The organism is Kitasatospora sp. NPDC048722 (assembly GCF_040650235.1).
GTDB lineage: Bacteria > Actinomycetota > Actinomycetes > Streptomycetales > Streptomycetaceae > Kitasatospora.
Genome location: NZ_JBEZGX010000059.1, coordinates 1 through 56,275, shown reverse-complemented (window position 1 = coordinate 56,275; position 56,275 = coordinate 1). Strand labels below are relative to the sequence as shown.

Sequence of the window (56,275 nt, the reverse complement as noted above, 5' to 3'; positions counted from 1 at the left end):
GCCCGCACCGGTCTCCCGGTGCGGGCGCGCCGCTTTCGTGCGCCGGCTCCGACTACTGGACCCCGGCCGAGGCGCAGGCCGCCGCGAACTGCTGGGTGCAGATGTCGGCCGCCTTGTAGAGGCCGCCGCCGACCACCGTGGCCTCGACCTTCGCCTTGGTCACCACGATCGGGGTGAGCAGCAGCGAGGGGATCTGCAGCCCGTTGCTGGAGGTGAGCGAGGTCGCGGTCGTGCTGATGTCCATGCCCTCGGCGAGCTGGACGGCGATGCTGCCGGCCGCGTCCGTCTCCGGCTTGTACGGCTTGTAGATGGTGTACGCCTGCTCGCCGGTGAGCACCCGGCGCACCGCGTCGATGGACGCGTCCTGGCCGCCCACGGGGACGTTCTTGATGCCCGCGGCCTTCAGGGCGTCGATCACGGCGCCGGCCATGCCGTCGTTCCCGGCGTAGACGGCCTGGATGCCGTCCTTCCCGAGGCTCTGGATGGCCTCGTTCATCTTCGCCGCGGCGACGTCGGTCTTCCACTCGCCGGACTGCTCGTAGGCGATCTTCTTGACCTTGCCGTCCATCGCCCGGTGCGCGCCCTCCTTGAACTGCGCGGCGTTGGGGTCGGACTCGGCGCCGTCGATCATCACGACGTTGGCCGAGGAGGCCTTCGGGCCGAGCGCGTCGAGCAGCGACTGGCCCTGGAGCTCGCCGGTCCGCTCGTTGTCGAAGGACACGTACGCGGCGACCTTGCCCTGGGCCAGCCGGTCGTAGGAGACGACCTTGATGCCCTTGGCGTTGGCGGCGTCGACCCACGGCGCGGTGACCTTGGCGTCGACCGGGTCGAGCAGGATGACCTTCACGCCCTTGGCGACCAGGTCGTCGAACTGCTTCTTCTGGGTGATCGCCTCGCCGCCCGCGTTGGCGTAGTCCAGGGTGCACTGGCCGCAGAGGCCGGTCACCGTCTGCTGGATCAGCGGCTTGTCGAACGCGTCGTAGCGCGTGGAGGAGGTGTTGTCCGGCAGGAGGAGACCGATGGCCTCGCCGCTTCCGCCGGAGGCCGGCTTCTGCGCCGCGCCGGTCTGCCCGCAGGCCGCGAGGGTGAGTGCGAGCGACACGGCGGCCGTGCCCGTGGCCGCGAGACGCATGGCTCTGTTCATGTTCGGTGGTGCCTCCTGTACTGCGCCGCGGACGGTGCGGCAGGGGAGGGAGTCAAGCCCCACCGGGCGAATGCGTCAATAAGGGAAGGAGACTTCGTTATCCCACATGCTCGATTCGTTACGGGATGAACAGGACTTTCACACTTTCGAAGATCGAATTCGGGGGCCGGTATTGATAATTCAGGGGACTTATTAATTAGGAACGAGCGCGCGGCGGACCGGGGGCATCCACCCCCGGCCCACCAGGGGCTCAGCTCGCGATCGAGTAGCTGTCGCCGTAGACCTTCCAGCGCAGCGGCGGGTTGAGGTCGAAGTTCCCCGCATTGAGGAAGACCGTCTGCTCGGTGTCGACCCTGCTGGTGTCGGAGTGGGCCTCCTCCTTCTTCATGACCACCTTGCGGGCCTCCAGGAACGCCTTGATGTAGGTGGCCTCGTCGCCCCCCTGGGCGGGGGTCCTGGCCTTCTTCATGGCCGCGGCGCGAATGCCGCCGAAGCTGTCGGACCCGTTTCCGGGGCCGTGCATGACGATGGCGTCGTAGTAGGCGAACTGGCCGAGCGCGCGCAGCCCGTCCGCCTTGGCCTGGCCGACGGCGGGGTTGAAGTAGACCCGGTCGCGCTCGTCGTTCTGGGCCTGCTGGAAGACCGGGTCCTTGGCGGCGGCGGCCCAGTCCTTGACGAACGGGGTGCCGAGACCGGCGTGCGAGGCACTGCCGTTGACCTTCTTCAGCGCGGGGAGGTACTTGGCGAGGACGTTGCCGGGCTTGAGCGCGGTGTAGTGCTGGACGAGGTCGAGCATGTCGCCCGTGCCGGAGCAGAACCCGATGATGCCGGCGGTGTAGCCGCGTCCGTCACCGATGTCCTCGATGTACTTGTATTGGGCCTTCCAGTCCAGCGAGGAGTTCTCCGCACTCGACACCAGCTGCATCGCGATGTCCTTCTTGTGCGGGTCGTCGAGTCCGACTCCCTTGAGCTGGACGGCCGCCGCCGGCGCGGCGCCGGCGGCACCGGCTGCGACGACTGTGGCGGGTGCGGCCACCAGGGCGGCGGCGAGGGCTATGCCGAGGGCACGGCGGGACTGAGGACGCATGTGCACGCTCCGTTTCCCGTGAGGGTTAGGAAACTTTCCTAACGAGAAATTAGCGCCCAACAGCCCCGCTGCCGCAAGGGTTTTGACACATCCTCCTCAACTTCTCCGTCAGACGGCCCGGCGGCGCACCCACCACACCGCCGCCGCGCAGGCCGCGATCCCCAGGGCCAGCATCCAGCCGGCCTCGATGAACTGGAACGGCCAGAAGCGGTCCGCCGGCTGGTACACCTGGTGCGCGGTGTAGCCGCCGTCGTGCACCAGCTTCTGGAGCTGGGCGAAGTCCCCGTGGCTGTAGAACTCGTCGTTGGAGATCCGGTTCCCGGCCGGGTCCGAGAACCAGACCTCGCCCAGCCAGCGCCCGTCCAGCGCCATCGCCCGCATCGTGTGCACCGGCTCCTCCAGCGGCTGCTGGTAGTGGAAGCGGAACGCCCCGGCGACGAAGGGGAGCGCGACCGAGGCGGCCAGACCGACGCCCACCGCGACCACCGTGCGCCGCAGGACCGCGCCGGCCAGCACGGCCACTCCGAACGACACGACCACGCGGCCGACCATCACCGGCCACGTCTGGATGAAGATGTCCGGGCTGAAGCCCCCGTCCCCGAGGGTCAGCGGTGCGCTCCACCACCGCAGCAGCACCCCGAACAGCGCCGCCACCAGCACCAGCACGCCGCCCACCAGGGTGACCGTGCCCGCCGTCCACCGGGAGCGTCCCGCGCCCTGGGTCCACGCGAAGCGGACCGTGCCGTGCTCGAACTCCCTGGCCAGCAGGGGCCCGCCGACGAAGGCGCCGAACGCGCCGCCGAGCACGTAGACCACCGGCTCGATGGCCAGCAGCGAGGCGCCGTACTCGTGCAGGAAGGTCTTGTACCGGGCCACGCAGGCGTCGGTGGCCGGATCGCACGAGGTGGCGCCGCTGCGCTCCAGGCCGGCGTGGACGTACCAGCCGTGCAGCAGCAGTGCGAGGGCGAGCGCCGCCATCACCGTGAGCAGGGTCAGTACGGTCGTCCGGTGGCGCAGCCCGGCCGCCCGCAGGACGGCGGACCGGGGCGGAGCGAGGGTGGTGGCACTCACGGCAGCAGCGCTTTCTCGTTCGGGCGGACGGCCCCGAGCGGGCCGGGGAGGGCGGAGGCGGTCGGCTCGCGCAGGTAGGCGATCACCAACTCCTCCAGGCCGACGCGCTGTTGGCGCCAGCCGTCGGAGACCGGGGCGTCCAGTCCGCCGGTGCGGACCAGCAGGTGGGACTGGACGCCGGCCCGGCGGTCACGGACCACCGGCAGCCGCTCGGCGACGGCGTCCGCCTCGGCGGTCGGGCCGGTGAGCATCCGGTGGCCGGCCAGCAGGTCGTCCACCTCCCCCGCCACCTGGACCTGGCCGCCGCCGAGCACCACCAGGTAGTCGCAGCTCTGCTCCAGCTCGTTGACGGCGTGCGAGGAGAAGACCACCGAGAGGCCGTCCTCGGCCACCGCGGTCAGCAGCACGGCCATGAAGTCGTGCCGGGCGAGCGGGTCGAGCGCGGCCAACGGCTCGTCCAGGAGCAGGAGTTCGGGCCGCTTGGCGAGCGCCAGGGCGAGCGAGACCTGGGCCTGCTGGCCGCCGGAGAGGCGCCCGTACCTGCGGTCCAGGGGGATGCCGAGGCCTTCCAGGTGGGTGCGCGCCCGGTCGGCGTCCCAGCGGCGGTTGAGGTGGCGGCCCATCGCAAGCAGGTCACGCACCCGCAGGCCCGGGTAGAGCGCGGCGTTCTGGGCCACGAAGCCGATCCGGTCCAATGCCCTTGGGGAGCCGGGGAGTTGACCGCCGAGGACGGTCATCGCGCCCGCGCTGGGCAGGGTCAGGCCGGCCGCCAGGCTGAGCAGCGTGGTCTTGCCGGCGCCGTTCGGGCCGACCAGGGCCACGACGTGCCCGGCCGGGACGGCGAGGTTGCAGTCCCGCAGCGCCCAGGAGCGGCGGTAGCGCTTGCCCAGTCCGCCGCAGTCGATCACCGTGTCGACGGCCGTCACGCCACCACCCCGTCCCGGCCTTCACGCAGGTCGCGCAGCGCGTCCTCGAACACCGCGGCCATCCCCCCCTCGTCCAGCCCGGCGGCCTGTGCCGAGCGCATCCAGTCCAGCAATCCCCGCCGAAGCGCCGCCCGTTCGCGCAGCGGCACCACCCCGGCGGGCAGCCCGCGCACGAACGTGCCCTGTCCGCGGCGGCCCGCGGCGAGTCCCCGGTGCTCCAGCTCCCGGTACGCCTTGAGCACGGTGTTGGGGTTGATCGCCAGCCCCGCCACCACCTCCCGCACCCGCGGCAGCCGGTCCCCCTCCGTCAACCAGCCCATGCGCAGAGCCTGTTCGACCTGCTGCACGAGCTGGAGGTAGGTCGGGACGCCGGAGGCCGGATCGAGGCGGAACTCGATCGGCGAGGGCCGTTCATCGCCTTTATCTACTTCCATAGGTAAAGAGATAAGCGACGAGGTGATCGATCGTCAAGTCAGGAAGGTCGGAAGAGCCGGAAGAGCCCGGAGAGCCGGCAGGCACGCCGGGCGAACGCGAGAGGGCCCCGCCCCGGACCTCGCGGTCCAGGACGGGGCCCTCTCGGGCGCTACGGGATCAGGCCCCGCGCAGCACCGCTCCCGTACGGGTGACGGCCTCGGCGACGGCGGCCTCGCGGGCGGCCGTGGCCTCGTCGGCGGTCAGGGTGCGGTCGGCGGCGCGGAAGCGCAGCGCGTAGGCCAGCGACTTCTTGCCCTCGCCGACCTGTTCGCCGGTGAAGACGTCGAACAGCCGGATGGCCTCCAGCAGTTCGCCCGCACCGGTGCGCAGCGCGGCCTCCACGTCGGCGGCCGGGACGGCCGTGTCGACGATCAGCGCGACGTCCTGGGTCGCCACCGGGAAGCCGGAGACGGCCGGGCCGCTGACCTTCTCGGCACCGTCGGCGGTGAGCAGGTCGACGTCGATCTCCATCGCGGCCGTGCGGGCCGGCAGTCCGAGCGCCTTGACGACGCGCGGGTGCAGCTCGCCGGCGTGGCCGACGACCCGGTCGGTGCCCGCGACGACGAGCTCGGCGCAACGGCCCGGGTGCCAGGGCGCCAGCTGGCCCTGGCGCACGGTCAGCTCGACGCCGGCCGCGCGGGCCACCGTGCGGGCCGCCTCGACGGCGTCCGCCCAGGAGGCCTGGGCGCCGGCGCCCCACCAGCCGGAGGGCATCCGCTCACCCGCGAGGGCGACCGCGACCCGGCGCGGCTGGTCCGGCAGCGCGGCGTCCAGCGCGGCCAGCTCCTCGTCGCTCGGGCGCCGGTCGACGGCCGGGCGCGGGGCCACGGTCAGCTCGTCCTTGGGCAGGAAGACCGTGCCGGTCTCGTAGATCGCCAGGTCGGTGTTGCCGCGGCCGACGTTGCGGCGCAGCGCCCCGAGCAGGCCCGGCAGCAGCGTGGTGCGCAGCGCCGGCTCCTCGTCGTTGAGCGGGTTGACCAGCTTGACGGTCCGGCGGCGGCGGTCGTCCGTCTCCAGGCCGAGCGCCTCGAAGGCGGGCTCGCCGAGGAACGGGTAGTTGTTGACCTCGACGTAGCCGGCCCCGGCCAGCGCGACGCCGATCCGGCGGTGGACGCGCTGGGCCTCGGTCAGGCCCTTGCCCGGCGGCACGTTGGGCATCCGGGCGGGGACGTTGTCGTAGCCCTCCAGCCGGATGACCTCCTCAGCGAGGTCGTACGGGTCGGTGAGGTCGGGTCGCCAGGTCGGCGGGGTGACCTCCAGGACGTCGGCGCCCGCGACCGAGCAGCCGATCTCCTGCAGGCGCCGGGTGACGGTCTCGCGGCCGTACGCGGTGCCGGCGACCCGGTCGGGCAGGTCCGCGGCGATGGAGATGGTGCGCACCGGGTGCGGCGCGGCGATGTCGGTGACCCCGGCCTCGGCGGTGCCGCCGGCGATCAGGACCAGCAGGTCGACGGCGCGCTGCGCGGCGGCACGGGCGGCCTCCGGGTCGACGCCGCGCTCGAAGCGCTTGGACGCCTCGGAGGGCAGCTTGTGCCGCTTGGCGGAGCGGGCGATGGAGACCGGGTCGAAGTGCGCCGCCTCGATGATCACCTCGGTGGTGCCCGGACCGGCGGCCGGGTCGAGGATCTCGGTGGAGGCGCCGCCCATGACGCCGGCCAGGCCGATCGGACCGCTGTTGTCGCAGATCAGCAGGTCCTCGGCGGCGAGCTTGCGCTTGACGCCGTCCAGGGTGGTGAGGGTCTCGCCCTCGGCCGCCCGGCGGACGGTGATCGGGCCGTCCACGCGCTGCTTGTCGTAGGCGTGCAGCGGCTGGCCGACCTCCAGCATCACGTAGTTGGTGATGTCGACGGTCAGCGAGATCGGGCGGATGCCGGCCTTCTGGAGGCGGCGCTGCAGCCAGATCGGGGACTTGGCGTTCGGGTCCACGCCGACGACCGTGCGGGCCACGAAGCGGTCGCAGCCGGCCGGGTCGTTGACCTTGACCAGGTAGCCGAAGGAGTTCGCCGGCGGCACGTCGAGCAGCGCCGGGTCGGCCAGCGGCAGCCCGTAGGCGGCGGCGGCCTCGCGGGCCACGCCGCGCATGGACAGGCAGTAGCCGCGGTCCGGGGTGACGGCGATGTCGAGCACCTCGTCGACGAGCTGGAGCAGCTCGATCGCGTCGGTGCCGGGCTCGAACTCCGGCGGGAGCACGAGGATGCCGCCGTGGTCGTCGCCCATGCCGAGCTCGCGGGTGGAGCAGATCATGCCGGCCGAGGTGTGGCCGTAGGTCTGGCGGGCCGCGATCGGGAACGGGCCGGGCAGCACGGCGCCCGGGAGCACGACCACGACCTTGTCGCCGACCGCGAAGTTGGTCGCGCCGCAGACGATCTCCTGCGGCTCGCCGGTGCCGTTGGCGTCGCCGACGTTGACGAAGCAGTGCCGGATCGGCTTCTTGAAGCCGGACAGCTCCTCGATGGAGAGCACCTCGCCGACCACCAGCGGGCCCTTGAGGTCGCCGCCGAGCTGCTCGACGGTCTCGACCTCCAGGCCGGCCCGGACCAGGCGCTCGGCGACGTCGCGACCGGTCTCGCCGGCCGGCAGGTCGACGTACTCGCGCAGCCAGGAAAGCGGGACGCGCATCAGATCTCCATCCCGAACGGGAGGGTGAAGCGCACGTCACCCTCGACCATGTCGCGCATGTCGGCGACGTTGTGACGATTCATCAGGATCCGCTCCAGGCCCAGGCCGAAGGCGAACCCGCTGTAGCGGTTCGGGTCGACGCCGCAGGCCACCAGCACGCGCGGGTTGACCACGCCGCAGCCGCCCAGCTCGATCCAGCCCTCGGAGGAGCAGGTGCGGCACGGGCGGTCCGGGTTGCCGACGCTCTCGCCGCGGCACACGAAGCACTGCAGGTCGATCTCGGCGCTCGGCTCGGTGAACGGGAAGTACGAGGGGCGCCAGCGCAGTTCGAGGCCGGTGCCGATCAACTTCTCGACCAGCACCTCGATGGTGCCCTTGAGGTCGGCGAAGGTGATGCCCTCGTCCACCGCGAGGCCCTCGACCTGCCGGAAGACCGGGGTGTGGGTCGCGTCCAGCTCGTCCGTGCGGTAGACCCGGCCCGGGCACACCACGTAGACGGGGGGCTCGCGGTCGAGCATGGTGCGGGCCTGGACCGGGGAGGTCTGGGTGCGCAGCACCACGCCGGAGTCGGCGGAGCCGTCCGGAGCCTGGACGAAGAAGGTGTCCTGCATCGAGCGGGCCGGGTGGTCCGGGCCCAGGTTGAGGGCGTCGAAGTTGAGCCACTCGGCCTCGACCTCGGGGCCCTCGGCGACCTGGTAGCCCATCGCGACGAAGGTGTCCTCGATGCGCTCGGCCAGCGTGGTCAGCGGGTGGCGCGCGCCGCGCGGGGTGCGGTCGTAGGGCAGCGTGACGTCCACCGCCTCCTCGACCAGCACACGGGCGTCGCGCTCCGCCTCCAGCTCGGCCTGCCGCTTGGCGAGGGCCTGGTTGACGGCGCCGCGGGCCTGGCCGATCAGCTTGCCTGCGGCGGCCTTGGCGTGCGGGGGCAGGGCGCCGATCTCGCGGTTGGCGAGGGAGAGCGCGGAGCGGTCGCCGGTGTGGGCGACCTTGGCCTGCTTCAGCTCGTCGAGCGTGCTGGCGGCGGCGAAGGCGGCGACGGCCTCGTCCCGCGCCTGCTCCACCACCTCGGGCTTGAGGGCCTCGACCTCGACCGGGTCGTACGACTTGTTGGGTGCCGACATCTCTATCTTTCCCGTGCTCCTGCTCGTCCGTGCTCAGGTGATTGGGCTCGCCTTTGCGATACGCCCGGCATGGCCGGGGCACGGGCAGCCGTTTCTCCGTACGACGGGGAAGAGGGGTGTCCGCGGCACGACCGCGCAGGGCGTCCCACAACGCCAAAGGTCGAGTGTAGTCGCAGCGCGTTGCGCGGCTGCCGTCAAGCCCGTCCGGCGGGACTCCGGCGCCCTGTCAGAGGATGCTGTGCTTGTCGTTCGTTCTCTTTCAGAGCATGAAGTCCGGAACGCCGGCGGGCAGGATAAATCGGAACCGGGCGCCGCCGCCGGGCGCGCGGTCGACGCGGATCGAGCCGCCGTGGGCCTCCACGATGCCCTTGACGATGTAGAGGCCGAGGCCGGTGCCGCCGCGCTTGGAGCCGCGCCAGAAGCGGGTGAAGACGCGCGGCATCGACTCCTCGGGGATACCGCTGCCTTCGTCGCTCACGGTGACCGCTGTGCCTTCCACGATGCGGGGCGGGGTGCCGGAGCGCTCCCAGACGGGTGCCTCGACGACCTCCTTGGCCGGTGCCACCTCGATCGTGACAGTTCCCTCGCCGTGCCGCACGGCATTTTCCAGCAGGTTGGCGAGCACCTGGTCCACCTTGTCCGGGTCCGCCCACAGCACGGTCAGCGGCTCGGTGATCCGGACGTCGAAGCGCTCCTCGGGGATGCCGGTGGCCACCTTGCGCTCGACGTGCCGGCGCACCGCCGCGGCCACGTCGACGACCTGCTTGCGCAGCTCCAGCCGGCCCGCGTCGATCCGCGAGATGTCCAGCAGCTCGGCGATCAGCCGGGTGACCCGGTCCGCGTCGGCGTCGACGGTCTCCAGCATGAGCCGCTTCTGCCCGTCGGTGAACCGCTCCCACTTGGCCAGCAGCGTCGCGGTGAAGCCCTTGACGCTGGTCAGCGGCGAGCGCAGCTCGTGCGCGACGGTGGCGATCAGCTCGGCGTGGCTGCGCTCGGTGCGCCGCCGGTCCTCGGTGCCGCGCAGGGCGATCACCAGGCGCTCCAGGGGCCCCAGCGGCACGGCCCGCACGTAGCGGGCGGAGACGAGCACCTCCCGGCCGCCGGGCAGCAGCAGGTTGCGCTCGGGTTGGCCGGTGCGGATCGCGAGGCCGCCGTACGGGTCGGTCAGCTGCCACCAGCGGCGCCCGTCGAGGTCCTCCAGCGGGAGGACGTCGTCCAGGACGCTGCCGACCGCGGCCTCCGGGGGCACGCCGGTGATCCGGGCCGCGGCCCGGTTGAAGCGGACCACCCGGCCGAGCGCGTCGGCGACCACCAGGCCGTCCGGCAGGTCGTCCGGGTCGAGCTCGGGCCCGTTGCCGACCATGGGTGTCCTCCCCGATTACCCACCGTGCCGTTCCCCCCACCGAGGCAGACCCTAGCGCCTCCATGCCCCCGGTAGTAGGGCCTGGCGGGTGGATCGTGCGGGGTGCCGTCAGCCGTTCGAGCGACAGCCGCCGGGCCCGCGCTGCGCCCGGGCCGAGGCGTAGAGGCAGACCGCCGCCGCGGTGGCCAGGTTGAGGCTCTCGGCGTGTCCGTGGATCGGGACGCGCACGACCTCGTCGGTGAGCGCGCGGGTCTCTTCCGGGAGCCCCCACGCCTCGTTGCCGAACACCCATGCGCCGGGCGCGCCCAGGGTGCCCTCGTCGAGCTCCTGGTCGAGGTCCCGCTCCCCCGCGCCGTCGGCGGCGAGCACCCGGATCCCGGCCGCGCGCAGCCGCCCGACCGCCTCCTCGACCGGCACGCCGACGGCGACCGGCAGGTGGAACAGGCTGCCGACGGAGGCCCGGACGGCCTTCGGGTTGTACAGGTCCACGGAGGCGTCGGTGAGCACCACGGCGTCCGCGCCGGCCGCGTCCGCGGTGCGCAGCACGGTGCCGGCGTTCCCGGGGTCGCGCACGTGGGCGAGGATCGCGACGAGCTTCGGGCGGGCTGCCAGGACGTCGGCGAACGGGGTGTCGATGAAGCGGCAGAGCGCGACGATGCCCTGCGGGGTCACCGTGTCGCAGATCTCGGCGATCACCTCGTCGGTCGCGGTCAGCACCGCCAGCCCCTCGTCCAGCGCGGACTCCACGATCCCGGCGTGCCGCTCGGCGGCCTCCGGGGTCACGTAGACCTCGACCACCGCGTGCTCGCCCGAGCCAGGCAGCCGGCCGTACGCGACGGCCTCCCGGACGGCCTGCGGGCCCTCGGCCAGGAAGCGGCGCTCCTTGGTGCGCTGGTTCCGCTTGGCGAGCCGGCGGGCGGCGACGACGCGCGGCGAGCGCAGGGAGGTCAGCAGGGGGGTGTCGGTGCTCGGCATGGTCTCGTTCTCTGGGGCTCTGTGAAGGGGGCGCTGAGGGACGGGGGCGCTGAGGACGTGGAAAACGCAGAACCGGACCCGCAGGAGAGCCTGCGGGTCCGGTCGGAGCTCAACCGATCCTGGAGGATCAGGCGGCGTCGGCGGCGGCCTTCGGGGCGTTCACGTCGGCCGGCAGCGCCTTCTGGGCGACCTCGACCAGGGAGGCGAACGCACCCGGGTCGTTGACGGCCAGGTCGGCCAGCATCTTGCGGTCGATCTCGACGCTGGCGGCCTTCAGGCCCTGCACGAAGCGGTTGTAGGTGATGCCGTTGGCACGGGCCGCAGCGTTGATGCGCTGGATCCACAGCTGACGGAAGTCGCCCTTGCGCTTCTTGCGGTCGTTGAAGTTGTAGACCAGCGAGTGGGTGACCTGCTCCTTGGCCTTGCGGTACAGGCGCGAACGCTGGCCACGGTAGCCGCTGGCGCGCTCCAGGATGACCCGGCGCTTCTTGTGGGCGTTGACTGCCCGCTTGACGCGTGCCACTTGATTACTCCTTGGGTTGGACCACGGACTACTTCACGCGGTCCGTCATTCGAATGGGTCGGGAAGGATCAGCTGCCCCGCACACGGCTCGCGCCGGGCGGGAGGGCGATCACTTGCCGAGAAGCTTCTTGATCTTCTTGGCGTCAGCGGGGGCCATCTCGACGGTCCCGGCCAGCTTGCGGGTCAGCGTCGAGGGCTTGTGCTCCAGGAGGTGGCGGCGGCCGGCGCGCTCGCGCAGCACCTTGCCAGAGCCACTGATCTTGAAGCGCTTGCTGGCGCCACTGTGCGTCTTCTGCTTCGGCATTTCGCCGTATCTCCTCGTCGGTCCCGTCCACGCCCGCGTGGTGTGCGCCACGCGGGCGTGAACTGGATGGATCTGCGGTGACCGGGCGGGGCGCCCCGTCACCGTGGGGGGCCGGTCTCCCGGGCGCCCTGGCCGTGAAGGCTCAGGCGTCCTGGGAGGCCTCGGCCGGCTGCTCGACCTCGGCAGCGGCCTCGACGTCGGCCTCGACGGCCTCCGCCTCGACGGCCTCCGCCTCGGCAGCGGCGTTCTCGGCCTCAAGCGCTGCGTCCTCGTCCGCGGCGGCGGCGTCGGAGCCGGTGGTCCGGCCCAGCCGCTCGGCCTTGCGGGCGTCCGCGAGGGCGCGGGCCTCGGCCATCGCCTCGGTCTTCTTCTTGTGCGGACCAAGAACCATGATCATGTTCCGGCCGTCCTGCTTCGGCGAGGACTCGACGAAGCCCAGGTCCTGGACGTCGTCGGCGAGCCGCTGCAGCAGACGGAAGCCCAGCTCGGGGCGGGACTGCTCACGACCGCGGAACATGATCGTGATCTTGACCTTGTCGCCCTGCTTGAGGAACCGGACGACGTGACCCTTCTTGGTGTCATAGTCGTGCGGGTCGATCTTCGGCCGGAGCTTCATCTCCTTGATGACCGTGTGCGCCTGGTTCTTGCGCGCCTCACGGGCCTTCATGGCCGACTCGTACTTGAACTTGCCGTAGTCCATGAGCTTGCACACCGGCGGCCGGGCGGTCGCCGCGACCTCGACCAGGTCGAGGTCGTACTCCTGCGCAAGCTCCAGCGCCTTGGCAAGCGGCACGATGCCGACCTGCTCGCCGCTGGGACCGACGAGTCGCACCTCCGGAACGCGAATCCGGTCGTTGATGCGGGGCTCGGTGCTGATGGGGCCTCCTCGGTTGCACCTTCTGCGATGCGGCCGTCGGACGGCGGTCGCACGTAGTGGACTCGACCACTGGGCGGGGCTTCATTCGTGCTGCGCTGCCGGGCACCTGCTCGGCACCGTCTGCACCCGCGACACGAAAAAAGCCCCGCTCGGTACAAGCGGGGCTCCACACAATCCGGGGGCGGCGCCCGGTGAGGGGCACTGCGGCGACTCGGCGCCGTGGCGCCCGTCGCGGACCGGGACCCGTCGACCGTGAGGCCGATCAGGTGGGAGACTTTCGCGGTTGCCCTCTCGGGCCTCCTGGGTGGAGCCTCCACTTGCTGGCCAGGCGCCCATGCGGGATCCCGGCCGGTCAGTCTCGAAGCATACAGCGCCGGGGGGTCGAACGCCATTCCGCCCCGGTGCACCCCGCGTTTCCGTGCCTTCCACGCGCGCGCACCGCACTTCTCGGCGCGTTCCGGGGCCCTTGTACGCTCCAGGTGTACACGGACACCGGCACGACGGAACGAGCCCCCCTTGAGCAGCGAGCCCACCCAGAACCCCGGCGCGGACGACGCGATCGGCTTCGACGACCTGACCCGGGACATCGCCGAGGTCCCCGCCGTCGAGGTGATCACCACGGTCGCCGTGCACCTGATGAGCGCCGCGGCCGTCAAGTGCGGCCTCGCCGAGGGCGGCGACAAGGACAAGGACCTCGACGAGGCCCGCAAGCTGATCACCGCGCTCGCCGGGCTGGTCACCGCCGGCGCCCCGGAGATCAGCAACTTCCACGCCGCCCCGCTGCGCGACGGCCTGCGCTCGCTGCAGCTGGCCTTCCGCGAGGCCTCCATCGTGCCGGACGCGCCGGGCACCGGGCCGGGCGAGAAGTTCACGGGGCCGGTCTACTCCTGAGCGCGGTTTCCCCGAGGAGCACCCACCGACGTCGGTAGGTGCTCCTCGGTCTTTCTACCGCCGGTACAGCGGCTCCCCCGGCAGCTGCGCGCTCGCCGGCAGCACCGCCAGGTCCAGGCCCCGGTCCAGCCGGACCCGGAGCACCGGGTCCGCCGCCACCGCGCGGCCGACCCGCTGGGCCGCCGCCTGGACGCCCGCCTGGTCCAGCTCCGGGTCGAACACCACCGCGAGCACCCCGTCCGAGCCCTCCCCGGGCCCCAGCAGGCCGGACACCACCTGCGGCTGGTCCGCCAGCAGCGCCCGCACCGCCTCGCGCACCTCGGGGTCGCGCAGCGGCGGCAGGTACGGCCGGTTCTCGGCGAGCGCCCGCAGACGGGCGCCGGTCAGCTGGTACGGCACCGGGCCGGCCGGGTCGATCAGCAGGGTGTCGGCCTTCTCGGAGTAGGCGACCATCGCCGCCTGGGGGGCCGCGACCGGCGCCGGGCGGGCGTCGGCACGCCAGCGGGCCAGCGTCTCGAGTGACGTGAACGCCGGCAGCGCGCGGCGCCCGTCCGGGGCCTCCAGCACCGGCACCGCCATGTCGCTGCTCTTGTCGTGCTTGTGCCCGTGCTCGTCCACCTCGACCTCGCCGAGCAGGGCGACGATCGGGACCATCAGCCGGGTCGGGGTGAGTGCCGTCAGCACCTCGGGGTCGGCCGAGCGGTCCTGCGACCAGCGGGCGAGCGCCGCGGTGAGCGCCGCGTCCGCCGTGCCGTCGTCGTCGCCGAAGCCGGGGTTCGGAATGCTCTTGCCGACGAACGCCGGGTTGGAGAAGTCTTTGCGGTCCACCCGACCGACCCTATGCCACCCCGTCCCGGGAGCCGCACAAATCCGCACGCGCCCCCTACCCACGGGTAGCCGGGTGTGGCAGCCTGCGCGCATGGTGATGCTCGAACCCGCTCCCAGCGCCACCCCGGTCTCCGACCGCGCCCGGTACGACCGGGCCACCGCACACCTGGACGGGCCGGTCGCCGTCGTCGACCTCGCCGCCTTCGACGCCAACGCCGCCGATCTCGTGCGCCGCGCGGGCGGCAAGCCGATCCGGGTCGCCAGCAAGTCGCTGCGCTGCCGCGCCCTGCTGGAACGCGCGCTCGCCACCGACGGCTTCGCCGGGGTGATGAGCTTCACCCTCGACGAGTCGCTCTGGCTCGCCCGCACCGGCCTGCGCGACATCCTGCTCGCCTACCCCTCGGCCGACCGCGACGGCTTCGCCGCGCTGACCGCCGACCCGGAGCTCGCCCGCGAGATCACCGTCGTCCTCGACGACCCCGCCCAGCTCGACCTGATCGACAAGGCCCGCGCCGGCGACGCCGAGGTCCGGGTCTGCCTGGAGCTCGACACCGCGCTGCACCTGCTCGGCGGACGCGTCCGGATCGGCGCCCGCCGCTCGCCGCTGCGCACCCCCGAGGACCTCGGCACCTTCGCCGAGGCCGTCCAGCGCCGCCGGGGCTTCCGGGTCGTCGGCCTGATGGCGTACGAGGGGCACGTCGCCGGGGTCGGCGACCGGGTGCCCGGACGGCCGGTGCGCTCGCGGGTGATCCGGCTCATGCAGACCAGGGCCCGCACCGAACTCGCCGAACGGCGCGCGGCCGTGGTCCGGCGACTGCGTCAGGTCACCGAGCTGGAGTTCGTCAACGGCGGTGGCACCGGCAGCGTGGAGAGCACGGTGGCCGAGCGCGCCGTCACCGAGGTGGCCGCCGGCTCCGGGCTGTACGTGCCCCGGCTGTTCGACAACTACCGGTCGTTCCACGGCCGTCCGGCCGCACTGTTCGGCCAGCCGGTCGTCCGGCGGCCCGGCGTCGGCGTGGTGACCGTCCTCGGCGGCGGTTACGCCGCCTCCGGCCCGGCGGGCCCCGACCGCTCCCCGACCCCGTACCTGCCCGAGGGTCTGCACTACGACCCGACGGAGGGCGCGGGCGAGGTCCAGACCCCGCTGCTCGGCGCCGCCGCGGACGACCTGCTGATCGGCGACCGGGTCTGGTTCCGGCACGCCAAGGCGGGCGAACTGTGCGAACGCTTCGCCGAGCTGCACCTGATCGAGGGCGACCGGGTCGTCCGGACGGTCCCGACGTACCGGGGCGAGGGGAGGACGTTCCTCTGACGCCTCGTCCGGTTCTGCCCTACCGTGGTGCCGACACGACGAACCACGAGGGGACGCCATGGAAGCCGAGATCGTACAGCAGATGGTGACGTCGGGTGCCTCGTCGCTCGCCGGGCTGATGGCCACCGCGGCCTGGCAGCAGGTCAGTTCGCGGGTCTCCCGGATGTTCGGGCGCGGCGAGGAGGACGAGGCGACGACCGCCGAGCTGGAGGTGATCCGGGCCGAGGTGGTGGAGGCCGGCGACGACGAGGACGCACTGGCGGACCAGACCGCCGCACTGCGGGTCCGGCTGCGTCGGCTGTTCCGCGACCACCCGGAGGCCGCCGACGAACTCCGCGCGATCATCGAAGAGTTCACGCAGGACTCCCACGCACCGGCGTCCACGGTGTACCACAACAAACTCAAGGACATGACGGTCCACGGCAACGTCATCCAGGCCGGCAAGATGGTCCAGTCCGAGACGATCAACGGCAACCTGAACTTCTGAGTCCGACCTTTCCGGAGCCTTAAGCAGGCCCGATGGAACACCTAACCCCGGTGTCCCGTCGGGCCTTTGCGCTGCTCGTGGACATACAGTCCGTCAATAACCGTATGAAGCAGCGCTATTGCCATATGGTCCAGACCAATCCTACGCTCTGCCCGGGGGTCCGCGATCCGGGCCGCGGCTCCCGAACGGGCAGGCGTGTCCGCTCCCCCCACACCCGCCCGGAACGACGGTCGAGGAGTTCCCACCCCATGTCCATCAAGCGAAGTGCCCTGTCCGTCGGCGCCGTCGGCGCCGCGGTCCTCGCGATGGCGGCGGCCACCGCCGGCACCGCCAGTGCCCACGGCACGATGACCGGGCCCGTCAGCCGGGTCGCGGCCTGCTACGCCGAGGGTCCCGAGCACCCCGTCTCCCAGGTCTGCAAGGACCTCGTCGCGGCGAGCGGGACCCAGCCGCTCTACGACTGGAACGAGGTCAACATCGCCAACGCCAACGGCAACCACCAGGCGCTGATCCCGGACGGCAAGCTCTGCTCGGCCAACCGCGACAAGTACCAGGCCCTGGACTGGCCGCGCACCGACTGGCCGGCCACCGCCGTCAGCGCGGGCGCCTTCACCTTCCAGTTCCGCACCACCGCGCCGCACGTCGGCACCCAGACCGTCTACATCACCAAGCAGGGCTACGACCCCACGAAGCCCCTCAAGTGGTCCGACCTCGACCCGACGCCGGTGGCCCAGGTGCAGGTGGACCGCACCGCCACCAACGGGTACTACACCTACCCGGGGACGCTGCCGCAGCGCACCGGCCGCCAGCTGCTGTACATGATCTGGCAGCGCAGCGACAGCCCGGAGGCGTTCTACAGCTGCTCGGACGTCGACTTCGGCAAGCCCGCCGCGGCCGGCGGCGCGCCGGTGTCCGCGCTCGCCGCGCAGGCCCCGGCCGCGCCGAGCGACGCGCAGATCGCCGCGGACGCCCCGAAGTCCACGGTCGCCCACCACGGCCACGGCGGCGACCCCAACTCCCCGGCCGGGATCGTGGTGCCGACCGCCTCCGCGGCCGTCGGCACGTCGGCCACCGGTCCGCTGCTGCTCGCCGGCGCGGCGGCGATCGGCGTCGGCTGGGCCGGCATGGTGCTCCGGCGCCGTCGTGTCGAGGCTGTTCGACGCGACTCCTGAGGGCCGGATGCGGGGCCGGACCGGCCCACCCCCGTCCGGTCCGGCTCCCCGCGTGCGAAGTGAGCGAACGGCGGCGGCCCACCCGGGAGGTTCCGGGTGGGCCGCCGCCGGTGCGTGAGGAGTCGCCGCCGCTCAGGTGGCGGTGGTGGTGGTGCCCGTGCCCGGGTCGCCGGAGCCACCGGTGCCGCCGGAGCCACCGGTGCCGCCGCCGGGCAGCGGGATCGAGGGCAGCTTGCCCTTGTAGTCGCCGATGCCCTTGACGATGGTGTCCATCACGGCGGGGTCGGGCGCCTTGTCGGCGATGTCGAAGCCGAAGTGCACCGAGACCAGGCCGGTGCCGTCGGCGGACGGGAAGACCACGGTCTGCACGTAGCCGTTGTTGCCGGTGGGCGCGTCGACCTTCCAGCGGACGAGGTAGCCGCTCTTGCCGTTCACCGTGACGGCCTCGGACTTGAGCTCCTGGTGGCCGGTGATGTCGCCGTAGGCGTCCTTGGCGGCCTGGGTGATGTCGCTCTTGGCCGCCGCCTGGACGTCCGTGGCGCCGTCGATGTGGCCGGTGTTCACGCCGCCGAGGGTGCAGGTGCCGGTGCCGCCGCCCGCGCACGTGTAGCTGCCGACGCTCATCGACGCGAAGCCGTCGCGGGTGCTGCCGGCGTCCCAGCCGGACGGGACGGGCAGGGTGATCCGGTTGACCAGGTCGATCGCGCCGCCGGAGCCGGGGCGGGTCTTGCCGTTGCCGCCGGAACCACCGGAACCGTTGCCGCCGCTGCCGCCCTTGCCGCCGCCGCCCTTGCCGTTGCCGCCGCCGGGGCCCCCGCCCCCGGGGCCGCCGTCGCCGCCGAGGCCGGGGAAGTCGTTCCACGGGCCGTTCTCCCAGGGCGCGGCCTGCGGCTTCGCCGCGCGCTGCGTGCGGTCGCCGTGGCCGTCCATCGCGAGGTACGTCACCCCCGAGCCGACGCCCAGGCCGACCAGCGCCGCCACGACGGTCGCCACGACCAGCTTGGAGGGCTTGCGCCGGGCCTTGGCCGGCGGCGGCACCGCGGCGCCGTACGCGGCACCGAAGGGCGGCGGCTCCGGGTAGCGGACCGTCCCGCTCTCCAGCACCTCGCCCTCCAGCACCGCCGGCCCGCCGTCCGCCGCCGCGGGCTCCTCGGCCGTCCCCGGCCCCGGAGCGTCGGCGGCCGGGGGCTCCGGCGGCGGCGCGTCCGAGGGTGCGGGCCGGGTGCTGGCCGTCCAGCCCTTGCCGTCCCACCAGCGCTGCGGCCTCGGGTCGCTGCTGGTGTCCTTGGGGTCCGGGTACCACCCGGCAGGAATCTGCTCACTCACACCAGAGAATGTAAAGGCAGCCGGATAAACGCGAAATCAGCACAAGCGCGAATTCCCGGGCTTCCGGATGAAATTACGGTGAGAAGCGCCCCGGGCGGCCCGGCGGAGCGGTCTACAGCGGTGTGACGTACGCCCCGGAGATGCCGCCGTCGACCAGGAACTCGCTCGCGGTGATGAACGACGAGTCGTCACTGGCCAGGAACGCCACCGCGGCCGCGATCTCCTCCGGGCGGGCGAACCGGCCCAGCGGGACGTGCACCAGGCGGCGCGCGGCCCGCTCCGGGTCCTTCGCGAACAGCTCCCGCAGCAGCGGGGTGTCCACCGGTCCCGGCGACAGCGCATTCACCCGGATCCCCTCCCGCGCGAACTGCACGCCCAGCTCGCGGGACATCGCGAGCACCCCGCCCTTCGAGGCGGTGTAGGAGATCTGCGAGGTCGCCGCGCCCATCCGGGCCACGAAGCTCGCGGTGTTGATGATCGAGCCCCGCCCGTGCCGGCGCATGTAGGGCAGCGCCGCCTTGCAGCACAGGTAGACGGAGGTCAGGTTGACCTCCTGGACCCTGCGCCACGCCTCCAGGCCGGTGGTCAGGATCGAGTCGTCCTCCGGGGGCGAGATGCCCGCGTTGTTGAAGGCCACGTCGACGCTGCCGCACGTCTCGTAGGCCTCGTCGAACAGTGCCTCGACCATGTACGGGTCGGTGACGTCGGTGTGCACGAACAGGCCGCCGACCTCCTTCGCCGCCGCCCTGCCGCTCGCCTCGTCGAGGTCCGCGCACACCACCTTCGCGCCCTCGGCGGCCAGCCGGCGCGCCGCGGCCAGGCCGATGCCGCTGCCCGCTCCGGTGATCACGGCGGTGCGGCCGACCAGGCGTCGGCAGACCACGTCCTCCTGCACGGAACCCTTCCCGGTCATCGGCCTCACATCCGTTCGAAGGAGCGGTAGCGCTCCCAGTCGGTCACGGCGCCGTCGTACGCGGACTGCTCTACCCGGGCCATGTTCAGGTAGTGCTCCACCACGTCGTCGCCGAAGGCCGTCCGGGCGAGCTCGCTGCCGGCCCACAGGCCGGCGGCCTCGCGCAGCGAGCCCGGCACCCGGGCGTACTCCTCGACGGCGTACGCGTTGCCCAGGCACGGCGCGGGCAGCTCCAGCTTCCGCTGGAGGCCGTGCAGGCCGGCCGCGATCATCCCGGCCACCGCGAGGTACGGGTTGACGTCCCCGCCGGGCACCCGGTTCTCCATCCGCAGGCCGGGGCCGTGACCGACCACCCGGTAGGCGCAGGTCCGGTTGTCCCGGCCCCAGGCCACCGCCGTCGGCGCGAACGAGCCGGGGCGGTACCGCTTGTACGAGTTGATGTTCGGCGCGTACAGCAGGCTGAACTCGCGCAGCGCGACGAGCTGTCCGGCCAGGAAGTGCCGCATCGTGTCGGTCATCCGACCGTCCCGGTCCGCGAACGCGGGCGCGCCGACGGCGTCCCGCAGCGACAGGTGGATGTGACAGCTGTTGCCCTCGCGCTCGTCGTACTTGGCCATGAAGGTGAGCGCGCATCCCAGCTGGGCGGCGATCTCCTTCGCACCGGTCTTGTAGACGCTGTGCTGGTCACAGGTGGTGAGGGCGTCGGCGTAGCGGAAGGCGATCTCGTGCTGACCGAGGTTGCACTCGCCCTTCGCCGACTCGACGGTCAGGCCGGCGCCCGCCATCTCGTTGCGGATGCGCGACAGCAGCGGCTCCACCCGGGCCGTGCCGAGCATCGAGTAGTCGACGTTGTACAGGTTCGCCGGGGTCAGGCCGCGGTAACCGCCCAGCCAGGCCTGCTCGTAGGTGTCCCGGAAGACCAGGAACTCCAGTTCCGTGCCGATGTCGGCGGCCAGCCCGTACTCGGCCAGGCGCGCGATCTGGCGGCGCAACAGCCGGCGCGGCGCCGCGTCCACCGGGTGGCCGCCGTGCCGGGCCAGGTCGGCGGTGACCTGGGCGGTGCCGGGCTGCCACGGGGTCAGGCGCAGCGTGGCGAGGTCGGGGCGCATCGCGAAGTCGCCGTAGCCCGTGGCCCAGGAGGAGAACGCGTAGCCGTCGACGGTGTTGAGGTCGACGTCGACGGCCAGCAGGTAGTCGCAGGCCTCGGCGCCGTTCTCGACGACCTCGTCGAGGAAGAACCGGGCGGCGAACCGCTTGCCCTGCAGGCGGCCCTGCATGTCGGTGAAGGCGAGGGCGACGGTGTGCACCTCGCCGGCGTCCACCAGGGTGCGCAGTTCGTCCAGCGCGAGCGGAGCCCGCGGCGGCCCGCCGGCGGCGGCGTTCTCGGACATGGCGACGGAACCCTTCTCCTCGATCACTCTTCGAGATCAGGCGGTCACAGCGAACCGTACGGCCTGCGGCTCGCGGGGCGGAAGAGGGCGGGCGGGTGTGGCGCGCCGGGATCCGTGGTTGACGTGGGAAGGGACGTGACGGGTGCAGAATGCGCGCCATGGATCGCAGGCCTTTCATCGGCGTCAGCACCTACGTGGTGGACGCGAGCTGGAGCGACTGGCGGGGCCGCCGGGTGGCACTCGTGCCCGAGCGGTACACCGCCTACGTCCAGGACTCCGGTGGCATCGCCGTCCTCCTCCCGCCGGACGCCCCGGAACGCGCGCCCGACGTCCTCGCGCGGCTCGACGCCCTCGTCATCGCCGGCGGGCCGGACCTGGACCCGGCGTACTACGGCGCGGCGGCGCACCCGCGCACCGAAGTCGACTCGCCGGAGCGGGACGTGTGGGAGGTCGCGCTGCTGCGCGGCGCGCTCGCGGCGGGCATGCCGCTGCTGGGGATCTGCCGGGGGATGCAGGTGCTCAACGTCGTGTGCGGGGGGACGCTCGTCCAGCACCTGCCGGACGTCGTCGACGTGGACGTGCACAACGGCTCGCCGGGCACGTACGGGACGCACCTGGTGCGGCCGGTGCCCGGAACGCTGCTGGGCGGGCTGCTGCCGGAGAGCGAACTGGAGGTGCCGACCTTCCACCACCAGGCGGTGGACCGGGTCGGGGCCGGCCTGCGGGTCTCGGCGCACGCGCCGGACGGCACGGTGGAGGCGGTGGAGGGGCCGGGGTTCACGCTGGGGGTGCAGTGGCACCCGGAGCAGGGCGACGACCTGCGGGTGATGCAGGCGCTCGTGCGGGCGGCGACGGCGGCGCAGTTGGACGCCGTCGTGTTGGCGTAGCGGCAACTCACCTGCTGCGGCGGCGCTTTGGCGCCCTCCCCGCGCCCCGGACGCGAGGCGCGGGGATCCGCCGGTCAGCTGGGCGCGGGGACGGGGGTCCGGATCTGCGCCGCCGCCTCCAGGAGGGTGGGGAGCATCCGGGTGGCGTGGGCGGCGTAGCCCGCCGGGGACGGGTGGACGCCGTCGGGGCTCAGGAGGGTGTCGGCCCGGTCCCGGAACTCGGGGCCCGACGTGGGGGCCAGGTGGGCACCGGTACGGGCCGCGGTGCGGGTGTGGATACGGGCGAGGCGGCCGGAGCGGACGTGGCCGATCCAGCGGGCCGGGCGGCGGAAACCGGGAGCGTGACCGGGGTCGGGGCACGGCACGACGACCAGTTCCCAGCCGGCCTCCCGCAGCGCCTGCGCCAGGTGGGCGAAGCGGCGGGCGGCCCGGCCCAGCGGCGCGGGCAGCAGGACGTCGTTCCCGCCGACGATCAGCACCGCGATCCCCGGCCGCAGCCGCGCCGCCCGCAGCACCTGCCGGCCGACCGCGGCCGTGGTGGCACCGGCCCGGGCGTGGACGCGCAGGAGGACCGGGCGGCCGGTGCCCTCGGCGAGGCCCCGGGCGAGCCGGGCGCCGAGGGTCTGGCCCGGATGGCGGGCGCCGACGCTCTGGGCGAGCGAGTCGCCGAGCACGAGCAGCGTCAGCGGCCGGTCGTCGCCGGGGGCGGCGGGCTCGGTGGGCTCTGCGGATTCGTACCGCCCGTCCGGCGCGGGGACCGACCAGTCGGCGGGCGGGCGGCGGAACACCAGGCGGGCGTAGAGCCGGGCGAGGGGGAGGGACATCGGGGCTCCGGGTTCAGGCGGCGGTGAGCACGACAGCGGCGTTCTGGCCGCCGAAGCCGCTGGAGACGGACAGGGCGGTGGGCACGGCGAGGGCCTGGGCACGGCGCTCGACGAAGCGGGCGGCCCGGGCGTCGAGGCCTTCGAGGTGCTCGGCGATGCGCTCGCGGGCCTGCTCGCCGGCGGGGCCGAGCCCGCCCCGGTCGAGGACCTTGAGCGCGCGCAGCAGTCTCCAGTGGTAGCCGGGCAGGTTGTCCTCGGTGAGGAGGTTGACGACGAGGGCGGATCGCACGGCGGGGCCGATCGCGGACTGCTCGGGGCGCCAGGGCTCCCCGCCGAGCGGACCCTCGAAGTCCCGGCCGAGGCTCCAGGGGACGTACTGGTGTGGGAACCACTCGCGCGCCGAAGAGAGGTGACGGTTCATCAATTCTTCTGCGGTTGATTCGAGTTCGACGAGCCAGCGGACGGGTCCCGCGGTAGCGATCTTCACGGGGCATGATCGTCGCGGACCCGCACGGCGGGGTGCAAGCCGCGTTCACTCGGCTGGGTGGCACGCCCACTCGGATTGACCAAGGTCCGCGCCGAGGGCATTGCGAAGGTCGTCTGTGGGGCGCTCCGGCGGGAACGACAACGGTCACCAGTACAGCCTTTGGATCTTTGTCGATTCTGCGGTTCACTTCCGGTGCGGGGCGATCGCGCCGCGCCCCTCCCCACCCGTGCGCCCAGAGAGGACTTCGATGGCCGGGCACGAGCACTCCCACGATGATCATGCGCATGACCATGAACACGGCGGCCAGGGACACGGCCACGGCGGACACGCGCACGGCCACGGGCACGGCGGCCACTCGCACGGCGTCGCCGCCGACGCCGACCGCCGCTGGCTGGTCAGCGCCCTCGCCCTGATCGTCGTCTTCATGGCCGGCGAGGTCGTGGCCGGCTTCGCCGCGCAGTCGCTGGCCCTGATCTCCGACGCCGCGCACATGCTCACCGACGCCGCCTCGATCGTCCTCGCGCTGGTCGCGATGCGGCTCGCCGCCCGCCCGGCCCGCGGCGGCTACACCTACGGGCTCAAGCGGGCCGAGATCCTCTCCGCGCAGGCCAACGGCGTCACCCTCCTGGTCCTGTCCGCGTGGCTGGGCTACGAGGCGGTCACCCGGCTGATCGAACCCCCGGCCGTCACCGGCTCCCTGGTGCTGGTCACCGCGCTGATCGGCATCGTCGTCAACCTCGCGGCCACCTGGTGCATGTCGAAGGCCAACCGCAGCTCGCTCAACGTCGAGGGCGCCTTCCAGCACGTCCTGACCGACCTGTACGCGTTCATCGCCACCGCCGTCGCCGGCCTCGTCGTCATGACCACCGGCTTCGTCCGGGCCGACGCGATCGCGTCGCTGATCGTCGTCGCTCTTATGCTCAAGGCGGGCGTCGGCCTGGTCCGGGACTCCGGACGGATCTTCCTGGAGGCCGCCCCGGCCGGCATCGACCCGGACGCCGTCGCCGACCGACTGGTCACCGAACCGCTGGTCGAGGAGATCCACGACCTGCACATCTGGGAGATCACCTCCGGTCAGCCCGCCCTGTCCGCGCACATCCTGGTCACCCCCGGCGGGGACTGCCACGCCGTGCGGCGCGAGCTCCAGCGCCGGCTCGCCGGCGAGTACGGGATCACCCACAGCACGCTCCAGGTCGACCACGTCGGCGAGGACGAGGCGGGCGCGCTGCTGCAGATCGCCGCCCCGGGCGACCGGTCCGCCGAGCACTGCGCCGACGCGCACGGCCCGGTGCACCGCGCCGGACCGCACGAGCACTGACAACCGGCGCTCCACCGACACCAGCGGTCCGTCGGCCCCGTACGGCATGATCTGAGGCGTGACCGCACCGCGACTGATGCTGCTCGACTCCGCCAGCCTGTACTTCCGGGCCTACTTCGGCGTACCGGACACCCTGCGCTCGCCGCAGGGTGAGCCGGTCAACGCCGTCCGCGGCCTGCTGGACTTCATCGCCCGGCTGGTCCACGACCACCGCCCCGACCAGCTGGTCGCCTGCATGGACGCCGACTGGCGCCCGCAGTGGCGGGTGGACCTCGTGCCCTCGTACAAGACCCACCGCGTCGCCGAGGCCGCCGAGGACGGCGAGGAGGAGGTGCCCGACACCCTCGCCCCGCAGGTCCCGGTGATCGAGCAGGTGCTGGACGCGCTCGGCATCGCCCGCGTCGGCTCCCCCGGCTACGAGGCGGACGACGTCATCGGCACCCTCACCGCCCGGGCCACCGGGCCGGTGCAGATCGTCACCGGCGACCGGGACCTGTTCCAACTCGTGGACGACGCCCGCGCGATCACCGTGCTCTACCCCGTCAAGGGCATGGGCAACCTGCAGGTGACGGACGACGCGCTGCTCCTGGAGAAGTACGGCGTGCGCGGCGCCCAGTACGCCGACATGGCCGCCCTGCGCGGCGACCCGTCCGACGGCCTGCCGGGCGTCAAGGGCATCGGCGAGAAGACCGCCGCCCAGCTCATCAACGAGTACGGCGACCTCCCCGCCATCCGCGCCGCCGCCCTCGACGTCGCCTCCAGGCTCACCCCCGCCCGCCGCCGCAACATCGTCGAGGGCGCCGCCTACCTCGACGTCGCCCCGAAGGTCGTCCGCGTGGCCGACGACGCCCCCCTCCCCCTCTTCGACCCGGCCCTCCCCCATGAGCCCCTCGACCCCATGACCCTCGAAGAACTCTCCACCCGCTGGGGCCTCGGCACCTCCCTGGAACGCCTCCTGGAAGCCCTCGCCACCACCCGCTGAGCCGCCGGGTCCCGGACACGGGAAAGCCGCACGGGCCGGAGCCCGTGCGGCTTTCCCATGGACACCCCGCGGGACCTCAGCCCACCGAGGAGTAGGCGATGATGCCGCGGCGGAGGCCGTCGACGGCCTTGCGGGCGGTCCTGCGCAGGTCGGCGTCCTCGCCGGCGGCGTCCTGGATCTGGCCGAGGACGTCGATCAGCTGCTTGGTCCAGCGGACGAAGTCGCCGGCCGGCATCTCGGCGTCGCGCAGGACCTGGTCGAGGTTGTGGCCCAGCGCCCAGCGGTAGGCGACCCAGGCGAAGCCCAGGTCGGGTTCGCGCTGGCCGACGCCCTCGGCGGTGTTGATCCGGTGCTGCTCCTCCAGGGCGTCGAGGTGGCCCCAGATGCGGACCATCTTGCCGAGCGCCTCCTTGGCCGCGCCCTCCGGCACCCGGGGGGCGCCGGCGTCGTCGGCCTGGCGCGACTCGTACACCAGCGCCGAGGCGCAGGCGGCGAGTTCGGCCGCGGCCAGGCCGCTCCACACGCCCTCGCGGATGCACTCGGAGGCGAGCAGGTCGAGCTCGCCGTAGAGCCGGCCGAGCCGCTTGCCGTCGTCGGTGACGGTGTCGCCGCTCAGGTAGCCGAGGTCGGTGAGCAGCGCGCAGACGCGGTCGAAGGTGCGGGCGATGGTGTGCGTGCGGGAGCGCATCTTGCGCTCCAGCAGCTCGGTGTCGCGGTGCAGCCGGTGGTAGCGCTCGGCCCAGCGGGCGTGGTCCTCGCGCTCGTCGCAGCCGTGGCAGGGGTGCTGGCGCAGGGCGGTGCGCAGCCGGGTGATCTCGGGGTCGTCCGCCGCGGCGGCGCGCCCGCGCCGGAAGCGCTCGGGCTCCAGGTGGCCGGCCTTGGTGCGCAGCGCGGAGGCGAGGTCGCGGCGGGACTGCGGGCTGCGCGGGTTGAAGGACTTGGGGATGCGCACCCGCTCGATCGCGACGACCGGGTGCGGGAAGTCGATCATGGCGAGCCGCTTGACCTGCCGCTCGGCGGTGAGCACGACCGGGCGCGGCCCGTCCTGGAAGTCCGGGTGGCGCGACCCGCCGCGGCCGGAGCGGTCGACCGGCGGCAGGCCCGGGTCGAGGACCAGGGCGAGGCCGGCGAACTTGCCGGTGGGCACGTGGATGACGTCGCCCGGCCTGAGCTGCTCGATGGACTCGGCAGCGGCGGCGCGGCGCTGGCTGGTGCCCTCGCGGGCGAGCTCGTTCTCGCGGTCCTTGAGCGTCCGGCGCAGCTCCATGTACTCGTCGAAGTCGCCGAGGTGGCAGGTCATCGACGCGCGGTAGCCGTCCAGGCCCTCCTCGTTGCGCTGCACCTGGCGGGCGATGCCGACGACCGATCGGTCCGCCTGGAACTGCGCGAAGGACGTCTCCAGCAGCTCGCGCGAGCGGTGCCGGCCGAACTGGGAGACCAGGTTGACGGCCATGTTGTAGGACGGCCGGAACGAGGACTTGAGCGGGTAGGTGCGGGTGCCGGCCAGGCCGGCGAGCGCCTCCGGGTCGAGGCCGCGCTGCCAGAGCACGACGGCGTGGCCCTCGATGTCGATGCCGCGGCGCCCGGCGCGGCCGGTGAGCTGGGTGTACTCGCCGGGGGTGATGTCGGCGTGGGTCTCGCCGTTCCACTTGACGAGCTTCTCCATGACCACCGAGCGGGCGGGCATGTTGATGCCGAGCGCGAGGGTCTCGGTCGCGAAGACGGCCTTGACCAGGCCCTTCACGAACAGCTCCTCGACGACCTCCTTGAACCGGGGCAGCATCCCGGCGTGGTGGGCGGCGATGCCGCGCTCCAGCCCGTCCAGCCACTCGAAGTAGCCGAGGACGTGCAGGTCCTCGTCGGGGATGTCCGCGCAGCGCTCCTCGACGAGGGCGCGGACCAGGGCGCGGTCGGAGTCCTTGTTGAGCCGCAGCCCGGAACTGAGGCACTGCTGGACGGCGGCCTCGCAGCCGGCCCGGCTGAAGATGAAGGTGATCGCGGGCAGCAGGCCCTCGGCGTCGAGCCGGTCGATGACGTCGACGCGGCCCGGCGTCCAGACCCGGCCGGGGCGGCCGTTGGGCATCGAGCGGCCCCGGCCGCGGCCGAAGCGGTCGCGCGGGTTGCGGTCGAGCTCGGCGCGGGCGAGCCGGACGAGCTCGGGGTTGACCGCCTTGCCGGGGTTCTTGAGGCTGTGCTTGGGGCGGCCGTCGCGGTCGGGGCTGGCGAACAGGTCGTACATCCGGTTGCCGGCCATCACGTGCTGCCACAGCGGGACGGGCCGGTGCTCGGAGACGATCACCCGGGTGCCGCCGCGGACGGTGTCCAGCCAGTCGCCGAACTCCTCGGCGTTGGAGACGGTCGCGGAGAGCGAGACGAGGGTGACCGACTCGGGGAGGTGGATGATGACCTCCTCCCAGACGGCGCCGCGGAAGCGGTCGGCGAGGTAGTGGACCTCGTCCATGACGACGTAGCCGAGGCCGTCGAGGGTGCTGGAACCCGCGTAGAGCATGTTGCGCAGCACCTCGGTGGTCATGACCACCACGGGGGCGTCGCCGTTGACGGTGTTGTCGCCGGTGAGCAGGCCGACCTTGGCGGCGCCGTAGCGCTTGACCAGGTCGCCGTACTTCTGGTTGGAGAGCGCCTTGATCGGCGTCGTGTAGAAGCACTTGCGGCCGCCGGCCAGGGCCAGGTGCACGGCGAACTCGCCGACGATCGTCTTCCCGGAGCCCGTGGGGGCGGCGACGAGGACGCCCTCGCCCGCCTCCAGGGCCCGGCAGGCCTCGACCTGGAAGTCGTCCAGCGGGAAGTCGTACAGCTGCTGGAAGCCGTGGAGGGCCGTCGCCTGCTCCACGGCCCGGCGACGGCTGGCCGCGTACGCCTCGGCGGGGCTGGGCTCCCGGTCGTCGTGGGGCTCGGGCTCGGGGGTGTTCATCGCCGTCCGGGTGGGGTTGGTGTGATCTCGCATCTCAGCGAGAGGTTACCCGGGTGGACTGACATCGATAGCACCGTTTTTTCCCGGGACCAGATCAGTTCTCTCTCAGATCCATAGTTGCAAATGTCTTCAAGCGATCGGATCCTGGCCAGCTTCGGACGACTCCGGTCAATCCCGGTGGAGAGCGGCCCGTCCTCCCTACCTTCGACCGCACCGAACACACGCACCGGACGCACGGCCGGATCCGCGGCCGGGTACACGACCGGACACACGGGAGGACACCGAGATGGCGAACCTGGAGACGTCCCTCAAGGACGCGATGTCGATCGACGGGGCGATCGGCGTGGCCCTCGTCGACTACGGCAGCGGCATGGCGCTCGGCAGCCTCGGCGACGGCGGCGAACTGGACCTCAACGTCGCCGCCGCCGGGAACACCGACGTCGTCCGCGCCAAGATGCGGGCGATGGAGATGCTCAACCTGCACGACAACGACATCGAGGACATCCTGATCAGCCTCACGAACCAGTACCACATGGTCCGGCCGATCACGACGCCCTCAGGCCGCGGGCTGTTCCTCTTCCTCGCGCTCAACCGCAACCGCTCCAACCTCGCGATGGCCCGCCACCAACTCAAGCGGATCGAACTCGCCCTGGAGATCTGAGCGCACCGACACCAGGGAAGGGGGGATCTCGTGCCGGTAGCCCTCTACCAGGCCAAGGCCGAGTTCTTCCGGATGCTCGGCCACCCCGTGCGGATCCGGGTCCTCGAACTCCTCCAGGCCGGACCGACGCCCGTGCGCGACCTGCTCGCGGCACTGGAGGTCGAACCCTCCAGCCTGTCGCAGCAGCTCGCCGTGCTGCGCCGGTCCGGCATCGTCACCGCGACCCGGGAGGGCAGCACGGTGGTGTACGCGCTCGCCGGGGGCGACGTCGCCGACCTGCTCCGCTCGGCCCGGCGGATCCTCACCGGACTGCTCGCCGACCAGAACCAGCTCCTCGCCGAGCTGCGCGCGACCGCCGAATGACGGAGCGCGCGGCCCACGAGACGGCACGGCCCCTGAACAGCACGGCCCTTGAACAGATCCACCCTTGAACACTCAGCCCTTGAACAGATCCGCCCTTGAACGGCTCAGCCCTTGAACAGATCCGCCCTTGAACGGCTCAGCCCTTGAACAGCTCGGCCAGCCCGTCCGCCAGCCGCTCGTACTCGTGCGGCCGGTTGTACACCTGCGCGCACACCCGCAGCACCCCGCCGCCGGCCCACGGGCGGACGGCGACCCGGGTCGCGAGGCGCTCCCGCACCGCCGCCATCACCGCCCGCGCGTCGGGCTCGGTCTCGGCCCACCCGGCAGGCAGCCGGACGGTGCGCATCCACGCCCAGGGCGGCGCGGGCAGCGGCACCAGCCCGGCCCGCTCGACGAGCGCCCGCTGGCCGTACGCGGCGAGCCCGGCGTTGTGCGCGGCGACGCGCCCGGTGCCGAGTTCCCGCAGCAGGTCGAACCCGGCCGGGGCGGCCAGCCAGGGCGTGTAGTCGCAGGTGCCGCGCCACTCGACGTTGGCCGGGAAGCCCCGGTCGTGCTCCCAGGAGAGGGCGAGCGGCCGCACCCGGTCCGTCCACTCCGGGCGGACGGACAGGACGGCGGTGGCGCGCGGGGCGAAGGCCCACTTGTGCAGGTTTCCGCACCAGAAGTCGGCCGCTCCGTCGACCGGCGCGGGCAGCATGCCGGGCGCGTGGGCGCCGTCCACGACGGTGGTCACGCCGCGCCGGCGCAGCTCGGCGAGCAGCTCGGGGCCGGCGACGACGCGGGCGGTGGGCGAGGTGACCCGGTCGAGGACGGCGAGGCGGGTGCGCCCGTCGACGGCCGCCAGCACCGCCTCCCGGACGGCGTGCTCGTCCGGGGCGTCGAGGGGCAGCACGGCGGTGACGAGCTCGGCGCCGGCCTCGGCGGCCCGTCGGGCGGCCGCCCGGGTGACGGCGCCGTAGCCGTGGTCGGTCACCAGGACGCGGTCGCCGGGCGCGAGCGGGACGGTGTCCAGCGCGATGGCGACCGCTTCGGTGACGTTGGTGACCAGCGCGAGGCGGTCGGGGTCGGTGTCCAGCTCGGCGGCGATCCGGCGGCGGGCGGCGCCGATCCGGCCGGGCAGGTCGGCGAAGAAGTCGTCCGGGTCGAGCTCGTGCTCGGTGCGCAGCCGTTCCTGCACCTGCTGGACGGGCAGGGGCACCGCGCCGTACGAGCCGTGGTTCAGGTGCGCGGCGTCCGTCGAGAGGCCGAACAGCCCGTCGGTCCCGTCCAGGGGCTCGGGGGGCTCGACGGTCGGCAGGTCCTCGGTCACGGCACTCTCCTCCTGCTGGTGTTGTGTGACATTTCACATGACGTACCCCTGGTCCGGCAAGGCGCCGTCCGGCCACCATCGGGCGATGACCATCACGGACCCCCTCCTCACCCTCAGCGCCCGAACCGGCCGGTTCACCTTCGGTGCCCCGCGTGCGACCACGCTCAGCGAGGACGGTACCCGGCTGCTGCTGCTCCGTTCGACCGGTCCGCAGGACCCGGTCGAACGCCTCCACCTGCTCGACACCTCGACCGGCGCCGGGGCCGCCACCGAGCGCCTCGTCGCCGATCCCGCCGTGCTCGCCCCCGGCCGCGCCGGCCACCGCGACGACCTGCCCGCCGTCGAGCGCCGGCTGCGCGAACGGACCAGGCTGGCCGCCCCCGGCATCGGCACGTTCGCGGCCACCGCCGACCTCGCCGTCGCCGTGTTCACCCTCGACGGCCGGCTCTTCCGGGTCGACACCGCCACCGGCTCGGGCACCGAACTCCCCACCGCAGGGCCAGCCTTCGACCCCCGTCCGGACGCCACCGGCGAGCGCGTCGCATACGTCGCCGACGACGCGCTGTACGTCCACCCGGACCTCACGCCCGTCTCCCCCGACGACGGCGCCCGCTGGGGCGTCGCCGAGTTCGCCGCCGCCGAGGAGCTCGGCCGCCACCGCGGCCACTGGTGGCGCCCGGACGGCGGCGCGCTGCTCGCCGCCCGGGTGGACGAATCCGCCCTGCCCCGGCGGTACTTCGCCGACCCCGCCCAACCCGGCCTGCCCGCCGAGGACTTCGCCTACCCGCAGGCCGGCGGCCCGAACGCCGACGTCCAGCTGTGGGTCCTCGGCACCCGGGAGGCCGACCGCAGCCGCGTCCGACTCCGCTGGGACGCCGACGAGTTCCCGTACGTCTGCGACGCCTCCTGGGCCTCGGACGACGAGGTCCTGCTGACCGTCGCCGACCGGCTCCAGCAGAACGTCCTGCTGCTCACCGCCGACCCCGCCACCGGCGAGACCCGTGAACTCTCCCGCACCACCGACGAGTTCTGGGTCGACGACCTGCCCGGCACCCCGGCCCGGCTCCCCGACGGCCGCCTCCTCACCGCCCACGACACCCCGGACGCCCGCGGCCTCGCCCTCGACGGCAAGCCGCTCGACACCACCGGCCTCCAGGTCCGCCGGGTGACCGGCACGCTGCACGGCCGGCTGCTCTGCGAGACCACCGACGGCGACCCGGCCGACCAGCACGTCCACCTCGTCGACCCCGACGGTGGCCCGCCCGAGCGGCTCAGCGACGGCCCCGGCGTCCACTGCGCCCTCGCCGCCGCCGGCACCCTGCTGCTCACCTCCGCCACCCCCGACGGCGTCCGCCGCACGCTGCGCCTGCCCGACGGCCGCGAGCTCCCGCTCGCCGACCTGAGCGCGGCCCTCCCGTTCCGCGTCCGCCCGCACTTCGCGCGCGTCACCGAACTCGCCCTGCCCACCGCCGTGGTGTACCCGCGCGACCACGTCCCCGGCCGACGGCTGCCCGTCCTCCTCGACGTCTACGGCGGCCCCGGCTTCCAGGCCGTCGCGAGCGAACCTCGCCGCTGGCAGCTCCGCCAGTGGTGGGCCGACCAGGGCTTCGCCGTCGTCACCACCGACAACCGGGGCACCCCGTTCGTCTCCCCCGCCTTCACCCGGGCGATCTTCCGCCGCTTCTCCCAGGTGGCGCTCGACGACCAGGTGGCCGCGCTGCACGCACTCGCCGAGCGCCACCCCGACCTCGACCTCGGCCGGGTCGGCGTGCGCGGCTGGTCGTACGGCGGCTACTTCGCCGCACTCGCCGTCCTGCGCCGCCCCGACGTCTTCCACGCCGCCGCCGCGGGCGCCCCGCCCACCGACTTCCGGCAGTACGACACCGCGTACACCGAGCGCTACCTCGGCCTGCCGCAGGACAACCCGGAGGGCTACGCCGACGACTGCCTGATCGGCGACGCCCCCGCGCTGACCCGCCCGCTGCTGCTGGTCCACGGGCTGGCCGACGACAACGTCCACCCCTCGCACACCCTGCGGCTCTCCCGCGCGCTCACCAGGGCCGGCCGCCCGCACCGCGTCCTGCCGCTGCCCGGCGTCACGCACATGACCCCCGACGGGGTGGGCGAGCAGGTCGCCCGGGCCGAACTCGCCTTCCTCCGTGAGACCTTGGGGTGATCCATTGAGTTCGCCCGGCCGTGCTGCCACACTCCGGCATGACCGGCACCCGACCCGGGCGCCGGAGCGGTACGGCCACACGGGGAGAGCACACATGAAGATCCGGAGACCCGGCCCGGTCAACCGGCGCCAGTGGACGCCGCTGACCGCGGTCAACGGCGGAGTCGCCTTCGGCCTGGAGCTCGCGCTGCTCGCGGCGCTCTGCTACTGGGGTTTCAAGACCGGCGCCGGCCTCGGCACCAGGCTGCTCCTCGGGATCGGCGCGCCGGCCCTGGCGGCGACCGTCTGGGGTCTGTTCCTTGCCGCGGGCGGGCCGAAGTACCGGCTGCCGCTCGCCGCCGAGATCGTCCTCAAGCTGGTGGTCCTCGGTACGGGCGCGCTGGCCCTGTACGCCACCGGCCGGACCACGCTCGCGACGGTGTACGGCGTGCTCGCGGTGGTCACCACGGCCGTGGAGTACACCACCGGCTGACGGCCCGGGAAGGCCCCGGGTCCCCCGACGAAAAGGGACCCGGGGCGGTCGGTGGGTCACCGCCGCCGGGTGGCGAGAGCCCAGGTCACGACGCCGAGCAGGGTGATCCCCGCGATGCCGGAGGTCACGCGGCGGGCCGAGGCCGACATGCCGCCCACGCGCAGTACCGGGCGCCGCCGATGTCGGCCACGATCGACGGAATCAGTGCGGCGGCGAGGTAGAGGTTCACCGCGTACAGCGCGAACCCGCCCGCGAGGATCGACGCGGGCGCCGCGAACTGCCGGGAGAACAGTTCGCGCCAGCACGCCGAGGGCCCGGTCGACAACCCTACCGATACATAACTTCTCTGCTCGGTAGGGTCTGTGGCACGCCGCCTCGCGACCGATTCGATCACGTCCGGTACGCTGGACCTTCAAGAGGACTTGAAGTCAAGGAGCACATCCGGAGGGCCGCCATGGACACCGCACCGGTCGATCTGCTGAGCGTCGGAGAGGTGGCCCGGCGGGCCGGGATCGCCACCTCGGCGGTGCGCTTCTACGAGGAGCAGGGCCTGATCTCCTCCGAGCGGACCACCGGCAACCAGCGCCGCTACCGTCGGCACGTGCTGCGCCGGCTCTCCCTCGTCCTGGTCGCCAAGCGGCTGGGCATCCCGCTGGCCGAGGTGGCCGAGGTCTTCGCCGCGCTGCCCGAGGACCGGATGCCCGGCAAGCGCGACTGGGAGCGCATCTCCGCCAAGTGGGCCGAGCACCTGCGCGCCCGGCGCGCCGAGCTGGAACGACTGGAATCGGAGCTGACCGGTTGCATCGGCTGCGGCTGCGTGTCGTTGCGCCGCTGCCGGGTGCTCAACCCCGGCGACGAACTGGCCGCCGAGGGACCGGGCCCGCGCCGACTGCCGCCCCTGACCGAATGAACGGGCAAACGGGCGAGCTGATGACCGAACGACTGGAACCCGGTCGGGCGCGGTCCTCGTGGTTCCCCACCGCGCCCGACCGGGGGTCTGGGGCGTGTCAGGCCTCGGGGAAGTGGCAGGCCGCCTCCCGGCCGCCCGGGCCGGCGAGCTTCAGCAGCGGCCGCTCCGTCCGGCACACCTCCTGCGCCTTCGGGCAGCGCGGGTGGAACGTGCAGCCGGACGGCGGGTTCGCCGGGCTCGGCGGGTCACCCGCCAGGACGATCCGCTCGCGCGCCCGCTCCGCCGCCGGATCGGGCAGCGGCACGGCCGACAGCAGCGCCTTCGTGTACGGGTGCGCCGGGTTGCCGTACACCTCGGCCTTGTCCCCGATCTCGACGATCCGGCCCAGGTACATCACCGCGACGCGGTCGCAGACCCGCTTGACCACCGACAGGTCGTGCGCGATGAACACGTAGGCGAGGCCCAGCTCGCGCTGCAGCTCCTCCATCAGGTTGACGACCTGCGCCTGGATCGACACGTCGAGCGCGGACACCGGCTCGTCGGCGATCACCAGCTTCGGCGAGGTGGCCAGCGACCGGGCGATGCCGATGCGCTGCGCCTGGCCGCCGGAGAACTCGTGCGGGTAGCGGTCGAGGTGCTCGGGGATCAGCCCGACCAGCTCCATCAGCTCGCCGGCCCGCTTCCGCGCCTCGGCGGCGCCCGACCCCTGGACCAGCAGCGGCTCGGAGATGATCCGGGCCACCGTCTGCCGGGGGTTGAGCGAGGAGTACGGGTCCTGGAAGACCATCTGCAGGTGCCGCCGGTGCGGCCGCAGTCGGGACTGGGACAGGCCGCCGATCTCGGTGCCGTCGAAGGTGACGGTACCCGCGGTCGGGTCGAGCAGCCGGACGATCATCCGCCCGGTGGTGGACTTGCCGCAGCCGGACTCGCCGACCAGGCCCAGGGTCTCGCCCCGGCCGACGTCGAAGGACACCCCGTCGACCGCCCGGATCGGCGCCCCCGGACGCCCGGTGCGACCGCGGCGCCCCGGGAACGTCTTCACCAGGTCCCGTACGGAGAGCAGGGTTTCACCCGTCGATCGAGCCATCACGCGACCCCTTCCGGCACCAGTGGCAGGTGGCAGGCGGCCTGGTGGCCGGGGCCGAGCGGACCGAGTTCGGGGCGCTCGGCCAGGCAGCGGGCGTGTTCCTCGGCGGTCGCGGTGGTGGTGCGGGCGCAGCGCGGCGCGAAGGAGCAGCCGGGGGCGGGGACGATCAGCGACGGCGGGCTGCCCGGGATGGCCCGCAGCGGGGCGTCGTCGGTGTCGTCGAGGCGGGGCAGCGAGTCGAGCAGGCCGCGGGTGTAGGGGTGGGCGGGGGCGCCGAACAGCCGGTCGACCGGGGCCTGTTCGGCGGAACGTCCGCCGTACATGACGAGCACCTCGTGGGCGACCCGGGCGACGACGCCGAGGTCGTGGGTGATCATGACGACGCCGAGGCCGCGCTCCTGCTGGATCCGGGCGATCAGGTCGAGGATCTGCGCCTGCACGGTGACGTCGAGGGCGGTGGTGGGCTCGTCGGCGATCAGCAGGTCGGGTTCGCAGGCGAGCGCCATGGCGATCATGACGCGCTGGCGCATGCCGCCGGAGAACTGGTGCGGGTACTCGTCGACGCGGCGGCCCGGTTCGGGGATGCCGACCTCGGCGAGCATCTCGACGGCGCGCTGCCGGCCGGCCCGGCGGCCCGCCCGGAAGTGCACCCGGTAGTGCTCGGCGATCTGCTCGCCGACGGTGTAGAAGGGGTGCAGGCTGGACAGCGGGTCCTGGAAGATCATCGCGATCCGCCGGCCCCGGACGGTGCCCAGCTCCCGTTCGCCGAGCCCGTTCAGCTCCCGTCCGTCCAGCCGGATCGAGCCGGTGACGGCGGCGCCGCGGTGCAGGCCCATGACGGCGAGCGAGGTGACGGACTTGCCGCTGCCGGACTCGCCGACCAGGCCGAGGGTGCGCCCGGCGTCGACGGTGAAGGAGATGCCGTCGACGGCCCGGACGGTGCCGCGCGGGGTGTCGAACGAGACCCTGAGGTCGTCGACTTCCAGAAGAGCGGCCATCAGTACCTCACTCTCGGGTCGACGAACGCGTAGAGCAGGTCGACCAGCAGGTTCGCCGCGACGATGAAGGAGGCCGCGAGCAGGGTGACGCCGAGGATGACCGGCTGGTCGGAGCGGACCAGCGCGTCGTAGAAGAGCCGTCCGACGCCGGGCAGTCCGAAGATGGACTCGGTGATGACGGCGCCGGCCAGCAGCCCGCCGAGGTCCATGCCGAAGATCGTCAGGATCGGCGTCATCCCGGAGCGCAGCCCGTGCTTGACGGTGACGGTCCGGCCCGGCAGCCCCTTGGCGCGGGCGGTGCGGATGTACGGCTCCGCCATCGCCTCGATCATCGAGTTGCGGCTCTGCCGGGCGTACATGGCCGCGTACAGCAGGGCGAGCGCGATCCACGGCAGGAGCAGGTTGGAGGCCCACTGCACCGGGCCGTCGGTGAACGTGTGGTACGCCGGGTAGGGCAGCAGCCCGGCCGTCCTGACCACGCCCCAGATCAGCATGATCGAGGTGAAGTAGACCGGCAGCGACGCGGCGCCGACCGAGAACACCATCAGCGTGCGGTCGACGGCCGTGTCCTTGCGCAGCGCCGAGGTGACGCCCGCGCCGAGGCCGAGGGCCAGCCAGAGCACGGCCGCGCCGAGCGCCAGCGAGACGGAGACCGGCAGCCGGTCGGTGAGCAGGTCCCAGACCGGCAGCGAGTACTCGTAGGAGTAGCCGAGGCACGGGAAGCCGCAGTGCACGGCGCTGGGGCCGCTGCCGTAGTCGCGGCCGGCGAAGATGCCGGTCAGGTAGCCGGCGAACTGATCCCAGACCGGCCGGTCCAGGCCCATCGCCGCCTTGACGTCGGCGAGCCGCTCCGGGCTGCAGGTCTTGCCGCAGGCCGCCGCGGCCGGGTCGCTGGGCAGCAGGTAGAAGATGGTGAAGGTGATGGCGCAGATGGCGAGCAGGATGCCGGCCACGCCGAGCAGCCGGCGGCCGAGGTAGAGGATCACGACCGGCCTCCCCGGGGGTCCAGGATGTCGCGCAGCGCGTCGCCGAGCAGGGTGAACGCGAGCACGGCGAGGAACAGGAAGGCCGTCGGGATCAGGAAGTACGTCGGGTCGGTCTCGTAGAAGTTGATGCTCTCGGCGATCATCTGGCCCCAGGACGGGGTCGGCGGGCGCACGCCGACGCCGAGGTAGCTGAGCGCGGCCTCGGTCGCGATCATGCCGGGGACGAGCAGCGTCGTGTAGGCGATCACCGGGCCGGAGACGTTGGGCAGGATCTCCCGGGTGAGGATCCGCCAGGGGCGGGCGCCGCCGACCCTGGCCGCCTCGACGTACTCGCGGTGCTTGAGGGAGAGGGTCTGACCGCGGACCACCCGGGCGATGCCGGGCCAGGTGAACAGGCCGATCACCAGGGTGATCAGCAGGATCCGGTTGACGTCCTTGGCCACCGACATCATCGCGATCATGAAGATCAGGGACGGGAAGGACATCGTGAGGTCCATCAGCCGGGAGAGCACGGAGTCGGTCCGGCCGCCGAAGTACCCGGCGGCGATCCCGGCCAGCGTGCCGGTGGCCACGACCACGGCGGTGGCGGTGAAGGCGATCAGCAGCGAGACCTGGCCGCCGTGCAGGACCCGGGCGAACAGGTCGCGCCCGGTCGACGGTTCGACGCCCAGCCAGTGCCGGGTGCCGATCCCGCCGAAGTCCCCGATCGGCTGGCCGCCGAGGTAGGGGTCGATCGCGCGCTTGTCGAACTCGTCGGGGGACCAGCCGCCGAGCGCGCTCAGCGGCCCGGCCAGCACGGCGAGCAGCACCAGGACCGCGACGGTGACCAGGCCGAACCGGGCCGAACCGCGGGCCCACAGCCGGTCCCAGACCAGCCGCCAGGGCCCGCGCCCGGCGGCCTTCGCGGGGCCCGCCGCCGCGGCCCGCGCGGCGGCGGGCTCGGCGGTGGCGGGCTCAGTGGTGGCAGTCATCGGACGGCCCCTCAACCCTGACCCTTGGAGGGGTCCTTGAGGCCGATCGTGGCGAAGTCCCACTGACCGGTCCACACCGGGTGCCCGAAGGCGCCGGCCACGTTCGTCCCGGCCAGCAGCGGGCGGCGCTGCCAGAGCATCGGCACGGTCGGCGCCTTCTTCATCAGGTCGTCGTTGAGCTGGAGCCAGGCCTTGTTGGCCTCGGCGACGTCGGTCATCGCGCTGATCTGGTCGATCCGGTCCGAGGTGGCCTGGTCGCGGAACTGCTCGACGTTGCCCTGGTTGCCCTTCTCCTTGATGGTGCGGCCGTCGAAGACCATGGGCAGGAAGGTCGCGCCGGACGGGTAGTCCGGGCACCAGCCGAGGATGGCGAGGTCGGGCGCGTTCTTGGTGTCGCCGATGGTGTCGTAGTAGACGGACGGGTCGGCCGTGGTGATGGTGACCTGGATCCCGGCCTTGGCCAGCGACTGCTGGAGCGCCTCGGCCCGGGTCTTGTCGCCGGAGGAGACGGTCAGCGAGACCTTGAGGTCGGTCTTGCCCGCGTCCTTGAGGAGCTGCTTGGCCTTCTCCGGGTCGCCGGTCGGGGCGATCTTCAGCGTGTCCTGCTTGACGCCGCCGGTCATCGCGGGCGGCAGGTAGGAGGTGGCCACGTCGCCCATCGCCGGGCCGCCGTTCGCGGTGACCTGGGCGTCCCGGTCCACCGCGTACATCAGCGCCTCGCGCACCTTCGGGTCGTCGAACGGCGCCTTGGAGGTGTTGGGGTAGAGCATGTCGGTGCAGCCCTGCTGCTCGGCGATCAGCCGGGACTTCACGTCCGGCTTGGGCAGCACCTTCGCGACCGATTCCGGGCGCAGGTTCATCCACTCGACCGCCGAGGCGTCGGCACCCTCGCTCGCGATGATCCGGTCGTCGACCTGCCCGCCCTTGAGGCCCTGGACGACCACGATCTTGTCGGGGTAGGCCTTGCGGACCGGATCGGTGGCCGGGTCCCAACTGGCGTTGCGGACGAGCGTCAGCTGCTTCCCGCGGTCGTAGGTCTCGATCTTGTACGGGCCGGAGGAGAACGGGCGCAGGTCGTACTGCGTGCCCTTGTCCTGGGCCTGCGGCACGGGCGCGAAGGTCGGCAGGGTCGCGGTGTAGGAGAACTCGGCCACCGGACGCTTGAGGTGGAAGACGACGGTGCGGTCGTCCGGGGTCTCGATGCTCGCCAGGTGCTCGCCGTTCAGCGGGCCCTTGTAGTTCTCTCCGCCGGCCAGGTACTGCTGCGCGTAGTCGGGGCCGCCGGTGAGGTCCGGGGCGAAGGAGCGCTCGACGTTGTACTTGATGTCGGCGGACCTGATCGGCGTGCCGTCCTCGTACTTGACGCCCTCCTTGAGGGTGAAGCTCCAGGTCTTCCCGCCGTCCGAGGAGCGGCCGAGGTCGGTGGCGAGGTCGGGGACGATCTCGCTGCCGGCGGCGCCCGGCTCCGCCTTGAAGGTGACCAGGGTGCGGTAGAGCAGCCGGATGCCGAAGTCCATGTTCGGCATGGTCCAGTTGCGGGCCGGGTCGAGGTGGGCGAAGTCCTGGTTCGAGAGGACGGTCAGGGTGCCGCCCTTGACCGGGGTGCCGCCGACGATGGAACCGGAGGCGGCGCCGGGGGCCCTGGTGCTCGCGGCCTGGCTGTCACCGCCGCTGTCGCTCTTGTCGTTCGTGCAGGCCCCGAGGCCGAGGGTGAGGGTCGCCGCGAGGGCTGCCGCGAGCGCGGCGTGGGTGCGCCTGGTCATGTTGCAACTCCGCTGTGGGGGCCGGGTCTGGCCGCTCCGCTGTGTGACCCGTAACATAGTAATGTGAAATTGCACTGCACAAGAGCCTGCGCCGCCCGTTACCGAGCTGTGTCCGGCGTCCTACCGCCCGCGCCACGTCGAGGAGTTCACCGGTGACCCTCCGTCAAGCCGACCTCAACACGGGGAGCCACGACCTCCCCGTCTCCCCCGCCCTCGACGCCTTCATGGCCACGCGGTGGGCCCCCACCCCGCTGCCCGCCGACCGGCGCGCGCCCGGTCACGACCGCCTCCCCGGACGGCACGCCCGGCTCTCCGCCGCGTTCCCCGGCGAGCGGCTGGTCGTCCCCGCCGGCCGGCTCAAGGTCCGCTGCAACGACCTCGACCACCGCTTCCGCCCGCACAGCGCCTACGCCTGGCTCACCGGCCTCACCGGCGAGGACCAGGCCGACCACGTCCTCGTCCTCGAACCGGCCGGCCCCACCGGGCACGAACCCGTGCTCCACCTGCGTCCCCGTTCCCCGCGCGACGGCGCCGAGTTCTACCGCGACCGCCGCTACGGCGAGTTCTGGGTCGGTCGCCGCCCCGACCTCGCCGAGGCCGCCGCGCTCACCGGCCTGCGCACCGAACACCTCGACGACCTCGCCAAGCTGTTCACCGGACCGCAGCCGCCGACCCGCGTCCTGGCCGGCACCGACCCGTTCGTCGACTCCCTGCGGACCGGCACCGACGCCCTCCGCGACCGCGAACTGGCCGCCGTCCTCTCCGAGTTGCGCCTGGTCAAGGACACCTGGGAGGTCAACCAGCTCCAACTCGCCGTCGACCACACCGTCCTGGGGTTCGAGGACGTCGTCCGCGCCCTGCCCGCCGCCCTGCGCCACCCGCGCGGCGAACGCTGGGTCGAGGGCGTCTTCGACCTCCGCGCCCGCGCCGAGGGCAACGGCACCGGCTACACCACCATCGCCGCCTCCGGCGCCCACGCCTGCGTCCTGCACTGGATCCGCAACGACGGCCCCCTCGACCCCGGCGCCCTGCTCCTCCTCGACGCCGGCGTCGAGACGGACACCCTGTACTCCGCCGACATCACCCGCACCCTGCCCCTGAGCGGCACCTTCACCCCCGTCCAGCGCCAGGCCTACGACCTCGTCCTCGCCGCCCAGAGCGCCGGAATCGCCGCCCTGCGCCCCGGCGCCCGCTTCCGTGACTTCCACCGCGCCGCGATGCGGGTCGTCGCCGAAGGCCTCGCCGACTGGGGCGTCCTGCGCATCCCCGCCGACCAGGCCCTCGCCGAGGACAACGGCCTGTACCGCCGCTACACCCTCTGCGGCAGCGGCCACATGCTCGGCCTCGACTACCACGACTGCGCCCAGGCCCGCGCCGACCGCTACCTCGACGGCACCCTGGAGGAGGGCATGGTCCTCACCGTCGAACCCGGCCTCTACCTCCAGCCCGACGACGAAACCCTCCCGTTGGAACTGCGAGGCCTGGGCATCCGCATCGAGGACGACCTCGTCATCACGCGGGACGGCGCCCGCCTGATGTCCAGCGCCCTCCCGAGGACACCGGGGGCCATCGAGTCCTGGATGGCCGACCTGCTGCGTTGAGCCCTCTACGCCCCCCGCGCCGCACGCCAGAGGTCGGTGACGATCCGCTCCGCCGGGCCCGGGCTCGCGAGGTGGTGGGCGGTTCCTGCCCAGAGGTGCATGGACCGGGTGTCGGCGCGCCGGGCGGCGGCGGCGCGCAGGGGGCCGGTGAGGTGGTGGACCTCGGGGTAGGCGGGAGGGGCGTAGGGGCCGTGGCGGTCGATGAAGGCATTGCGCAGGCCGCGGGCCGGACGGCCGGTGAAGGCGCGGGTGACGACGGTCTCCGGCAGTTCGGTGAGCGCCGCCCGGTGGGCCTGCGACGCGCCGGACTCGTCCGCGCGCAGCAGCGCCGTCCCCAGCTGCACCGCCACCGCCCCCGCCCGCAGCGCCGCCGCGATGGACGGACCGTCGCCGATTCCGCCGGCGGCGATCAGCGGCAGGGCGGTCACCGTCCGTACGGTGCCCAGGAGTTCGAGCAGTGGCACTTCTCCAGGCTCGTCCCCGACGCGGTGGGTGCCCCGGTGGCCGCCCGCCTCCGGGCCCTGCACGCAGAGCGCGTCCATGCCGACCGCCTCCGCCGACCGCGCCTCCTCGGGCGTGGTGACGGTGCCCACCTGGAACGACCCCGCCGCGCGCACGGCCGCGGCCTCCGCCGCCGTGGGCAGCCCGAAGGTGTACGAGACGACGTCGACCGGATCGGCCAGCAGCACGCCGAGCTTGGCCTCCCAGTCGTCCCGGTCCGGCCCGATCTCCTCGGGCAGCCGGACGCCCCACCGCTCGGCCTCGGGCCGCAGCCGCTCCCGGTAGGCCGCGACCGCCACCGGATCGCCGGGCTCGGCCGGGACGAAGAGGTTCACGCCGAAGGCCCGGTCGGTCGCCTTCCGTACGGCGGCGATCTGTTCGGCCGTCCCGGCGGCCGTCCGGTAGCCCGCGGCCAGGAACCCCAGCCCGCCGGCCCGGTTCACCGCCGCCACCAGCTCGGGCGTCGATGCCCCGCCCGCCATCGGCGCGGCGATCACGGGAACGGCGAGTTCGTCGAGGCGGACGGCCATCTGCGCTCCTCACACTGCTGCGGGCACGGAACACCCCCACCCTACGCCCGCCGGATCAGCCCCCGGCCGCGTGCCTCCCGCACCGCCGCCGTGCGCGAGTCGACCCCCAACTTCGTGTAGATGTGCACCAGATGCGACTTCACCGTGGCCTGGCTCAGGTGCAGCCGCTGGCTCACCTGCTGGTTGGTCAGCCCGTCCGCGACCAGCCCCAGCACCTCGATCTCCCGGTTGCTGAGCGACGCCGCGGGAGTCCGCATCCGCTCCAGCAGCCGGTCGGCGACGGTCGGCGCGAGCGCCGTCCGACCGGCCGCCGCGGCCCGCACCGCCTGGGCGAGTTCCTCCGGCGGGGCGTCCTTCAGCAGGTACCCGGTGGCGCCGGCCTCCAGGGCGGGCAGGGTGTCCGCGTCCGTGTCGTACGTCGTGACGACGAGCACCCGCGGCGCCCCCGCGCGGGCGGTGATCTCGGCCGTCGCCTGGGCCCCGTTCATCGCCGCGCCGGGCCCGAACTGGAGGTCCATGAGCACGACGTCGACCCCGCCCCCGGAAGCCAGCTCGACCGCCCGTTCGGCGGTCGCCGCCTCCCCGACGATCGTGAAGTCCGGTTCGCCCTCCAGGACGGCCCGCAGCCCGGCCCGCACCACCGGGTGGTCGTCCGCCAGCAGCAGCCTGATCACGCCCCCACCTCCGTCGCCGGGAACGCCGACGGCACCGGCAGCAGCACGGCGAGCGCCGTGCCCTCGCCGGGCGCCGACTCCACGGCGAAGGTGCCGCCGAGCGCCCGGGCCCGGGCCCGCATCGACGGCAGCCCGAACCCGCCGTCGTCGCGCGCCGGGCGCCCCGGGAGCGCCGCCGGATCGAACCCGGCCCCGTCGTCGAACACGTCGAGTGCCACCTCGCCCTCCATGTAGCTGAGCGTCACCTCGGCGTGCGAGGCCTGCGCGTGCCGGACGGTGTTGCCGAGCGCCGACTGCGCGATCCGCAGCAGCGCGACCTCCTGCGGCACCGGCAGCCGCACCGGCTCCCCGGAGACGTGCAGGTGGACGGGCAGCCCGCTGTGCGCCGTCGTGGTGGCGCACAGCCGCTCCAGCGCGACGGGCAGCGGGTCGCCGTCGAGCGCGGGCGGGGTGAGCGCGCGGACGAAGCGCCGGGCCTCGTCGAGGTTGTCCTGGGCGGCCTGCCGGGCCTGCTCGACGTAGCCGGCCGCGGCGTCCGTGCGGTCCGGCAGGGCCCGCTGGGCGGCCCGGAGCAGCAGCTGGATGCTGCTGAGGCTCTGCGCGAGGGTGTCGTGGATCTCCCGGGCGAGGCGCTCGCGCTCGGCGAGCACCCCGGCGGCGTGGTGGGCGGTGGCGAGGTCGGCGCGGGCGGCGGTGAGCTCGTCGATCAGCCGGCGGCGCTCCTCGCTCTCCCGGTACAGCGCCTGGTAGCCGAGGACGGTCGCGGTGGCGACGGCGGCACCGAGCGCGGGCCCGATGGACGCGGCCACGCTGAAGGTGTGCTGGTGCCAGGACCACGCGGCGATCGCGGCGGCGGCCGTCAGCCCGACGGCGGCGAGTCCGCCCCGACGGCCGAGCAGGTGCAGTTCGAGGAAGTACAGCGGGAAGGCCAGCCACACCCCGTCCTGCGTGGCCACGAGCACGCCCGCCCAGGTGACGCCGAGCAGCGCGAGCCACAGGGCGGCCGCCCGGCGCGAGCGGCGGACGGCGGCGAGCCGCGGCCCGGCCGCGTAGGCGGCGCCCATCGCGGTGGCGGCGGCGGTCACGGACGCCGGGTCGCCGTCGCGGCCGCCGACGGCGCGGGCGACGGCGAGGACGAGCAGGCCCGCCACGAGCAGGTGCAGGCAGACCTGGAGGACGCGGGCGACGGGGGTGGTGCGGGAACGTTCGGTCGCCATTGGTCCAGCCTAAGTTCCGCGTCCGGGGTCCGGCATCAATCAAAAGGTTGAACTCCGCTTCTGCCTTTCGATGCCGAGGATGCAATCCCCGGTGCGATGCCCGCGGACCCCCTTCCCGGCGACGGTGTAGGCACACATTCGTTTCGTGCAGAGAGGCCCGTCGTGTTCGTCGCCTGGAGGGACCTGGGGTTCGCCAAGGGGCGGTTCGCCCTGATGGGGACCGTTATCGTGCTGATCACCGTGTTGGTCGGCCTGCTGTCCGGGCTGACCGCCGGGCTCGGTCGGCAGAACATCTCGGCGATCACCGGCCTGCCCGCCGACCACCTGGTGTTCGGACGGCCCGCCGACGGCCAGAAGCTCTCGTTCACCGACTCCCAGGTCACCCCGGACCAGTGGCAGGCCTGGTCGCACGAGCCGGGCGTGACCTCCGCCCAGCCCCTCGGCATCACCACGACCAAGGCCGCCGCCGGGCAGCGCACCGCCGCGCTCTCCGCCTTCGGCGTCCCGGACGGCTCCGGGCTGGCCCCGCAGGGCACCCGGATCACCGCCGGCCAGGCGGTGCTGTCGAAGACCGCCGCCGAGAACCTCGGCGGGCTGGCGACAGGCGCCACCCTCACGGTGGCCGGCCGCCCCCTCACCGTCGCCGCCGTCGACGGCGACGCCGCCTACAGCCACACCCCCGTGATCTGGACCAGCCTCACCGACTGGCAGGCGTTCGCCCCCGGCGGTGCCGGCCACGCCACCGTCATCGCGCTCACCACCACGAAGGGCACCGACCTCGGCGCAGCCGACGCCCGCCTCGGCACCGAGACCCGCACCCGCGACGACGCGCTCGCCGCGATCGGCTCCTACACCTCCGAGAACGGCTCGCTGCAGCTGATGCGCGGGTTCCTGTTCGCCATCTCCGCCCTGGTCATCGGCGCGTTCTTCACCGTCTGGACGATCCAGCGCAGCGGCGACGTCGCCGTCCTCAAGGCCCTCGGCGCCTCCACCCGCTACCTGCTGCGCGACGCGCTCGGCCAAGCCGTCCTGCTGCTGCTGCTCGGCACCGCGGCGGGCACCGCGATCGCCATCGGCGCGGGCTCCCTGATCGGCTCCGCCGTCCCGTTCGTCCTGGACGCCCCGACCCTGCTGCTGCCCGCCGCCGTGATGATCGCCCTCGGCGCCGTCGGCGCGGCCCTGTCCATCCGCCGGATCACCTCCGTCGACCCGCTGACCGCCCTCGGGAGCGCCCGATGACCCTCCACCTCGACCACGTCACCCTGACCTACCCGGACGGCGACGGCCGGCTCACCGCCCTCGACGACGTCTCCCTGACCGTCCCCGCGGGCACCATCACCGCCGTGGTCGGCCCGTCCGGCTCCGGCAAGTCCAGCCTGCTCGCGGTCGCCGCGACCCTCATCGCCCCCGACTCCGGCCGGGTCGTCGTGGACGGTGCCGACACCACCGGCCTCACCCGCGCCGAGCTGACCGCGCTGCGCCGCACCCGCATCGGCATCGTCTTCCAGCAGGCCAATCTGCTGCCCTCGCTCACCGCCGCCGAACAGCTCCAGGTGATGGCCCACCTCGACGGCCGCTCCCCGCGCGCCGCCCTCCCCCGCGCCCTCGAACTCCTCGACGCCGTCGGCCTCCGCGACCAGGCCCACCGCCGCCCGCACCAGCTCTCCGGCGGCCAGCGCCAACGCGTCAACATCGCACGGGCGTTGATGAACGACCCGAAGGTACTGCTGATCGACGAACCCACCAGCGCCCTCGACCACGAACGGGGCGCGGCCGTCCTCGACCTGATCACGACCCTCACGCACCAACGCGCGACGGCGACGGTCCTGGTCACCCACGACCGCACCCACCTGACCGCCGTCGACGAGATCGCCGAGGTCCACGACGGCCGGCTGGCCACTTCTTCGAACCCAGCAGGTCGTCCGCCGCTGGCGTCACCGGTGCCCTGATCGACTCCGGCAGCGTGAACGACTGCCCCTGGTGATGGACGGCGTGTACCCGGTGCTCGCCGTCCCTGGGGTCGGCGAGCACCATGACGCGCCGGTTCTTCCGGTCCACGGCGACGTGGGCCGGAACGTCGGCCTCGTCCCCATCGAGGCCGACCGCGAAAAGCACCCGCATGAGGCGACTCGGCGACTTGCCGTGCGAAACGTCCGGCGGCCGCGCCACGGTGATCCGGCTCCCGACGATCTCGACCCGGTGCCCGGCGAACTGGTTCGAGACCAGCTCGGCGGGTTCGAGCCGTGTCAGCTGCCCCATCGGTTCTTCCACCGCTGCGGCGGACAGGGAGTTCCTCCTGGCTGCCGAGGTCGAGAACATCGTCGTAGGACGCAGGCGCGTTCCCGCGCTCGATCTTCGACTCTCACCCGGACGGGTGGTCGACCCCTACCGCGCCCGCAGCCGCAGCGCCGTGCGGGGCTCCTCCTGCGTCTCCTGGCCGTTGGCCCACAGGGACCGGACGTGGCTCAGGTGCCGCGTCATGCAGGCCTCCGCGGCCTCCGCGTCGCCCGACAGCATCAGGTCCAGCAGCTCCAGGTGCTCCTCCGCCGAGGACACCAGCTCGCCGCGCTCGTCGAGCCGGTTCAGCCCGTACAGCCGCGAGCGCTTGCGCAGGTCCCCCACGACGTCGACCAGCCGTGCGTTGCCCGCCAGCCCCAGCAGGTCGAGGTGGAACTGGCGGTCGGCCTCCAGGTAGCCGATGAGGTCGTGCTTGCGCGCCGCCGCCACGATCGCCTCCGCCTGCGGGCGCAGCCGCTCCAACTGCTCGGCGGTGGCCGTGCGGGTGACCCGGCCGACGGTCGGGACCTCGATGAGCGCACGGATCTCGGTGTAGTCGTCGAGGTCCCGCTCGGTGAGTTCGGTGACCCGGAAGCCCTTGTTCCGGACGGCCTCCACCAGGCCCTCGCGGGCGAGGTCGAGCATGGCCTCGCGCACCGGCGTGGCGGAGACGCCGAAGTCGGCCGCGAGCGCGGGCGCGGAGTAGACGACACCGGGGCGCAGCTCGCCGGAGATCAGGGCGGCGCGCAGCGCGTGGGCGACCTGGTCGCGGAGCCGCTCCTGCACGGAGATCAGGGTGCGGGACTTGAGCTCGGCCATGGTGTTCCTCCGGGTCGGTGCAGAACACCAGCGTACAATGTCACGTTACGGTGTGTGCGCAACGGTCCGCGATTCGAGCCGCAGCTCATCGTGGCAGCGGCCGCCGGCCGTGACAACGGCCGGCGGCCCACGAAACCCGCCGTCATCAGCCGCCCGCGTGCACCTCTGCCGCCACGGCCAGGTCCTCCCAGGCCATGCCGACGCTCTTGAAGAACCGCGGCCGGTCCGCCGGCACGTGGACGTCGCCGCGCACCAGCTCGGCCAGGTTCCACACCTGGCGTCCGGAAACCCCCGCCATGATCAGGTCCCCGGCCTCGCGGGCCGCCACCGTCCGCGCCTCGACGTAGAGTTCGGCCCGCCCCACCAGCGCGGCGTCCACCTCCCGCGCCTCCGGCTCGTGCGAGCCGACCGCGGCGACGGCGGCGTGCGCGGGCACCAGGGCGCCGTCGAACAGCGGCGTGCGCGCGGTGGTGCAGCAGACCACCACGTCCGCCGCCGCGACGGCCTCCGGCCCGCCGACCGAGGCCGCCAGCCCGAGCCCCCGCCCGTACGCGGCCAGCGCCTCCGCGGGCCCGGCGCTGCGCGCGACGACGGTGAGCCGGGTCAGCGGCCGGATCGCGAGCAGCGCGTCGAGGTGCCCGTACGCCTGCGGCCCGGCGCCGAACAGCACGAGGTGCGCGGCCTCCGGCGGGGCGAGCCGGCGCAGGGCGACGGCGGTGACGGCGGGCGTGCGCAGCGCGGTGAGCGCGGCGCCGTCGAGCAGCGCGACGGGCTGGAGGGTGGGCCCGTCGAGCAGGAGGTAGCTGCCGGTGATCCGGGGCAGGCCGCGCCCGGGGTTGGCGGGCGCGACACCGGCGATCTTGACGCCCGCGTACCGCCCGGCGGCGGCGGGCATCATCAGCAGCTCGCCCGCCGGGACGGGCACCCCGGTGCGGACGGGCGCGGCCTCGGGGTCGAACCCGTCGAGCAGCATCCGCTCGACCGCGTCGGCGGCCTGGGCGGGCGTGACGGACCCGGTGCCCGACACGGCGTACCGGAGCGGCTCAGTCGCCGTGCCGGGCGGTACGGAGGAATTCGCGTCAGAAGAAGTCACAGCAGGAATCCTGCCCCGAGCCCGTCCCCTTCTTCCAGCACGAATCCGTGTTCCCCGGTCCGGTGCGCCGTCCCCGTCACCTCCGTGACGAGGCCGGAGCCCAGCGGGTCGCCGCCCGCCAGCACCCGCCCGTGGAACACCGTCCCGATGACCGACTCGTGCCGCAGCTCCTCGCCCGGCCCGAGCCGCCCCTCCGCCGCGAGCACCGCGAGCCGGGCGGAGGTGCCGGAGCCGCAGGGCGAGCGGTCGATCTGCCCGTCCGCGAAGACGGTGACATTGCGCTGGCGCAACCCTTCGCCCTCCCAAGGGAGTTCGTCGTAGAGCACGACCCCGTACACGCCCGAGAGCCGCGGGTCCGACGGATGCGCCACCGCCTCCGAGCCCTCCAGCGCCCGCCTGATCTCCCGCCCGACCGCGGTGAGTTCCGGCAGCCGGGCGGTGTCGACGGTCAGGCCCAGCGCCGCCGCCGGCACGGAGGCGTAGCAGGCGCCGGAGTGCGCCACCGCGACCTCCGCCGTGCCGCGCGAGGTCGCCACCGGCAGCTTCAGCGCGCTCACCCGCGACGGCACGTTGCGGAAGGTCACCCCGGTGGTGCGCCCGCCGGCCCGGTGGACGAGCGCCGTGACGCGCCCCGACGGCACGTCGATCCGCACCCGCGCCACGCCGTCCGCGGGGGCGGCGACCAGCCCGGAGTCGACCGCCCACGCGCCGAGCGCGATGGTGCCGTGCCCGCAGGCGGTCGAGTAGCCGTCCTTGTGCCAGAACAGGACGCCCAGGTGCGCCTCGTCGTCGTCCGGCGGCACCAGGAACCCGCCGTACATCCCGGCGTGCCCGCGCGGTTCGCGGCTGAGCAGCCGGCGGACGTCGTCCAGCGCACTCGGCCGGGGCGCGGTGGCGCTGCCGCCCGCGCCGATCGCGATGGCCCGCCGCTCGGCGACGCTGTCCCCGGGGATCACCGGGGCACCGTCCAGCACGATCCGGAACGGCTCGCCGCCCGTGTGGTAGTCGACGGTCCGGACGTCCATCACACGCCCCCGGCGGGCAGCACGCTGACCGTCCGCCCGACGGTGTAGAAGTCGAGCGCCGCCTGCCCCTGCTCGCGCTCCCCGTGGCTCGCGCCCTTGGCACCGCCGAACGGCAGGTGGAAGTCGACGCCGCTGGACGGCGCGTTGATCCGGATCATGCCCGCGTCCAGCCGGTCGGCGGCCGCCAGGGCGACGTCCAGGCTGCGGCTGTGCACCGAGGTGGCGAGGCTGTGCGGGGTGTCGTTGGCGAGCGCGATCGCCGCGTCGAGGTCGGGCACGGCGTGCAGCACGGCGACCGGGCCGAAGAACTCCTCGCGCGCCAGCGGGTGTTCGGCGGGCACCCCGCTGAGCAGCGCCGGTTCGACGTACCAGCCGGCCCGCGCGGGTACCCGCCCGCCGGCGAGCAGTTCGGCCCCGGCGGCCACGGCCGAGTCGACGGCCGTGGTCAGCCGGTCCCGGGCTCCGGCGTTGATGACGGGCCCGCAGACCGTGTCGTCCGTCCCCTCCAGCGCCTTGACCAGCGCGTCCCGCAGCGGCTCGTACGCCTCGCCGACCGCGATCACCCGGCTGGTGGCGGTGCACTTCTGCCCCGCGTACCCGGCGACGGCGGCGGCGATGTGCCCGGCGGCCTGCGCGATGTCGGCGTCCGGCAGCACCAGCGCGGCGTTCAGCCCGCCGAGTTCGGCCTGCACGGGCACGCCGCGCTCGGTGGCCGCCCGGACGACGGCCCGGCCGATCCCGGTCGAGCCGGTGAAGGACACCACGTCCGCCGCGTCGACCAGCGCCGCGCCCTCCTCCGCGCCGCCCGGCAGCACCGTGAACACGTCCTCCGCCAGCCCGGCGAGCGCCACCAGTTCGGCCAGCCGCAGCGCGCACGCGGTCGCCTCCGGCGCCGGCTTGAGCACGGCGGCGTTGCCGACCGCCAGCGCCGGTGCGGCCTTCCAGCTCGGGATCGCCAGCGGGAAGTTCCACGGCGCGATCAGCCCGGCCACCCCGTGCGGCCGCCGCCGGGTGAGCAGCAGCCCGGGCCCGCCCGCGGTCTCGTGCACGGCCCCGGCGGGCGCGAACGGCGCCTGCGCGTAGTAACGCCAGATCGCCGCCGTCCTGGCGACCTCGCCGCGCGCCTCGGCGAGCGGCTTGCCGACCTCGCGCACGACCAGCGAGGCCAGCTCCTCCGCGTGCGCCTCGACCGCGTCGGCGATCCGGCCGAGCGCCGCCGACCGGGCGCCGGCGCCCGCGGCGAACCACCGCGCCTGGGCGCCGCGGGCCCGCGCGACGGCGGCCCGGACGGCGTCGGCGCCGGGTTCCTCGACGGCGACGACGAGGTCCGCGGGGTCGGCGGGGTTGTACGAGGTGATGGTCACGACCGGGAACCCTTCGAACGGAACGTCACGTCAAGCACTGTCACAGCAGGCCCGGTCACAGCAGGAACCCCGCCGGGAAGGGGTCGGTGGGATCGAGGAAGTACTGGGCGGTGCCGGTCACCCAGGCCCGCCCGGTGACGGTCGGCACCACCGCGGGCCGCCCGCCCACCTCGGTCTCCTCGACCAGTCGCCCGACGAAGGTGGTCCCGATGAACGAGTCGTTGCGGAAGTCCCGCCCGAGCGGCAGTTCGCCGCGCGCGTGCAGCTGCGCCATCCGCGCCGAGGTGCCGGTGCCGCACGGCGAGCGGTCGAACCAGCCGGGGTGGATGGCCATCGCGTGCCGCGAGTGCTCCGCGGTCGAGCCGGGTGCGAGCAGCTGCACGTGGTGGCAGCTGTGGAAGGACGGGTTCTCCGGGTGCACCGGCCGCTCGGGGCCCGCGTTGATGGCGTCCATCAGGGCGAGCCCGGCGGTGAGGATGTCCTGCTTGCGCTCGCGCTCGAACGGCAGCCCGAACTCGGCGAGCGGCAGGATGGCGTAGAAGTTGCCGCCGTAGGCGAGGTCGTAGCTCACCGTCCCGTACCCGGGCACGTCGATCTTGCGGTCGAGCGCGACGGTGTAGGAGGCCACGTTGCGGATGGTCACGGCCTTGGCCGCGCCGTCCTCGACCTGCACCTCGGCGACCACGAGCCCGGCCGGCGTGTCCAGCCGCACGGTCGTCACCGGCTCGACGACCGGCACCATCCCGGTCTCCACCAGCACGGTGGCGACGCCGATCGTGCCGTGCCCGCACATCGGCAGCAGCCCGGAGACCTCGATGAACAGCACCCCGTAGTCGGCGTCCGGCCGGGTCGGCGGCTGCAGGATCGCGCCGCTCATCGCGGCGTGCCCGCGCGGCTCGTACATCAGCAGCGTGCGGAAGTGGTCCAGGTGCTGCTGGAAGTGCACCCGGCGCTCGGCCATGGTGGCGCCCGGAACGACACCGAACCCGCCGGTGACGACCCGGGTCGGCATGCCCTCGGTGTGCGAGTCGACGGCGTGGAACACGTGACGGCTGCGCATGTGTCGGAACTCCCTCGGAGGATGGGCCGGCTGCCCCGTCAGCCGGCTCGCTGGCTAAGGATTCAGGACAGGCCCTCGGCCAGCGCCTTCTCGGTGGCCGCCCGGACGGCCGCGTCGGCCTCCGCCCCCAGCGGCCGCCGGGGCGGCCGGACGGGCCCGCCGGGGCGCCCGGCGATGTCCATCGACAGCTTGATGGCCTGGACGAACTCGGTCTTGGAGTCCCAGCGCAGCAGCGGGTGCAGCGCCCGGTAGAGCGGCAGCGCGGTCTCCAGGTCGTGCGCGACGGCGGCCTTGTAGAGCGCGGCCGAGGCCTCCGGCAGCGCGTTCGGGTAGCCGGCGATCCAGCCGACCGCTCCGGCCAGCGCGAGCTCGAGCAGGACGTCGTCCGCGCCGATCAGCAGGTCGAGCCCGGGCGCGAGTTCGGCGATCTCGTAGGCCCGGCGGACGTCGCCGCTGAACTCCTTGACCGCGACGATCGAGCCCTCGGCGTGCAGTTCGGCGAGCAGCGCGGGGACGAGGTCGACCTTGGTGTCGATCGGGTTGTTGTACGCGACGACCGGCACGCCCGCCCGGGCCACCTCGGCGTAGTGCGCGCGGACGGCGGCGTGGTCGGCCCGGTACGCGTTCGGCGGCAGCAGCAGGACGGAGCCGGCGCCCGCCTCCGCGGCCTGTTCGGCCCAGCGGCGGGACTCGGCGCTCCCGTACGCGGCGACGCCGGGCATGACCCGGGCGCCGTCGCCGGCCGCCTCGACGGCCACCCGGACGATGCGGGCGCGCTCGTCGTCGGTGAGCGTCTGGTACTCGCCGAGCGAGCCGTTGGGGACCACGCCGTCGCAGCCGTTGTCGATCAGCCAGCGGACGTGCTCGGCGTAGGCGTCGTAGTCGACGGAGAGGTCCTGGCGCAGCGGGATCGCGGTGGCGACCATGATGCCGCGCCAGGGCCGGGTGGTGTCGTGCGGGGTGTGGGACACGATGACTCCTTGGTGAGGTGTGACATTTTATTAGTGGGGACGGGCCGGAGACAAGAGTCCCCGGCCCCCGTGTTCGGTCGGGCCCGGTTCAGTCGCCGGCCGCCAGCTGCGAGAGCGGCACCGGACAGGCGAGCGGGCGCCGGTCCGGCCCCGCTCCCCCGTGACCGGAGGCATCGCCGGCGCCGGACAGGCAGGCCACCGCCGGACCGCACATCCGGCCCTGGCACCACCCCATCCCCGCGCGGGTCAGCAGCTTGACGGTCCGCGGGTCCCCCGCGCCCAGCTCGTCCACCGCCTCCCGGATCGCCGCCAGCGGCACCTCCTCGCACCGGCACACGTCGGTGTCCGGGCGCAGCCAGTCCGTCCAGCCCGGGCCCGGCCGGTGGGCGGCGGCCATCAGGGCGGCGAAGGCCCGCCGCCGGGCCCGGCGGCGCAGCAGCGCCGGCTCCGGGGTGCGGCCGGCGACCGCGTGCGCGGCCAGCGCGCCCTCCGCGATCGCGAGGTCCGCGCCGCCCACGCCGTTGGCCTCCCCCGCCGACCACAGGCCGGGGACGGTGGTGCGCAGCCGGGCGTCCACCCGCAGCGCGACCGCGCCGTCCGGGCCGGTCACGGTGTCCGCGCCGAGCTCGGTCGCGAGCTCGATCTGCGGCAGCAGGCCGTGGCCGACGGCGAGCGCGTCGCAGGCGATCCGGCGGCCGGTGCCGGGCACCGGCCGCCAGTCGGCGTCCAGCCGGGCCACCGTGACGGCGGTGACGCGGTCGGTGCCGTGCGCCTCGACGACGGCGCTGCGCGGGCGCAGCCGCACCCGGTGGCGCAGCAGCGCGCCGCCGTGCCCGGCACCCTCGACGAGCTTGGCGGGAACGGCCGCCAGCACGCCGGGGCGCCGGGCGTAGCCGAGGTAGTCGCCGGCCTCGACCACCGCGGGCACCTCGGCCCCGGCGCTGACGAGCGAGGACGCCGCCGCGAGCAGCAGCGGCCCGCTGCCGGCCACGACGATCCGCCGGCCGGGCAGCACCAGCCCCGCCTTGAGCATGGCCTGGGCGCCGCCCGCGGTGACGACCCCGGGCAGGGTCCAGCCGGGGAAGGGCAGCTGCCGCTCGTACGCGCCGGTGGCCAGCAGCACGGCGGCGGCCCGCACGGTGGTCCGGTCGCCGGCCTCCGGCCCGAGGGTGACGTGCGCGGCGAGCCCGTCGCCGGTGCGCTCCAGCGCCCACACCTGATGGCCGCCGAGGAAACGGACCTGCCCGGTCCGCTCGTGCGCGGCCAGCCGGCCGGCCAGGTCCGCGTAGACGGACCAGCCGTGGTGCAGCCGGTCGGGCCGGGCGGCCCCGAGGCCGGGCGCGGGGTGGCGGTAGTACTGGCCGCCGCTCTGCCGGCCCCCGTCGAGCAGCGCGCAGCGCAGCCCGAGGTCGGCGGCGGTGACGGCGGCGGCGAGCCCGGCCGGGCCGGCCCCGATCACCGCGAGGTCGTACGGGAAGGACTGCGCCGCCTCCGGCGGCTCAGACGGCGAGGTCGGCACGGCCGTGGCCCTCCTGGGTGGTGACGGTGGTGCCGGGCTCGGCGGGGAGCAGGCAGGTGCGCTGGTTGGGGCGGCCGTCGACGGTGGCGAGGCAGTCGAAGCAGGCACCGATCCCGCAGAACGCCCCGCGCGGCCGCCCGCCGACCCGGGTGGTGCGCCAGGCGAGCACGCCGTCGGCCCAGAGCGCGGCGGCGATCGACTGGCCGGGCAGCGCGGGCACGGGCCGTCCGTCGAAGTCGATGTGATGGGCGGGCCCGGGCTCGGCCCCGACCAGTTCGGCGGGTGTGCGGCGGCGCATCGAGGACCTCTCCAGTCCGGTCGTGGGAAGCATGGGTCAGGCCGCGGGGAAGCGGTCGGCCCGGAACGGCGCGAGGTCCGACTCCGGTTGCTTGCCGGTCAGTTGTTCGGTGATCAGCAGGCCGGTGGCGGGGGCGAGCCCGATCCCGGCGCCCTCGTGCCCGCACGCGTGGTAGAGCCCGGGCACGCGCGGGTCGGAGCCGACGGCCGGCAGGTGGTCCGGCAGGTAGGGGCGGAAGCCCCGGTAGGCGCGCATCACGGCGACGTCCGCGAGGACCGGGAACAGCTCGGCGGCCTGCGCGGCGAGCCGCCGCAGCACCTCGTGCGACAGCGTCCGGTCGAAGCCGACCCGCTCCCGGCTGGCGCCGATCAGCACCGGCCCGCCCGGCGTGCCCTCGACCACGGCGGAGGTCTCCAGCCCGGCCGATCCGCTGGCCACGTTGGCGACGTAGTCGGCGGCGTAGACCTTGTGCCGCACGATCCGCGGCAGCGGCTCCGTGACGAGGACGAACCCGCGTCGGGGCAGGACGGGCAGGTGCACCCCGGCCAGCGCGGCGAGCTCCCCGCCCCACGTCCCGGCGGCGTTGACGACGGCGGGCGCGTCCAGCTGCCGCCGGTCGGTCCCGACGCCGAGGACGGCGCCGTCCGCCCCCCGGCGGACGGTCCGGACGGTCTCGCCGGTGATCAGTTCCGCGCCCAGCCGCCGGGCCGCGCGCAGCAGGTGGGCGGCGGCGAGGGCGGGCTGCACCTGGGCGTCCTGCGGGTAGTGGAAGCCGCCGGCCATGCGCGGCGAGAGGTGCGGCTCCAGCTCCCGCAGCCGCTCGGCGGGCACCTCCTCGGCGACGACCCCGGCGGCCGCCTGCCGCGCGGCGAAGGCCCGCAGGGCGTCCTGCCCGGCCGGGGCCTGGGCGACGACCAGGCCGCCCTTGGCCTCGTACTCCACCGCGGCGCCGAGTTCCCCGGCGAGCTCGCGCCACAACCGGGTGCTGAGCAGCGCGAGGTCGAGCTCGGGCCCGGGCTCCTTGTCGGAGACCAGCAGGTTGCCCTCGCCGGCGCCGGTGGTGCCACCGGCCACCGGCCCGCGGTCGACGACGGCGACGGCGAGCCCGGCGCGGGCCGCGTAGTACGCGCAGGCGGCGCCGACGACTCCGGCGCCGACCACGACGACGTCCAGGGGGGGTCTCCAGGTCTTGGGCACATCAGTAATATGTCACATGCCATCCACCCTGCCAAGAGTGCCGCGGCGAAACCCGAACCGGACCCAAGCGACGCAAAAGCCCCGGCCCGCCGCACCCGGGGGTGCGGCGGAGCAGAACCGCCGCGGGCGACGGTGGCACCTGCGGAGTCGGCACCACGCCAGCCTCGCGCAGGAAGGTCAGCAGCGGGACCATGCCGCG

53 protein-coding genes are annotated in these 56,275 nt (G+C 73.7%); 15 read left to right on the top strand and 38 right to left on the bottom strand.

Going from position 1 to position 56,275, the window contains the following annotated elements; translation table 11 throughout:
• Positions 1–52: 52 nt before the first annotated feature.
• The 12 genes from AB0C76_RS32845 to infC form a co-directional block, all read right to left on the bottom strand.
• Complete coding sequence (locus tag AB0C76_RS32845; RefSeq protein ID WP_359972607.1) at positions 53–1,144, bottom strand: substrate-binding domain-containing protein; 1,092 nt, start codon at positions 1,142–1,144, stop codon at positions 53–55.
• A gap of 250 nt (positions 1,145–1,394) precedes the next feature.
• Complete coding sequence (locus tag AB0C76_RS32840) at positions 1,395–2,231, bottom strand: chitosanase (RefSeq protein ID WP_359972605.1); 837 nt, start codon at positions 2,229–2,231, stop codon at positions 1,395–1,397.
• A 108-nt stretch (positions 2,232–2,339) separates the two neighbouring features.
• Complete coding sequence (locus AB0C76_RS32835; RefSeq protein ID WP_359972603.1) at positions 2,340–3,302, bottom strand: hypothetical protein; 963 nt, start codon at positions 3,300–3,302, stop codon at positions 2,340–2,342.
• Positions 3,299–4,228, bottom strand: a complete 930-nt coding sequence (locus AB0C76_RS32830) for an ABC transporter ATP-binding protein (RefSeq protein ID WP_359972601.1) — start codon at positions 4,226–4,228, stop codon at positions 3,299–3,301. The genes AB0C76_RS32835 and AB0C76_RS32830 overlap by 4 nt, the downstream gene beginning before the upstream one ends.
• Entirely contained in the window at positions 4,225–4,662 is a 438-nt protein-coding gene (locus AB0C76_RS32825; protein WP_359972599.1) for a GntR family transcriptional regulator, read from the bottom strand. Before AB0C76_RS32825 ends, AB0C76_RS32830 begins: the two co-directional genes overlap by 4 nt.
• Positions 4,663–4,819: 157 nt before the next feature.
• A complete protein-coding gene (pheT, locus tag AB0C76_RS32820; protein ID WP_359972597.1) occupies positions 4,820–7,321 on the bottom strand; it encodes a phenylalanine--tRNA ligase subunit beta in 2,502 nt (833 codons plus the stop codon).
• Entirely contained in the window at positions 7,321–8,442 is a 1,122-nt protein-coding gene (gene pheS, locus AB0C76_RS32815) for a phenylalanine--tRNA ligase subunit alpha (protein ID WP_359972595.1), read from the bottom strand. The genes pheT and pheS overlap by 1 nt, the downstream gene beginning before the upstream one ends.
• 259 nt (positions 8,443–8,701) lie before the next feature.
• Positions 8,702–9,805 carry an ATP-binding protein gene (locus AB0C76_RS32810; protein WP_359972593.1) on the bottom strand — a complete coding sequence of 368 codons (1,104 nt, stop codon included), beginning with the start codon at positions 9,803–9,805 and terminating at the stop codon, positions 8,702–8,704.
• Positions 9,806–9,913: 108 nt separating this feature from the next.
• Complete coding sequence (locus tag AB0C76_RS32805; RefSeq protein WP_359972591.1) at positions 9,914–10,780, bottom strand: RNA methyltransferase; 867 nt, start codon at positions 10,778–10,780, stop codon at positions 9,914–9,916.
• 127 nt (positions 10,781–10,907) lie between these two features.
• Positions 10,908–11,303 carry a 50S ribosomal protein L20 gene (gene rplT, locus AB0C76_RS32800; protein WP_030055649.1) on the bottom strand — a complete coding sequence of 132 codons (396 nt, stop codon included), beginning with the start codon at positions 11,301–11,303 and terminating at the stop codon, positions 10,908–10,910.
• A 109-nt stretch (positions 11,304–11,412) separates the two neighbouring features.
• A complete protein-coding gene (gene rpmI, locus AB0C76_RS32795; protein WP_030286227.1) occupies positions 11,413–11,607 on the bottom strand; it encodes a 50S ribosomal protein L35 in 195 nt (64 codons plus the stop codon).
• 142 nt (positions 11,608–11,749) lie between these two features.
• Complete coding sequence (gene infC / locus AB0C76_RS32790) at positions 11,750–12,484, bottom strand: translation initiation factor IF-3 (protein ID WP_359972614.1); 735 nt, start codon at positions 12,482–12,484, stop codon at positions 11,750–11,752.
• Between the two features lie 516 nt (positions 12,485–13,000).
• On the opposite strand from infC, the gene AB0C76_RS32785 reads away from it, so the two are divergent.
• Entirely contained in the window at positions 13,001–13,375 is a 375-nt protein-coding gene (locus tag AB0C76_RS32785; RefSeq protein ID WP_359972590.1) for a DUF1844 domain-containing protein, read from the top strand.
• 54 nt (positions 13,376–13,429) lie between these two features.
• On the opposite strand, the gene AB0C76_RS32780 is transcribed toward AB0C76_RS32785, so the two are convergent.
• Complete coding sequence (locus AB0C76_RS32780; RefSeq protein WP_359972588.1) at positions 13,430–14,203, bottom strand: SseB family protein; 774 nt, start codon at positions 14,201–14,203, stop codon at positions 13,430–13,432.
• A 91-nt stretch (positions 14,204–14,294) separates the two neighbouring features.
• Here AB0C76_RS32780 and AB0C76_RS32775 point away from each other — a divergent pair, with 91 nt between their 5' ends.
• The 3 genes from AB0C76_RS32775 to AB0C76_RS32765 all read left to right on the top strand — a co-directional run bounded on the left by AB0C76_RS32775 (position 14,295) and on the right by AB0C76_RS32765 (position 17,174).
• Positions 14,295–15,515 carry an alanine racemase gene (locus tag AB0C76_RS32775; RefSeq protein ID WP_359972587.1) on the top strand — a complete coding sequence of 407 codons (1,221 nt, stop codon included), beginning with the start codon at positions 14,295–14,297 and terminating at the stop codon, positions 15,513–15,515.
• Between the two features lie 58 nt (positions 15,516–15,573).
• Complete coding sequence (locus AB0C76_RS32770) at positions 15,574–16,002, top strand: hypothetical protein (protein WP_359972585.1); 429 nt, start codon at positions 15,574–15,576, stop codon at positions 16,000–16,002.
• A 248-nt stretch (positions 16,003–16,250) separates the two neighbouring features.
• Entirely contained in the window at positions 16,251–17,174 is a 924-nt protein-coding gene (locus AB0C76_RS32765) for a lytic polysaccharide monooxygenase (protein ID WP_359972583.1), read from the top strand.
• A gap of 132 nt (positions 17,175–17,306) precedes the next feature.
• Here the strand turns inward: AB0C76_RS32765 and AB0C76_RS32760 are convergent, their stop codons facing one another.
• From AB0C76_RS32760 to AB0C76_RS32750, 3 genes are all read right to left on the bottom strand, one after another.
• Positions 17,307–18,500 carry a DUF2510 domain-containing protein gene (locus AB0C76_RS32760; protein ID WP_359972581.1) on the bottom strand — a complete coding sequence of 398 codons (1,194 nt, stop codon included), beginning with the start codon at positions 18,498–18,500 and terminating at the stop codon, positions 17,307–17,309.
• A 112-nt stretch (positions 18,501–18,612) separates the two neighbouring features.
• Positions 18,613–19,413, bottom strand: a complete 801-nt coding sequence (locus AB0C76_RS32755) for a 3-oxoacyl-ACP reductase (RefSeq protein WP_359972579.1) — start codon at positions 19,411–19,413, stop codon at positions 18,613–18,615.
• 5 nt (positions 19,414–19,418) lie between these two features.
• Positions 19,419–20,804 (bottom strand): glutamine synthetase family protein, encoded by a 1,386-nt coding sequence (locus AB0C76_RS32750; protein ID WP_359972577.1) that lies wholly within the window; start codon positions 20,802–20,804, stop codon positions 19,419–19,421.
• A gap of 158 nt (positions 20,805–20,962) precedes the next feature.
• Here AB0C76_RS32750 and AB0C76_RS32745 point away from each other — a divergent pair, with 158 nt between their 5' ends.
• Positions 20,963–21,691: a gamma-glutamyl-gamma-aminobutyrate hydrolase family protein gene (locus AB0C76_RS32745; protein ID WP_359972575.1), complete on the top strand. Its 729-nt coding sequence runs from the start codon at positions 20,963–20,965 to the stop codon at positions 21,689–21,691.
• Between the two features lie 74 nt (positions 21,692–21,765).
• Here AB0C76_RS32745 and AB0C76_RS32740 read toward each other — a convergent pair whose 3' ends face one another.
• A complete protein-coding gene (locus tag AB0C76_RS32740; protein ID WP_359972573.1) occupies positions 21,766–22,515 on the bottom strand; it encodes an SGNH/GDSL hydrolase family protein in 750 nt (249 codons plus the stop codon).
• Positions 22,516–22,528: 13 nt separating this feature from the next.
• The gene (locus tag AB0C76_RS32735; RefSeq protein WP_359972612.1) at positions 22,529–22,996 is read right to left on the bottom strand and encodes an acyl-ACP desaturase; all 468 of its coding nucleotides are present in this window, start codon (positions 22,994–22,996) and stop codon (positions 22,529–22,531) included.
• Positions 22,997–23,249: 253 nt separating this feature from the next.
• Between AB0C76_RS32735 and AB0C76_RS32730 the strand changes: the two genes are divergently transcribed.
• Both AB0C76_RS32730 and AB0C76_RS32725 read left to right on the top strand, forming a co-directional pair.
• Positions 23,250–24,320: a cation diffusion facilitator family transporter gene (locus tag AB0C76_RS32730; RefSeq protein WP_359972571.1), complete on the top strand. Its 1,071-nt coding sequence runs from the start codon at positions 23,250–23,252 to the stop codon at positions 24,318–24,320.
• Positions 24,321–24,396: 76 nt separating this feature from the next.
• Complete coding sequence (locus tag AB0C76_RS32725) at positions 24,397–25,302, top strand: 5'-3' exonuclease (protein ID WP_359972610.1); 906 nt, start codon at positions 24,397–24,399, stop codon at positions 25,300–25,302.
• 76 nt (positions 25,303–25,378) lie between these two features.
• Here AB0C76_RS32725 and AB0C76_RS32720 read toward each other — a convergent pair whose 3' ends face one another.
• Entirely contained in the window at positions 25,379–28,234 is a 2,856-nt protein-coding gene (locus AB0C76_RS32720) for a DEAD/DEAH box helicase (RefSeq protein ID WP_359972609.1), read from the bottom strand.
• A 286-nt stretch (positions 28,235–28,520) separates the two neighbouring features.
• Between AB0C76_RS32720 and AB0C76_RS32715 the strand changes: the two genes are divergently transcribed.
• Together AB0C76_RS32715 and AB0C76_RS32710 are read left to right on the top strand one after the other, a co-directional pair.
• On the top strand, positions 28,521–28,895 hold the full coding sequence (locus AB0C76_RS32715; protein WP_359972569.1) for a hypothetical protein: 375 nt from the start codon (positions 28,521–28,523) through the stop codon (positions 28,893–28,895).
• 30 nt (positions 28,896–28,925) lie between these two features.
• On the top strand, positions 28,926–29,258 hold the full coding sequence (locus AB0C76_RS32710) for a metalloregulator ArsR/SmtB family transcription factor (RefSeq protein ID WP_359972567.1): 333 nt from the start codon (positions 28,926–28,928) through the stop codon (positions 29,256–29,258).
• Positions 29,259–29,394: 136 nt separating this feature from the next.
• On the opposite strand, the gene AB0C76_RS32705 is transcribed toward AB0C76_RS32710, so the two are convergent.
• A complete protein-coding gene (locus AB0C76_RS32705; RefSeq protein ID WP_359972566.1) occupies positions 29,395–30,567 on the bottom strand; it encodes an aminotransferase class V-fold PLP-dependent enzyme in 1,173 nt (390 codons plus the stop codon).
• A gap of 85 nt (positions 30,568–30,652) precedes the next feature.
• Here AB0C76_RS32705 and AB0C76_RS32700 point away from each other — a divergent pair, with 85 nt between their 5' ends.
• Positions 30,653–32,743, top strand: coding sequence for a prolyl oligopeptidase family serine peptidase (locus AB0C76_RS32700; protein ID WP_359972564.1), 2,091 nt, complete (start codon positions 30,653–30,655; stop codon positions 32,741–32,743).
• Between the two features lie 94 nt (positions 32,744–32,837).
• Entirely contained in the window at positions 32,838–33,215 is a 378-nt protein-coding gene (locus tag AB0C76_RS32695; protein WP_359972562.1) for a YrdB family protein, read from the top strand.
• 124 nt (positions 33,216–33,339) lie between these two features.
• Here AB0C76_RS32695 and AB0C76_RS32690 read toward each other — a convergent pair whose 3' ends face one another.
• Positions 33,340–33,540, bottom strand: coding sequence for a hypothetical protein (locus tag AB0C76_RS32690; RefSeq protein WP_359972560.1), 201 nt, complete (start codon positions 33,538–33,540; stop codon positions 33,340–33,342).
• Positions 33,541–33,669: 129 nt separating this feature from the next.
• Here AB0C76_RS32690 and soxR point away from each other — a divergent pair, with 129 nt between their 5' ends.
• Entirely contained in the window at positions 33,670–34,125 is a 456-nt protein-coding gene (soxR, locus tag AB0C76_RS32685) for a redox-sensitive transcriptional activator SoxR (RefSeq protein WP_359972558.1), read from the top strand.
• A gap of 97 nt (positions 34,126–34,222) precedes the next feature.
• On the opposite strand, the gene AB0C76_RS32680 is transcribed toward soxR, so the two are convergent.
• From AB0C76_RS32680 to AB0C76_RS32660, 5 genes are read right to left on the bottom strand one after another with little or no spacing between them, the layout of a single operon-like run.
• Complete coding sequence (locus tag AB0C76_RS32680) at positions 34,223–35,212, bottom strand: dipeptide ABC transporter ATP-binding protein (protein ID WP_359972556.1); 990 nt, start codon at positions 35,210–35,212, stop codon at positions 34,223–34,225.
• A complete protein-coding gene (locus AB0C76_RS32675) occupies positions 35,212–36,210 on the bottom strand; it encodes an ABC transporter ATP-binding protein (RefSeq protein WP_359972554.1) in 999 nt (332 codons plus the stop codon). Before AB0C76_RS32675 ends, AB0C76_RS32680 begins: the two co-directional genes overlap by 1 nt.
• Positions 36,210–37,196: an ABC transporter permease gene (locus tag AB0C76_RS32670; protein WP_359972552.1), complete on the bottom strand. Its 987-nt coding sequence runs from the start codon at positions 37,194–37,196 to the stop codon at positions 36,210–36,212. The genes AB0C76_RS32675 and AB0C76_RS32670 overlap by 1 nt, the downstream gene beginning before the upstream one ends.
• Positions 37,193–38,167 (bottom strand): ABC transporter permease, encoded by a 975-nt coding sequence (locus AB0C76_RS32665; RefSeq protein ID WP_359972550.1) that lies wholly within the window; start codon positions 38,165–38,167, stop codon positions 37,193–37,195. Before AB0C76_RS32665 ends, AB0C76_RS32670 begins: the two co-directional genes overlap by 4 nt.
• Positions 38,168–38,178: 11 nt before the next feature.
• A complete protein-coding gene (locus AB0C76_RS32660; protein ID WP_359972548.1) occupies positions 38,179–39,930 on the bottom strand; it encodes an ABC transporter substrate-binding protein in 1,752 nt (583 codons plus the stop codon).
• A gap of 152 nt (positions 39,931–40,082) precedes the next feature.
• Here AB0C76_RS32660 and AB0C76_RS32655 point away from each other — a divergent pair, with 152 nt between their 5' ends.
• Positions 40,083–41,531, top strand: coding sequence for an aminopeptidase P family protein (locus AB0C76_RS32655; RefSeq protein ID WP_359972546.1), 1,449 nt, complete (start codon positions 40,083–40,085; stop codon positions 41,529–41,531).
• Positions 41,532–41,536: 5 nt separating this feature from the next.
• On the opposite strand, the gene AB0C76_RS32650 is transcribed toward AB0C76_RS32655, so the two are convergent.
• The 3 genes from AB0C76_RS32650 to AB0C76_RS32640 are packed head-to-tail and all read right to left on the bottom strand — an operon-like array spanning position 41,537 to position 44,453.
• The gene (locus AB0C76_RS32650; RefSeq protein WP_359972544.1) at positions 41,537–42,562 is read right to left on the bottom strand and encodes a nitronate monooxygenase; all 1,026 of its coding nucleotides are present in this window, start codon (positions 42,560–42,562) and stop codon (positions 41,537–41,539) included.
• Between the two features lie 41 nt (positions 42,563–42,603).
• Positions 42,604–43,236, bottom strand: coding sequence for a response regulator transcription factor (locus AB0C76_RS32645; protein ID WP_359972542.1), 633 nt, complete (start codon positions 43,234–43,236; stop codon positions 42,604–42,606).
• Complete coding sequence (locus AB0C76_RS32640; protein WP_359972540.1) at positions 43,233–44,453, bottom strand: sensor histidine kinase; 1,221 nt, start codon at positions 44,451–44,453, stop codon at positions 43,233–43,235. The genes AB0C76_RS32645 and AB0C76_RS32640 overlap by 4 nt, the downstream gene beginning before the upstream one ends.
• Positions 44,454–44,615: 162 nt before the next feature.
• Between AB0C76_RS32640 and AB0C76_RS32635 the strand changes: the two genes are divergently transcribed.
• Entirely contained in the window at positions 44,616–45,692 is a 1,077-nt protein-coding gene (locus AB0C76_RS32635) for an ABC transporter permease (protein ID WP_359972538.1), read from the top strand.
• Positions 45,689–46,402 carry an ABC transporter ATP-binding protein gene (locus AB0C76_RS32630; protein WP_359972536.1) on the top strand — a complete coding sequence of 238 codons (714 nt, stop codon included), beginning with the start codon at positions 45,689–45,691 and terminating at the stop codon, positions 46,400–46,402. The genes AB0C76_RS32635 and AB0C76_RS32630 overlap by 4 nt, the downstream gene beginning before the upstream one ends.
• 436 nt (positions 46,403–46,838) lie before the next feature.
• Here AB0C76_RS32630 and AB0C76_RS32625 read toward each other — a convergent pair whose 3' ends face one another.
• The 9 genes from AB0C76_RS32625 to AB0C76_RS32585 form a co-directional block, all read right to left on the bottom strand.
• Positions 46,839–47,549 carry a GntR family transcriptional regulator gene (locus AB0C76_RS32625; RefSeq protein WP_359972534.1) on the bottom strand — a complete coding sequence of 237 codons (711 nt, stop codon included), beginning with the start codon at positions 47,547–47,549 and terminating at the stop codon, positions 46,839–46,841.
• A 145-nt stretch (positions 47,550–47,694) separates the two neighbouring features.
• Positions 47,695–48,576, bottom strand: a complete 882-nt coding sequence (locus AB0C76_RS32620; RefSeq protein ID WP_359972532.1) for an ornithine cyclodeaminase family protein — start codon at positions 48,574–48,576, stop codon at positions 47,695–47,697.
• Between the two features lie 62 nt (positions 48,577–48,638).
• Entirely contained in the window at positions 48,639–49,667 is a 1,029-nt protein-coding gene (locus tag AB0C76_RS32615; protein WP_359972530.1) for a proline racemase family protein, read from the bottom strand.
• Complete coding sequence (locus tag AB0C76_RS32610; RefSeq protein WP_359972528.1) at positions 49,667–51,031, bottom strand: aldehyde dehydrogenase family protein; 1,365 nt, start codon at positions 51,029–51,031, stop codon at positions 49,667–49,669. The genes AB0C76_RS32615 and AB0C76_RS32610 overlap by 1 nt, the downstream gene beginning before the upstream one ends.
• A 55-nt stretch (positions 51,032–51,086) precedes the next feature.
• Positions 51,087–52,091, bottom strand: a complete 1,005-nt coding sequence (locus AB0C76_RS32605) for a proline racemase family protein (RefSeq protein ID WP_359972526.1) — start codon at positions 52,089–52,091, stop codon at positions 51,087–51,089.
• Positions 52,092–52,153: 62 nt separating this feature from the next.
• Complete coding sequence (locus tag AB0C76_RS32600; RefSeq protein ID WP_359972524.1) at positions 52,154–53,062, bottom strand: dihydrodipicolinate synthase family protein; 909 nt, start codon at positions 53,060–53,062, stop codon at positions 52,154–52,156.
• Between the two features lie 88 nt (positions 53,063–53,150).
• Positions 53,151–54,581 (bottom strand): NAD(P)/FAD-dependent oxidoreductase, encoded by a 1,431-nt coding sequence (locus tag AB0C76_RS32595; protein WP_359972522.1) that lies wholly within the window; start codon positions 54,579–54,581, stop codon positions 53,151–53,153.
• Positions 54,562–54,879 (bottom strand): (2Fe-2S)-binding protein, encoded by a 318-nt coding sequence (locus AB0C76_RS32590; RefSeq protein ID WP_359972520.1) that lies wholly within the window; start codon positions 54,877–54,879, stop codon positions 54,562–54,564. The genes AB0C76_RS32595 and AB0C76_RS32590 overlap by 20 nt, the downstream gene beginning before the upstream one ends.
• A gap of 36 nt (positions 54,880–54,915) precedes the next feature.
• On the bottom strand, positions 54,916–56,076 hold the full coding sequence (locus AB0C76_RS32585) for an FAD-binding oxidoreductase (protein ID WP_359972518.1): 1,161 nt from the start codon (positions 56,074–56,076) through the stop codon (positions 54,916–54,918).
• Between the last annotated feature and the right edge of the window lie 199 nt (positions 56,077–56,275).

Coding starts and splice junctions, on each gene's coding strand:
- AB0C76_RS32845 (WP_359972607.1), bottom strand. CDS start 1,144: ATGAACAGAGCCATGCGTCTCGCGGCCACGGGCACGGCCGCCGTGTCG.
- AB0C76_RS32840 (WP_359972605.1), bottom strand. CDS start 2,231: ATGCGTCCTCAGTCCCGCCGTGCCCTCGGCATAGCCCTCGCCGCCGCC.
- AB0C76_RS32825 (WP_359972599.1), bottom strand. CDS start 4,662: ATGGAAGTAGATAAAGGCGATGAACGGCCCTCGCCGATCGAGTTCCGC.
- pheT (WP_359972597.1), bottom strand. CDS start 7,321: ATGCGCGTCCCGCTTTCCTGGCTGCGCGAGTACGTCGACCTGCCGGCC.
- pheS (WP_359972595.1), bottom strand. CDS start 8,442: ATGTCGGCACCCAACAAGTCGTACGACCCGGTCGAGGTCGAGGCCCTC.
- AB0C76_RS32810 (WP_359972593.1), bottom strand. CDS start 9,805: ATGGTCGGCAACGGGCCCGAGCTCGACCCGGACGACCTGCCGGACGGC.
- AB0C76_RS32805 (WP_359972591.1), bottom strand. CDS start 10,780: ATGCCGAGCACCGACACCCCCCTGCTGACCTCCCTGCGCTCGCCGCGC.
- rpmI (WP_030286227.1), bottom strand. CDS start 11,607: ATGCCGAAGCAGAAGACGCACAGTGGCGCCAGCAAGCGCTTCAAGATC.
- AB0C76_RS32775 (WP_359972587.1), top strand. CDS start 14,295: ATGGTGATGCTCGAACCCGCTCCCAGCGCCACCCCGGTCTCCGACCGC.
- AB0C76_RS32770 (WP_359972585.1), top strand. CDS start 15,574: ATGGAAGCCGAGATCGTACAGCAGATGGTGACGTCGGGTGCCTCGTCG.
- AB0C76_RS32765 (WP_359972583.1), top strand. CDS start 16,251: ATGTCCATCAAGCGAAGTGCCCTGTCCGTCGGCGCCGTCGGCGCCGCG.
- AB0C76_RS32755 (WP_359972579.1), bottom strand. CDS start 19,413: ATGACCGGGAAGGGTTCCGTGCAGGAGGACGTGGTCTGCCGACGCCTG.
- AB0C76_RS32750 (WP_359972577.1), bottom strand. CDS start 20,804: ATGTCCGAGAACGCCGCCGCCGGCGGGCCGCCGCGGGCTCCGCTCGCG.
- AB0C76_RS32745 (WP_359972575.1), top strand. CDS start 20,963: ATGGATCGCAGGCCTTTCATCGGCGTCAGCACCTACGTGGTGGACGCG.
- AB0C76_RS32740 (WP_359972573.1), bottom strand. CDS start 22,515: ATGTCCCTCCCCCTCGCCCGGCTCTACGCCCGCCTGGTGTTCCGCCGC.
- AB0C76_RS32730 (WP_359972571.1), top strand. CDS start 23,250: ATGGCCGGGCACGAGCACTCCCACGATGATCATGCGCATGACCATGAA.
- AB0C76_RS32725 (WP_359972610.1), top strand. CDS start 24,397: ATGCTGCTCGACTCCGCCAGCCTGTACTTCCGGGCCTACTTCGGCGTA.
- AB0C76_RS32720 (WP_359972609.1), bottom strand. CDS start 28,234: ATGAACACCCCCGAGCCCGAGCCCCACGACGACCGGGAGCCCAGCCCC.
- AB0C76_RS32715 (WP_359972569.1), top strand. CDS start 28,521: ATGGCGAACCTGGAGACGTCCCTCAAGGACGCGATGTCGATCGACGGG.
- AB0C76_RS32700 (WP_359972564.1), top strand. CDS start 30,653: ATGACCATCACGGACCCCCTCCTCACCCTCAGCGCCCGAACCGGCCGG.
- AB0C76_RS32695 (WP_359972562.1), top strand. CDS start 32,838: ATGAAGATCCGGAGACCCGGCCCGGTCAACCGGCGCCAGTGGACGCCG.
- soxR (WP_359972558.1), top strand. CDS start 33,670: ATGGACACCGCACCGGTCGATCTGCTGAGCGTCGGAGAGGTGGCCCGG.
- AB0C76_RS32680 (WP_359972556.1), bottom strand. CDS start 35,212: ATGGCTCGATCGACGGGTGAAACCCTGCTCTCCGTACGGGACCTGGTG.
- AB0C76_RS32675 (WP_359972554.1), bottom strand. CDS start 36,210: ATGGCCGCTCTTCTGGAAGTCGACGACCTCAGGGTCTCGTTCGACACC.
- AB0C76_RS32665 (WP_359972550.1), bottom strand. CDS start 38,167: ATGACTGCCACCACTGAGCCCGCCACCGCCGAGCCCGCCGCCGCGCGG.
- AB0C76_RS32660 (WP_359972548.1), bottom strand. CDS start 39,930: ATGACCAGGCGCACCCACGCCGCGCTCGCGGCAGCCCTCGCGGCGACC.
- AB0C76_RS32650 (WP_359972544.1), bottom strand. CDS start 42,562: ATGGCCGTCCGCCTCGACGAACTCGCCGTTCCCGTGATCGCCGCGCCG.
- AB0C76_RS32640 (WP_359972540.1), bottom strand. CDS start 44,453: ATGGCGACCGAACGTTCCCGCACCACCCCCGTCGCCCGCGTCCTCCAG.
- AB0C76_RS32630 (WP_359972536.1), top strand. CDS start 45,689: ATGACCCTCCACCTCGACCACGTCACCCTGACCTACCCGGACGGCGAC.
- AB0C76_RS32625 (WP_359972534.1), bottom strand. CDS start 47,549: ATGGCCGAGCTCAAGTCCCGCACCCTGATCTCCGTGCAGGAGCGGCTC.
- AB0C76_RS32615 (WP_359972530.1), bottom strand. CDS start 49,667: ATGGACGTCCGGACCGTCGACTACCACACGGGCGGCGAGCCGTTCCGG.
- AB0C76_RS32605 (WP_359972526.1), bottom strand. CDS start 52,091: ATGCGCAGCCGTCACGTGTTCCACGCCGTCGACTCGCACACCGAGGGC.
- AB0C76_RS32590 (WP_359972520.1), bottom strand. CDS start 54,879: ATGCGCCGCCGCACACCCGCCGAACTGGTCGGGGCCGAGCCCGGGCCC.